Raw genomic sequence first — 54,135 nt, forward strand, 5'->3', positions numbered from 1 at the left:
CACGCGGCGCCCGAACGCGCGCTCGGTCCGCACCGCGTGGGCGACTTCACCGATGCGGGTGAGCGGCGCCAGCACGCCGTCCTGCAGGCGGCGGGCCAACAGGTTGGTCACGACGATCGTGAACGTGAGGCACAGGAGCGAGACGATCGCGCCCGACAGGAGATAGCCGGCGATCCCGCCCGCGCTGCCGCGCACGCGCACCTGGGCGATCGTCTCGCCGTTGCGCGCGATGTCGCGTGTCACGGGCGTCGGCCAGATCAGCCGGCTGGCCGCCTGTTCGAGCCGGGACGCCATCCCGTCGCTCACCGGCCGCGTCCAGGTGGCCAGCCTGCGCCCGTCCGCGTCAAGCACTTCCACCGAGGCGACGGCGTCCGCCCCGACGACCGAGGCGATGCCGCTGCGGATCGCCTCGCGATCGCCGAAGACGATGGCCGGCTCGATCGTATAGCTCACCGTCTGCGCGATCAGCACCAGGTTGCGGGCGGCATAGCCGTGGATCACCAGGAAGCCGCTCACCAGCATGGTGATGCCCGCCACGATCACGGCGAACAGGATCAGCTTGCGGTGGACCTGCCCCAGCAGGTGGCGCAAGGTCGGCTGCGGAGAAGGCGGGGCGCCGGTCATCGCGTTATGGCTCCCTGGCCAGGCGCAGCACGCGCGGATCGACGCGCACCCGCGAGCGCGCCACCGCGTCGATGCTGAGCCGGAACGAAAGCGATCCGGGCTGGAACAGCAGGCAGAACATCGCCTCGCTACGGCATTCGGGATCATCCTCGGCAATGGTCAGGACCGCGGCCCCGCGCGTTGCCGCCGTCCAGCGCCGGGCCTGATCCTGCGATAGCCGCCCGATGTAGAGCGCGTCGCAGTTCTGGATGGTCAACGGCCCGCCGGCCGGCAGGGGAATGCGCTGGATCGGCCGCCCGTCGCTCAGCACCAGCCCGGTCAGCCCGCCCGCGTGCAGGGCGGGCCCCACGACGCAGAGCTGCACCGGATTGGTCGGGGTCGGCCAGCGGGTATATTCAAGGATCGAGGTGACAATCTGCGCCGTCGCCCTGGCGGTGCGATCCTCGCCGCCTTGCAGCGGAATGCCCGCCAGCGTTGGCGCCATCGCCGATGCCAGAACCCAGGAAAGCAGAGGTCTCAACATGGCGACCGCCCGCGGCTTTGCCCGAAGCTTCCGCACCCTTGCCCGAAGCTGGCGCGCGAAGGAACGAAAACATGGGGCCCCATCGCTGGCTGCTTGGCCGAATTCCCCCGTCAAGGCAAGCTCGTGGTTAACCGTTGGTGGACGGAACGGCGCCTTGGCCCCGGCGGCCCGCACGGCTAAGAGACAGGCGTGACCGCTCCTGCTCCCACTCGATCCGCCTGCCCACCGGAACCCGCCTGATGGAAGACCACGTGCAGGATTTCCTGCTGCGCGACGGCTTCCTCTTGCTGGGGGCAGCGCTGGCTTTCGTCCTGCTGTTCCGCCGGCTCGGCCTGGGCGCCACGCTGGGCTATCTGCTGGCCGGCGCGGTGCTGGGCCCGCATGTGCTGGGCCTGGTCGGCGATGCGGAGAACAAGATCGGCGTGGCCGAGCTGGGCATCACGTTGCTGCTGTTCATCGTCGGGCTGGAACTGGCGCCGCGCCGGCTGTGGCGGCTGCGGCACGAGATCTTCGGGCTGGGGCTGCTGCAAGTGGCGATCTGCGGCCTGGCCGTTTCCGGCGTGATCTGGCTGTTCACCGGCTTCAGCCTGACCGCTTCGCTCGCGCTTGGCCTGCCGCTCGGCCTGTCGTCGACCGCGCAGGTGCTGCCGATGCTGCAAAGCGCGGGGCGGCTGCATTCCCCGTTTGGCGAGCGGGCCTTCGCCATCCTGCTGTTCCAGGATCTCTCGATCATCCCGCTCATCACCATCATCGCGGCGATGAGCCGCAATCCCGCGTTGGTCGAAGGTCCGCCAGGCTGGCAGCTCGCGCTCAACACCGTGCTGGCGATCGCCGGGCTGATCGCGGCGGGCCGCTTCCTGATCCGGCCGCTGTTCCGCCTGATCGGCAATCTGGGCGAGCGCGAGATGTTCGTGGTCGCCGCGCTGTTCACCGTGATCGCCTCGGCCGCGGTAATGCAGGCACTGGGGCTTTCGACCGCGCTGGGCGCGTTCATCGCGGGCGTGATGCTGGCCGATACGCCGTATCGCCACGAGCTGGAAGCCGATGTCGAGCCGTTCCGTTCGATCCTGCTCGGCCTGTTCTTCATGACCGTGGGCATGATGCTGGACCTGAGCGCCATCGCCGAGCGGCCCCTGTTCGTGATCGCCATGGCGCTGGCGCTGATCGCAGTGAAAAGCGTGGTGATCTTCGTGCTGGCCAAGGCTTTCCGCACCGACTGGCGCAACGCGCTGGCGCTGGGGCTGCTGCTGAGCCAGGGCGGCGAATTCGGCTTCGTGCTGTTCGCGCAGGCGACCGACGCCTTGCTGATCGAGCCGCAGGCGGCCAGCCTGTTCAGCGCCATCATCACCCTGTCGATGGTAACGACGCCGTTCCTGATGATGGCGACCCGGCGCATCCGCGAAACGCCGCTGTCGACCGAAGTGCGTGATGCGCCGCAACCGGACGGCGCCAGCGCGCTGGTGGTGGGCTATGGCCGCTTCGGCCAGACCGTGGCGCAGATGCTGATCGCGGCCGAGATCGAAGTGACGCTGATCGACACCGATGTCGAGATGATCGACACCGCTGGCGGCTTTGGCGCCAAGGTCTATTTCGGGGACGGCACGCGCATCGACCTGCTGCGCCAGGCGGGCGCCGGCGAGGCGGCGCTGATCCTGTTCTGCATCGACGGCGAGCAGATCACCGAGGAGTTCCTTGGAGCCGTGCACCGCGCCTTCCCCCAGGCGCAGATCTGCCTGCGCGCGTTCGACCGGCGCACCGTGCTGCGGCTCAAGAACGCGCCGGTCCGCTTCATGGTGCGCGAAGTGATCGAATCGGCGGTAGCCATGGCCCGCGCGGCGCTGGACGGCCTGGGCATCGCGCTGGAGGATATCGAGCGCGCCGAGGCGACGTATCGCGCGCGTGACAAGGAGCGGCTGAAGCTCCAGCACGAATCGGGCGACTTGCGCGCCGCGCGCGACCGCATCCTGACCCAGCCCGAACGGTAGCCTTTCGCATTCGCCTTCCGCGCAAGACGGATCGGGCGGCAGTGAAAGATCCCGCCGCGCGAAACCCTATTTCAATGAAACATTCCGCGAGGATGCGCGTATCCTGTCCGCCACCAGAAGCGGCCATGGGCGGAGGCAGAGGATGCGTGTCGGAACAGTTCGCGAAATCAAGAACCACGAATATCGCGTCGGCCTGACGCCCGAGAGCGCGCACGAACTGGTCGCGCATGGGCACGAGGTCTGGGTGGAGACCGGCGCGGGCCTGGGCATCGGCGCCGCCGACAGCGCCTATGCAGCCGCCGGCGTGACGATCCTGCCCGATGCGGCCAGTGTGTTCGCGGGCTGCGAGATGATCGTGAAGGTCAAGGAACCGCAAGCGGCCGAGCGGGCCATGCTGCGCGAAGGCCAGGTGCTCTACACTTATCTCCACCTCGCGCCCGATCCCGAGCAGACCGCCGATCTGGTGCGCTCGGGCGTTACCGCCATCGCCTATGAAACCGTCACCGGCGCGCGCGGCTCGCTGCCGCTGCTCAAGCCGATGAGCCAGGTCGCCGGGCGCATGTCGATCCAGGCGGGCGCGACCGCGCTGGAAAAGGCGCATGGCGGGCGCGGCGTGCTGCTGGGCGGGGTGCCGGGGGTGATGCCGGCGAAAGTCGTGGTGATCGGCGGCGGCGTGGTCGGCTTCAACGCGGCGCAGATGGCCGTGGGCCTGGGCGCCGACGTGACCATTCTCGATCGCGATCCCGAAGCGCTCGAACGGCTGGGCATCCATTTCGAAAGCCGCGCCAAGACGCGCTTTTCCAGCCGGGCCAACCTGGCCGAAAGCGTGGCCGAGGCGGACCTTGTCATCGGCGCGGTGCTGATCCCCGGCGCGGCCGCGCCCAAGCTCGTCACCCGCGCGATGCTGGGCACGATGAAGCAGGGTGCGGTACTGGTGGACGTGGCGATCGACCAGGGGGGCTGCTTCGAGACGAGCCATCCCACGACTCACGCCGACCCGACGTTCATCGTCGACGGCATCGTCCATTACTGCGTCGCCAACATGCCCGGCGCCGTCTCGCGCACCAGCACTTATGCGCTCAACAACGTGACGTTGCCGCACGCGCTGGCGATCGCCGACAAGGGCTGGAAACAGGCGCTGCGCGATGATCCGCACCTTGCCGCCGGGCTCAATGTCCATGCGGGCCAGATCACGTTCGCGGCCGTGGCGCGGGAACTGGGCTATGCCCACGTGCCGGTGGAAAGCGTGATTTCCTGATTTTCGCCACGGCACCTTAACTTCATTTTCAAGCACGGGGGCGCAGGCAAGCAGGATGATCCCCGCCGGCCTGCGCCATCTTCTTTTCCTGCTGCTTGGGCTATGCGCGATGAGCGGGGGCGCGGCGTGGGGCGAGACAGGGCGCGCGCCCCCAGACACCGGCGCGGCGCGGACCTGCCATGCCGGTGTGCCTGCCGGAACCAGCTATGCCGCCGCCGCCGCGCGGCCGGGCCTGTGGAACTGCGCCGGCACCGGCTGGTCGATCGCCCGGCCCCGCGTCTTCGTCCGCTTCGACCTGGGCGCCACCATCCGCGAGCCCCAGATCCTGACCACGCGGCTGACCCGGTTCGACCGGCTGCGCCTGATCGCCATCGGCGTGAATGGGCGCGTGGCCGCGCGTGACTTCTCCCCCGACGCCATGGCTTTCGCCAGCGACGACTGGCTGATGCGCGCGCCGGTGCCCGATCCCGGATCACCGATCGCACAGGTCGTCATGCAAGTGGACGGCGCGCGCCACGCCGGCATCCTCAGCAGCGCGCGGATCGACCCCCCGCCCGCGCCCTCCGACGCGACCACCACCGAACTGGTGATCGCCTGGCTCTGCGGCCTGCTGTGCGTGCCGCTGATCTTCAATTTCGCCTTCTTCCGCGTGCTGCGCCAGCGCTTCGTGCTCTGGCACGCAAGCGCGGTGCTGTTCATGCTGATGCACACGATCATCGCCAGCGGGATCATCAACCGCTTCACCAGGCTGTCGATGATGGAACTGAGCGTGCTTTCGGCCTTCACCTGGGCCTTCGGCGTCGTTTCGGCCGGCCTGTTCCTGGCCGACCTGATCGAGCCGGGAAAGCTGGGCCGGGCCAGCCGGACCATGCTGCGATCGCTGGCGGTGTGGGTGCCGTTCTGGACCACGTTCTACCTGTTCGCGGGCGGCCCGCTGCGCGCTTTGGTGACGCCGGTCTACAACGCCTCGTTCATCCCGGTGATCGCCGTGCTGACATGGGCGATGATCGAGGGCGCGCGGCACGGCAGCCGCGCGGTCTGGTTCCCGATCATGGCCTGGACGCCGCTGATACTGACCAGCGGCACGCGCCTTGTCACCTCGCTCGGCCTGTTCGGCGCGCCGATGGAGATGCTGATCGAGCAGCACATCGCCATCGCGCTGGAAATCATCATCACCTCGTTCGGCGTGGCCGATCGCTTCATGATCATCCGCCGCCAGCGCGACGGGGCGATCGCCCACACCAAAGTGCTGGCCGGACTGGCCGAGCGCGATCCGCTGACCGGCCTGTACAACCGCCGCGTGATCGAGGACCGCTTCGACGACCTGTTCGCCAGGGGTTTCCACACCATGGCGGTGATCGACCTTGATCATTTCAAGGTGATCAACGACACCTATGGCCACGCGGTGGGCGACAGCGTGCTGCAGACCGTGGCAGTGGCGCTGATGCCCGATACCGATACGATCGCGGTGCGCATCGGCGGCGAGGAATTCCTGCTCCTGCTGCGCGGCCACAACGCGGCCGACCGGGCCGAGCGCCGGCGCCGGGCGATCCCCTCGCGCGTCGCGGGCGAATTGCCGGGGCTGGACCGGATCGTCACCGCGAGCATGGGCATGGTGATCCACCAGGCGGGCGGCGGCTTGCACACCGGCTTCGCCGAGCTTTACGCGCATTGCGACCGGCTGCTCTATGATGCCAAGGACGGCGGGCGCAACCGCACCTGCAGCGAAGCGATCACCGGCTTCGCCGCCCCCGCCCGCGCCGCGCGGGGGTGAGGGTGTATTGGGAAATGCGCTGTTCCGCGCATTTCCCAATACACCACCTACCCAGCCGCGAGGAACGGCGCGGCGACTTCGGCCGGAACCCGCTTCAACCGGCCCGAGGCGATCTCGATCATCGCCCAGGTGGTGCGCGCCGAGACGATGGGCTTGCCCGCCGCGTCGCGAAACTCCACGCGCCGATCGAACCGCGCGCCGCTGGGCCCCTCGGGAATGAACGTATGCGCGGTGACTTGCTCGCCTTCGCGCACGTTGCCGCGATAGTCGATCTCGTGCCGCGTCACGACCCAGGCATAACGCGCCTGATGCTCGGCCGACGCCACCGCCTGCCAATGGGCGGTGGCGATCACTTCCATCCACTGCACCCAAACCGCGTTGTTGACGTGGCCCATCACGTCGATGTGCTCGGGCCCCGCCGTGAAGGTCATGGTGAAGCCGTTGCCCATCGGGTCAGTCCGCCACGCCCAGCTGCCACAGGATAAAGGCGAATTCCTCGGCCGTTTCGCGCAAGCTCTCGAACCGGCCGGACTTGCCGCCGTGGCCCGCGCCCATGTTGGTCTTGAGGATCAGCTCATGGCCGTCGGTCTTCAGTTCGCGCAGCCGCGCCACCCACTTGGCCGGTTCCCAATAGGTCACGCGCGGATCGTTGAGGCCGGCCGTCACCATCATCGGCGGATAGGCCTGCGCGCGCACGTTGTCATAGGGGCTGTAGCCGCGGATCAGATCGAAGGCGGCCTGGTCCTCGATGGGATTGCCCCATTCGGGCCATTCGCCCGGCGTCAGCGGCAGCGAAGGGTCCAGCATCGTCGCCAGCACGTCGACGAACGGCACATGCGCGACGACCGCGCCGAACAGTTCGGGATCGGAATTGACCACCGCGCCCATCAGCTCTCCGCCCGCCGATCCGCCCGAGATGCTGATCCGGCCCTTCGCGGTATAGCCGCGATCGATCAGCGCCCGGGCCGCATCGACGAAATCGTTGAACGTGTTGGTGCGCTTCTCCAGCTTGCCGGCCTTGTACCAGGCACGGCCCAGGTCATCCCCGCCCCGGATATGCGCGATGGCATAAGCAAAGCCGCGATCGACGAGGCTGAGCCGCGAGGTCGAGAAGCCCGGCTCGATCGCGATGCCGTAAGCGCCATAGCCATAGAGATGCAGCGGCCCGCCCGGCGCGCGATCCTTGCGCATGACGACGCTGACCGGAATCGCGGTGCCATCGCGGGCGGTGATCTCCAGCCGCTCGGTGGTGTAGAGCGCGGCGTCGTAGCCCGAGGGGATCTGCTGCACCTTCAGCGTTTCCAGGGTGCCGCCGGCAACGTGATAGTCATAGACCGTCGCCGGGCTGACCATCGATTCGTAGGACAGCCGCAGCTTTTCCATGTGCCATTCGGGATTGTTGGAAAGTCCGGCCGAATAGCTCGCCTCGGGAAAGGCGATCGGCTCGATCCGGCCGGGATCGTCGTAATAGCGCACCTCGATCCAGTCTAGCCCGGCGCGGCGGCCCTCGACCACGTAGAAGTCGCGGAACAGGCCGAAGCCGGTCAGGTAGAATTCGTCCGAACCCTCGATCAGCGTCGTCCATTCGCCCGGCCGGTCGAGCGGGGCGGTGGCGAGGCGGAAGTTCTCGTGCGTGTCGTTGGCGTGGACATACAGCGTGCCGTCGCGCTCATCGACATCGTATTCGACGCCTTTCCGGCGCGGGCGGACGAGGATCGGCGCGGCCAGCGGATCATCGGCCGGGATCAGCCGGACCTCGCTGGTTTCATGATCGCTGGCGCCGATGACCAGCCACTTCTCGTTGGCCGAAAGCGAGGAGCCGACCCGGAACCCCTCGTCATCCTCATGATAAAGCTCGATATCCTCTGACAGATCCTGGCCCAGCCAGTGCAGCCGGGCATTGTCGGTGCGCCAGTTCTCGTTGGCGAGCGAATAGACCAGCGCCTTGTCGCCCGCGACCCAGACGAGCGAGGACAGGGTGCCGGGAATCTCGTCGGCGAGCAGCTCGCCGCTCGCCAGATCCTTGATGCGGACGGTGAAGCGTTCCGAGCCGTTGTCGTCGAAGGCATAGGCGAGCAGGCGCCCGTTCATGCTCGTCGCGATCGCGCCCAGGTTGAAATAGTCCTTGCCCTCGGCCAGCGCCACTTCATCGAGGATCAGCTCGTCGGGGCCGCCCGCGATCGGCCGCCGCCACCATTTCTTGTATTCCGCGCCTTCCTCGAACTCGATCCAGTAGAGCCAGTCGCCATCCTTTTGCGGCACCGACTTGTCGGCTTCCTGGATCCGGCCGCGCATTTCGCGGAACAGCCGCTCCACCAGTTCGCCGTGCGGCGCCATGCGCGCTTCGAACCACGCGTTCTCCGCTTCCAGGTGGGCGAGCACTTCCGGGTCGGTCACTTCGGGATAGCCCGGATCGCGCAGCCAGGCGTAATCGTCATGCACGGTCACGCCATGATGGGTGAAGCTGTGCGGCTTTTTCGCGGCTTTCGGAGGCCCGGAGAGGCTGCCGGCGCGGGTCTGGGTGGAACTTGCCATCCCTCGCATCTATGTTGGCGGGATGGCCCCCGCAAGCCGGATACCCGAACCATGCTGATGAACACCCATGAAGCCCGCCTCGATGCCTTGCGCAAGGAACTCCAGCGACAGGGGCTCGACGGGTTCGTCATCCCGATTTCAGACGAGCATATGAGCGAATATGTCGGCGCCTATGCCCAGCGCCTCGCCTGGCTGACCGGGTTCGGCGGATCGGCCGGCACCGTCGCGGTGCTGACCGACAGCGCGCTGGAACCTTCGGCCGCGATCTTCGTCGATGGCCGCTATACGCTGCAAGTGCGCGATCAGGTCGACGGACGGCTCTATGCCTATGAAAGCGTGCCGCAGACCAATGTGGCCAAATGGCTGGGCACCCATGCCCCGGCCGGCGCACGGATCGGCTATGACGCCTGGCTCCATGGCAAGGGCTGGGTCGCGGCGGTGACGAAGGCGCTGGCGGAAAAGGACGGCGAACTCGTCGCGGTGGCGGCCAACCCGGTCGATGCCATCTGGGACGATCGGCCCGCCCCTTCCCCCGCCCCGGCGCTGGTGCACGCGGATCGCTTCGCCGGCCTGTCGAGCCAGGCCAAGCGCGAGGCGGTGTCCGAATGGCTGACCGAACGCAAGCTCGATGCCGCCGTGATCTCCGCGCTCGATTCGATCGCCTGGCTGCTCAACATCCGCGGCAGCGACGTGGAACGCACGCCGGTCACGCTGTCCTATGTCATCGCCCATGCCGATGGCACCGCCGACCTGTTCATCGCCGAGGAGAAGCTGACGCCCGAACTGCGCCAGCATCTGGGCAATGCGGTGCGCATCCAGCCGCGCGAGGGCTTCGTGCCGGCGCTGCATGGCCTGGCCGGCAAGCGCATCGCGGTCGATCCCGAACGCGCGGTGCAGGCGATCTTCACCGCGCTGGAACAGGGCGGGGCGACGGTGATCGAGGAACGCGATCCCACCGTGCTGCCCAAGGCGGTGAAGAACCCGGTCGAACAGCAGGGCCACCGCGACGCGCAGGCGCGCGATGGCGCCGCCGTCTCGCGCTTCCTGCGCTGGATCGCGACTGAGGCGCCCAAGGGCGGCGTGGACGAACTGGCCGCCGCCGCTCGGCTCCAGCGCTTCCGCGAGGACAGCGGGGACTTGCGCGACCTGTCGTTCGACACGATCTCGGGCGCGGGGCCGAACGGCGCCGTGGTCCACTACCGCGTCAGCGAGGAGACCAACCGCGTGCTCGAACCGGGCAGCGTCTATCTCGTCGATTCGGGCGGCCAGTACCCGGACGGCACCACCGATATCACCCGCACCGTCTGGATCGGCCCCGGCGCACCGCCCGCCGAAGTGAAGGACCGCTTCACCCGCGTGCTCAAGGGCCACATCGCGCTGGCCCGCGCGGTCTTCCCGCGCGGCACGTCGGGCAGCCAGCTCGACGTGCTGGCGCGGCAGTTCCTGTGGTCCGCCGGCCTCGACTATGCGCACGGCACCGGCCACGGCGTCGGCAGCTTCCTTTCGGTGCATGAAGGGCCGCAGCGCATCGCCAAGTCGGGCGGCGCGCAGGCCGGCGGCGATCAGGAGCTGCTGCCCGGCATGATCCTTTCGGACGAGCCGGGCTACTACAAGACCGGCGAATACGGCATCCGCATCGAGAACCTGGTGCTGGTCGAGCCGCGCGAGATCGCGGGGGCGGAAGACGCGTTCCTCGGCTTCGAAACGCTCACGCTGGTGCCGATCGACCGGGCGCTAGTCGATCCGGCGCTGCTCGCGCCCGAGGAACGCGCCTGGTGGAATGCCTATCACGCACGCGTGCTGGAGGTGATCGGGCCCCGGCTCGAAGGCGCGGACAAGGCCTGGCTGGAAGCGCAGTGCCAGCCCTTGTAGGACGACCTTTGTTCTCGTAATGTTCTGATTATTGACTGAGTCGCAAGGGAGACCCATGAGATGATCGGATACGTAACGCTCGGCACCAACGACCTGCAGCGCGGCGCGAGGTTCTACGATGCCATCGCTGCCGAACTGGGCGTGGGCCGCATGATGGACTTCGAGAGCTTCATTGCCTGGGGCGTGCCCGGCGGCGCGCCCGGCATCGGCCTGACCAGGCCGTTTGACGGCAAGGCCGCGACAGTGGGCAACGGCGTGATGGTCGCGCTCGAAGCGAAGGACGAGGATCAGGTCAAGCGCCTGTACGATATCGCGCTGAGCCACGGCGGCACCGACGAAGGCGCGCCGGGGCCGCGCGGCGAAGGCTTCTATGCCGCTTATTTCCGCGATCCCGATGGCAACAAGCTCAACGCCTTCGTCGCGGGTTGACGGCATCCGGCCCCCGGCCGCGCGCCATCGCGGCCCTTGCCACGGGGCGGCCGGCTTGCTTCAATCGGCCCGCCAACAAGCGGGAGAGAGACAGTGCCGGTTGCCCACGTGACTTTCGGAACCAATGACCTGGAGCGCGGGGCGCGCTTTTACGATGCGATCATGGACGCCTTCGGCGGCGCGCGCAGCTTCGCGCACGATCGCGCGATCGGCTGGAGCTTTCCCGATGGCGGGCCAAGCATCGGCATCACTTATCCGTTCGACGGCGAAGCGGCCAACCGGGGCAACGGCACGATGTTCGCGCTGATGGCCGCGAGCGAGCAGCAGGTGCGCGATGTCCACGCCGCCGCGCTGGCCCATGGCGGCAGTTGCGAAGGCCCTCCGGGCCCACGCGCCAATGGTTTCTTCGCCGCCTATTTTCGCGATCCCGATGGCAACAAGATGAATGCGTTCTGCGTGCCGGCCCAGCCATGAACATGGCGAGAAGCCAACAATGCCGGAGGAACTTGCGGCCGCATGAACACATGTTCGCTTTGGTGACAATTGGCGACAAATTCGCGGAATACCGGCATAAACGCGCGACACAATGGCTCTAGAACTGCTCCTTAGAAAGTCGCGGGGCAGAAACTTCCCTTCCCTTCCCCCGCCTCGCGGCTTTCACCGTTTTCCCCTGGAAGCAGTGATTGGAGTGATTGAAATGAAAAAGTGGATGATCGGCCTGCCGATAGCCGCGCTCGCGATGGCGGGCGGCGCCTATGCCCAGCAGAGCACGCGCCCCGATGCCGATGGCAACGGAACCCTCACCCGCGCCGAGATGCAGACCCATGCCGCGGCGATGTTCACCCGGATGGATGCCAACAAGGACGGCAAGCTGGACAAGGCGGACCGCACGGCGCGCATGGAGGAAATGCGCGCGAAGCGGTTCGCCGCGCTCGACGCCAACAGCGACGGCCAGATCTCGCGCGCCGAGTTCATGGTGCAAAAGCCGATGGGCGACGGGCCGATGGCCAACCGGGGCGACAAGGGCCAGGACGGCAAGGATCGCGGCCATCGCGGCTGGGGCAAGCGCGGCGGCCATGGCGGCATGATGATGATGGGCCGGATGGCCGATGCCGACAAGGACGGCGCGATCACCCAGGCCGAATTCACCGCCGCCGCCGCCAAGCACTTCGATATGCTGGACGCCAACAAGGACGGCCAGGTCACGAAGGAGGAACGGCAGGCCGCGCGGGCGCAGATGAAGGCCAAGTGGCAGGAAATGCGCGCCAGCAAGGCCGCGAATTGACCGGAGGGCGCGGCAGGCGAATCCCATGAATGAATCCGCGCCCACCAAGCTGCTGCTTGTCGATGACGAAGCAGCCCTGCGCGAACCCCTGGCCGAGTACCTCTCGCGCCAGGGGTTCGACGTGACCCAGGCCGCCAGCGCCGCCGACGCGCGCAGCCGCCTGCGCGAGGATACGGCCGACCTGGTCCTGCTCGATATCATGATGCCGGGCGAGGATGGCCTTTCGCTGTGCCGGCACCTTGTTGAAAGCCGCGACATTCCCGTGATCTTCATCACCGCCCGAGGCGAGGCGACCGACCGGATCATCGGCCTGGAGATCGGCGCCGACGACTATGTCGTCAAGCCGTTCGAGCCGCGCGAACTGGTCGCACGCGTGCGCAGCGTGCTGCGCCGCGCGGCGCGCACGCCGTCGGCCGCGCCGGTCGAGGACGAGGTGTTCGAATTCGAAGGCTGGCAACTCGATCCGCTCAAGCGCCGGCTCACCGACAGCGAAGGCGCGGTCGTCGCCATTTCCTCGGTCGAGTTCCGGCTGCTGATGGCCTTCCTTGAGCATCCCCGGCAAGTGCTCGATCGCGACCGGCTGCTCGACATGGTGCAGGGCCGCGAGGCGCATCTGTTCGATCGCGCGGTCGACAACCAGGTCAGCCGCCTGCGCCGCAAAATCGAGGTCGACAGCCGCAATCCGCAACTGATCCAGACCGTCTGGGGCGGCGGCTACATGCTGGCCGCCGATGTCAGGCGCGTTCCGCAGGATGCGGCATGAATTTCCCGCGCCCCCGCAGCCTGATGGGCCAGATGCTGCTCGCGGTGGCGGTCGCGCTGCTGCTGGTCCAGAGCATCAGCGCCGTGCTGATCTATCGCGCGCAGCGCGAACGCTTCGAAAGCGCGCTGCTGAACGCGGTCGCCTTCCGGCTGGCGATGGAGACGCGCGGCGCCAAGCGCGCTGCCCAGGTGCGGCGCTTCAACCCGTTCGGCGATGGGCTGCCGCGCGGGCTGCGCGTGGAATACAGCTCGCGATCGCCGCTCCAGGCGGGCGAAGTCTCCGATGATCATGCCGAAACCGGCCTGCGCGAGATCCTGACGGAACAGGGCATCCCGGCCGCGCAAGTCGTCGTCGTGCAACGCGCGGTCGGCGACGATCCGGTGGCCCGCGCCTGGGCCGCGCGCCACGCGGCGCGGCAAGGCCAGGGTCGGGGCGATGACAAGGAGGCGCACGATACGCATCTGCTGGTGGCCGGTGTGCGCGCGGCGCCCGATGCAAGCTGGATGATCGCGCGCATCCGTTCGCCCCGCGCCGAATCCGCCTTGCTGCGGCCGCTGCTGGTCCAGACGCTGGTGATCTATCTGGTGCTGGTGGGCGCGGTGGCGCTGATCCTGCGGCGCATCACCCGGCCGCTCGCCGCGCTGACCCGGCGGATCGAGCACTTCGCCGCGACGCAGGACGCCGATGGCCAGGTGCTGCCTTCGGGCCCGGATGACATGCGCCGGCTGATCGTGGCGCACAATGCCATGGAAGCGCGCATCGCCGCGCTGCTGGACGAGAAGGACGTGATGCTCGGCGCGATCGGGCACGACCTCAAGACCCCGCTGGCCGCGCTGCGCGTGCGGATCGAATCGGTCGAGGACGATACCGAGCGCGCGCGCATGGCCTCCACGATCGAGGATATCGTGCGCACGCTGGACGATATCCTCTCGCTCGCCCGCGTCGGCCGGCCCAGCGACCCGCGTGAACGCACCGAGCTTTCCGCGCTGGTCGGCTCGGTGATCGAGGAATACGAGGACATGGGCGAGCCGGTGGAGTTCGGCGAGATCGAGCGCGTGGTGCTGGAACTGCGGCCGACCTGGCTGCGCCGGGCGCTGCGCAACCTGATCGGCAATGCCTTGCGCTATGGCCAGCGCGCGCGCGTCTCGCTGGCGCGCGAGGGCGGGCTGGCCGTCATCCGCATCGACGATGAAGGGCCGGGCATTCCCGACGACGTGATCGAGGCGATGATGCATCCGTTCACGCGCGGCGACCCCTCGCGCAATTCGGAAACCGGGGGCGCCGGGCTGGGCCTCGCGCTGGCCCGCGCCATTGCCGACCAGCATGGCGGCGACCTCACCTTGTCGAACCGGCGCGCGCCCGACGGGGCGATCCTGGGCCTGACCGCGCGGCTGGCGCTGCCGCTCACCTGAGCTTGGCGAAGCCGCGCGAGATTTCCATCCCCAGCGTCTTGTCGAGCACGCCGCAATTGCGCACGCGCTCGATCGAGCGTTCCAGTTCCACCGCGCCCGGCGTCGCGGCCAGCTTGGGCCGCAAGTCGCTGGCGATGCGGTCCGCCCGCGCGACCGAGCAGAAATGGCCGACCGCGCGCGGCAGCCGGGTCGCGAAGAACAGGCCGCCGCTGCCCGAAAGCAGGCTGTCGGCATGGCGCACGATCCATTCGTAGCCTTCATCGCGCGTCGAACTGCGCGCCATGACGCCATCCAGGATGTCGCTGCGCTCGCTGGGGCGCAGGCGCGGATCGTCCAGGTCGAGCAGCCAGGCGGCGATGGCCTTGTTGCCGGTGCGCGCCGCCGCGCCCAGCGCCTCGGGCCGGAACACCGGATCTTCGGACGAGAGCGCCTGTTCGACCAGCGCCCGCGCCGTCTTGTCGTTACCGAAATAGAGGTGGAGGTCGAGCGCGTGGGCCAGCCATGACGGATCGAGCGCGGCATGGTCGCCGGCCAGATAGGCCTCGGTCGCATCGCGCAGCTGGCGCCGCAAGTGCCCCGCCCCCGCGGTGCCGAGCAGCGCCGAGACGATCTGCACGCGCCGCTGCGTGCGCTCGGCCGGCTCGTGCGCGTAGGCCCCGGCGCGCGGATCGAAGCCATATTCGCCCAGCAGCTTGAGATAGGTCCGCTGGCGGAAATCGCGCCAGCCGCGCCGTCCTTCGGCATCGACGATGCCCATGCGCACCAGATCGCTCATCGCCCGGTCGGCGGCATCGGCGGCGTAGCTGTCCGGGTGGCGGACCAGCTTGCGCGCCAGCCGCGCCAGTTCCGACACGTTGCCCCGCCCGGCCAGGACCGAGGCATTGAGCGAATCGACCAGCGCCAGCGCTTCCCCGCCGCTCAACCGGTTCGCGTGCCGGATCAGCGCCTGCCAGTGGCGGTCGGCCAGCTCGAAGCGGTAATAGCCGGTGCCCCAGACATTGGGCACCAGCGGACCGTCGCCTTTCAGCTCGAAATGCTCGGTCCGCTCGGTAATCAGCTTGCACAGCCGGTTGCGATCGCGCCGCACGCACATCGGGATAGACCAGCGGGTATCCGGCGCCACTTCGCTGAACGGGGCATAGCGCAACTGGCTGACGGTGAAGCGATCGCCATCGCGCCGGAAGACGAGCAGCGGCACGCCCTGCTGTTCCACGAAGCTGCGCATGGCGGTGACGATGCGCGGATCGTTGGCCGCTTCGGCCAGCGCGTCGAAGAAATCGGCGCTGGTGGCCGTGCCGTAGCGATGCGCGGCGATATAGCGGCGCACCCCATCGCGGAAGGTATCGCGCCCGAGATAGACCGAGATCATCGCGATCACGTGCCCGCCCTTGCCGTATGTGATCGAATCGAAAGCCGAATCGATCCGGTCATTGCTCCTGATCGGCTGGCGGATCGGCCGGCCGGCCACCAGCGCGTCGGTGTTCATCGCTTCGAACCCCTCCACCAGCACGCCCGAACGGATATTGAGCGCGGGCCGCCAGGCATCGCCGATGAAATAGCCCATCGTGTTGGCGAAGCTCTCGTTCAGCCAGAGATCGTCCCACCATTCGGGCGTGACCAGATCGCCGAACCACTGGTGGGCCAGCTCGTGCGCGACGATGCGGCCGAATTCGCGCTGCTGCGCGACGGGCGCGTTCTCGTCCATGATCAGCAGGTCGTCGCGGTAAAGGTCCGCGCCGGGGTTCTCCATCGCGCCGGGCAGGATCGGCGTCGTGACCTGATCGAGCTTGGGAAACGGGAACGGCCCGTCGAAGTAATCTTCCAGCAGCCGTACGATCAGCTTGGAGCCTTCGAGCGCGAAGGCCATCTTGCCTGCGTTCTGGCGCGTGGTGATGATGCGCAGCGGCAGCGGCCTGGCGCGTTGCACGGTGGGCGGCACTTCGCCCGCCAGGCTGACGAACGGCCCCACCATCATCGCCACCAGATAGGTCGGCAGCGGCGGCGTTTCGGCGAAGCGGTGGACCTCGCCCCCGTCGCGCGCGGTGGTGGAGATCTCGGGCGCATTGCTCACCGCCATGAGGCCGGGGGGCGTGTGCAGCGTGATGGAAAACGGCGTCTTGAAGCCGGGCTGGTCGAACGAGGGAAACGCCGCGCGCGCGTCGATCGACTGGAACTGGGTCCAGCTGTACCACGCGCCGTCGACTTGCAGGTGGAACATGCCGGCCGGGCTCTGCGCGAAAGCGGCATCGTAATCGAACACCAGCGTGACGGGGCCCGCCGGCAGATCCTCGGGAAAGGTCAGGGTGGCGCCGCCGGTCGGATCGCGCTGGCGCCAGCGCCCCGCCACGATCCTGCCGCCGATGCGCGCCTCGGCCCGCCGCACGTCCAGATCGCGGCCATGCAGGTCGATCTCGTGCCGGGGCCCGGCCAGGGTCACGTCGATCTCCACCTGCCCGCCGAACCGCTCCCGCGAAGGATCGACCGTCAGGTCCAGCCGATAGGCGACCGGCCGCACTTCGTCCCCCAGGCGGCCCGCGAGGGCGGCCGGCGGAGCGCGTTCGCCCACAACCTCGATCGGCTGCCCGTCCTCCCCCAACGCGGGGTTTGCAAGAACGGCAAGGACGGCAGCGGCAATGGAAAAAATCAGTCGCTTTGGCGCCATCCGGTTATCGCATCAGCCCGCCGATAAGATTGCGCGCGAAACGGCCGATGCCGGGAATGCCGAGAGCCTTTTCGATCGTCGAGCCGATCGTGCCCGCCGCCGCGCTGGCGGCGGAGGCGGTGGGGCTGGCCCGGCTGGTCTTGCCCTGCAGCTTGCCCGCCAGGATCGCCCCCGCGCTGGCCGCGGCGGCGCCCGCCGCCTGCCTGGCGACTTTCCCGGCAAGCCCGTCCCAGAGCCCGGTGCTCATGCGTTCGCGCTTGCGGACTTCCTCCTCTCCTTTTTCCTCGACTTGCCGGGCGGTGGCGGCGGCATCGGCCGCCTTGGCCGCGAGCACTTCTTCGGCGCTCTCACGGTCCACCCGCTGGTCATACTTGCCCCCGAACGGGCTGATCGACTGGATGATGGCCCGTTCCTTGGGCGTGACCGGCCCGAGCCGCGAACGCGGCGGCGCGATCAGCGTGCGCTGCACCACCGATGGCGCGCCTTCGTCGTCCAGCGTGGAAACCAGCGCCTCGCCCACCTTCAGCTCGGTGATCGCCGCCTCGACATCAAGGTCGGGGTTGATCCGAAAGGTCTCGGCCGCCGCCTTGATCGCCTTCTGGTCGCGCGGGGTGAAGGCGCGCAGCGCGTGCTGCACGCGGTTGCCCAGCTGGCCCGCGACCTCCTCGGGCACGTCGATCGGGTTCTGGGTGACGAAATAGACGCCCACGCCCTTGGAACGGATCAGCCGCACGACTTGCTCGATCTTGTCCTGCAGCGCCTTGGGCGCATCATCGAACAGCAAGTGCGCCTCGTCGAAGAAGAACACCAGGCCCGGCTTTTCCGGGTCGCCCACTTCGGGCAGCGTCTCGAACAGTTCGGCCAGCAGCCAGAGCAGGAAGGTGGCGTAGAGCTTGGGGCTCTGCATCAGCTTGTCGGCGGCCAGCACGTTGATCACGCCGCGCCCCTGCTCGTCGCAGCGGATGAAATCCTTGATCTCCAGCGCCGGCTCGCCGAAGAACTGGGCCGCGCCCTGGCTGTCGAGCGTGAGGAGCTGGCGCTGGATCGTGCCGACGCTGGCCTTGGAAACATTGCCGTACCGGGCGGAAAGATCGCCCGCGTGCTCGGCGGCGTGGGCCAGCATGGCCTGCAGGTCGTCCAGATCGAGCAGCAGCAGGCCCTGCTCGTCGGCGAAGCGGAAGACGATGTTGAGCACGCCTTCCTGCGTCTCGTTAAGATCCAGCAGCCGCGCCAGCAGCAGCGGCCCCATCTCGGAGATCGTCGTGCGGATGGGGTGCCCCTGCTCGCCATAGAGATCCCAGAACACCGCCGGGTTGTCCCGATAGGCATAGTCGGCGATGCCGATTTCCCGGGCCCGCGCTTCCAGCTTGTCGGCATTCCTGGCCTGCGCGCTGCCGGCCATGGCGATGCCCGAAAGATCGCCCTTCACATCGGCCAGGAACACCGGGACGCCGGCGGCGGAAAACTGCTCGGCCACGGTCTGGAGCGTCACCGTCTTGCCCGTACCCGTGGCCCCGGCGACCAGCCCGTGACGGTTGGCGCGCCCGAGGCGCAGCACCTGCCGTTCACCGTTGCCGCCCAGCCCCAGGTAGATTTCGTCCATGCATCGCTCCCAGCCCGCTTCGCGGCTTGTGATAGGACCGCCACGGCCTGAGGGCGAGAGGCTTTTTTGCCAGCGCGCGCGCGGGCCGCTAGGGATGGCGCGGTACCATGCAGCGATCCGCGATGCCCAGCCCGTTCGTCCTTCTCGACGATGCCCGCCCCGAAGGCGCCGCCGACGCGCGGCTCTACCGCGATCCGGTGGAGACGGTGATCGCGCGCCGCGCCGAGGAAGTGGCTCCCGCGCTCGAACGCATCGGCGATCTGGCCGCCGCGGGGCGCGAGCTGGCCGGCTATATCGCCTATGAAGCCGGGCTCGCGCTCGAACCGCGCCTGGCCGGCCTGCTGCCCCGGCGCACCGGGGCGGACGGTCCGCTGCTGTGGTTCGGCGCCTTCAGGGGGTACGAGACGATTCCCGCAACCGCGATGCCGGCCTGGCTGGCGCGCCACGCCGCCGCGCCGGGCGCGGCGATCGGGCCGCTGGAACCGCAAGTCTCGCTGGGCGCCTATGCCCGCGATTTCGCCGGCCTGCGCGAAGCGATCACCGCTGGCGACATCTATCAGGCGAACCTCACCTTCCCGCTGGCCGGGCCCTATCGCGGCGATCCGCTGTCGCTTTACGCCGCCATCCGCCCGGCGGCGGAGGCCGGCTATGGCGGGGTGGTGCACGATGGCGCGCACTGGCTGCTCAGCTTCTCGCCCGAGCTGTTCTTCGCGCTGCGCGGCCGTTCGGCGCGGGTCAAGCCGATGAAAGGCACGCGTCCGCGCGGGCGCGACGCGGAGCATGACCATGCCTTGCGCGCCGAACTCGCCGCCTCGATCAAGGATCGGGCGGAAAACCTGATGATCGTCGACCTGATGCGCAACGACCTTTCGCGCGTGGCCGAAGCGGGCAGCGTCCGGGTCGAGGCGCCTTTCGCGGTCGAGACTTATCCCACGGTCCACCAGATGGTCTCCACCGTCCATGGCACGCTGCGCGAGGGGCTGGGCGCGGTGGACCTGCTGCGCGCGCTGTTTCCCTGCGGGTCGATCACCGGCGCGCCCAAGATCCGCGCGATGGAGTTGATCGCGGCGACCGAACGCGATCCGCGCGGGCCCTATTGCGGCGCGATCGGCCGGATCGATGCCTCTGGCGATGCGGCGTTTAATGTGGCAATCCGCACTTTGCGCCTGGCACCCGGCGATGGCGGCGGGGGCCGCGCGGTGCTGGGGGTGGGATCGGCGATCGTCGCGGATTCCGAAGCATTGCCCGAATGGCGGGAATGCTTGGTCAAAGGGGGTTTCGTGCGACAATCGGCAGGGGAGGCTTCTCCCGCCCGTTTCGACCTGATCGAGACCATGCGTTTCACGCCCGAAGAGGGCATTGTCCATCTTGAACTGCATCTGGAACGGATCAAGGCAAGCGCCGCCGAACTGGGCTTCGCGTTCGATCGCCATGCCGTGCGCAATGCCATCCAGGCGCTGTGCTTCGATGCCGAGCGGCCCGCGAAGCTGCGCCTCGTCGCCGCGCGCAGCGGCGCCTACAGCCTGGAACTGGCCGAGATGCCGCCCCCCCTGCCCGAGCCCGCGACCGTGGCGGTGATGCGCCTGCCCGTGGACGAAAGCGACTGGCGGCTGCGCCACAAGACCAGCGATCGCGGCTTTTACGCGGCCGGGCTGGCCGCCGCGCGCGGCGCGGGCGCGGACGAAGTGCTGTTCCTGCGCGATGACGGGCGCGTCACCGAAGGCAGCTTCACCAACCTTTTCGTCGAACGGGGCGACACGCTGCTGACGCCGCCGGCCCGGCTGGGCCTGCTGCCCGGCGTGCTGCGCCGCGCGCTGATCGACCAGGGCCACGCGATCGAAGCCGAACTGACGCTGGAAGACCTTGCCGAAGGCTTCCTGATCGGCAACGGCCTGCGCGGACTTCTTCCCGCAAGGCTGCTGACCTGATGCACACTTCCCTCGCCCTTTCGCGCATTTCCCCTTCGCAGACGACGGCCATGACCGATCGCGCCACGCAATTGCGCGAAGAGGGGATCGATATCATCTCGCTCTCGGTGGGAGAGCCCGATTTCGCCACGCCGCCGCACGTCATCGAGGCCGCCAAGGCGGCGCTGGATCGGGGCGAGACGAAATATACCCCCGTTGGCGGCACCAGCCGGCTGAAACACGCCACCGTGCTGCATTTCGCCCGCGATCTCGGCATCGCAGTGCCGGTGAGCCGCGTGACGGTGAGCGCGGGCGGCAAACAGGCGATCTTCCACGCCCTGCTCGCCACGGTGAGCGAGGGCGAGGAAGTGATCGTGCCTGCCCCATGGTGGGTCAGCTATCCCGAGATCGTGCGCTTCGCTGGCGGCAAGCTCGTCCCGCTGATCACTTCGCCCCGGCGCGGCTTCCGGTTTTCGCCCGCCGATCTGGAAGCGCAGATCGGCCCCAGGACGCAGTGGCTGCTGCTCAACAGCCCCGGCAATCCGACCGGCGCCTGGTATCCGCCCGAAATGCTGCTGGGGATCGGCGAAGTGCTGCGCCACCATCCGCGCGTGATGGTGCTGAGCGACGATATCTATGCCCCGCTCAACTACACCGGGGCGCCGCATGCCACGCTGGCGAACCTGTGCCCGGACCTTGCCGACCGCATCCTCACCGTCTCGGGCCTGTCCAAGAGCCACGCGATGACCGGCTTTCGCATCGGCGTGGCGGCAGGCCCGGAATGGCTGATCCGCGCGATGGAAAAGCTCCAGTCGCACAGTTCGGGCAATCCCTGCTCGATCAGCCAGGCCGCCGCCGTCGCCGCGTTCGAAGGGCCGCAGGAATTCCTGGCCGGATGGCGGGAGCGGTTCCGCCAGCGGCGCGACCGGGTGGTTGCGGCGATCAACGCTATCCCCGGCCTCTCCACCCCGGTGCCCGACGGCGCGTTCTACTGCATGGTCGATGCCACGCCGCTGATGGGCCGCTTCGGCGATGACGTGAAGCTGGCGCTGCACTTGCTGGAACACGGCGTGGCGATCGTGCCGGCATCGGGCTTTGGCGGCAAGGACGGCTTCCGCATCAGCTTCGCGGCGGACGAGGCCACGCTGGACGAGGCCCTGCGGCGGATCGCCCGGGCCGTGGCGTGACCGAGCTTGCGATCCTGTTCGAGGATGCCGAGGCCCTGGTGATCGACAAGCCAGCCGGCCTGCCGCTGGACCGGCCCCGCGCCGGCGGGCCCAGCCTGGACGATCGGCTCGACGAACTGAAGCTGGGCTTCCAGCGCGTGCCCATGCCGGTCCATCGGCTCGATCGCGACACCTCGGGCTGCCTCCTGCTGGCGCGCAACCCCAAGGCGCTGAAGCGCTTTTCCGCCGCGTTCGAGGAAAAGCGGGTCGAGAAGCGCTATCTCGGCGTGCTGGCGGGTGACATCGTCGGCGAGGAAGGCACGATCGAACTGGCGCTGTCCAAGGTCAGCACTGCGAAGGACGGCTGGCGGATGATCCCGGCGCGCAAGGGCAAGCCCTCGGTCACGCACTGGCGCAAGCTGGACACGCGCGGCGGGCTGACGCTGGTCGAATTCCGGCCCGAGACCGGGCGCACCCACCAGATCCGCGTCCATGCCGCCTCCGGGCTCGGCGTGCCGCTGCTCGGCGATCCGGTCTATGGCGCGGGCAAAGGTGCCAGCCGGACGATGCTGCATTGCGCCGCGCTGGCCATCCCGCGCGAAGGCAAGGAGCCGGTCGCGGCGACGAGCCCATTGCCCGCCGATTTCACCGCGCTCGGCTTCCAAGATGGCTGACCTGATCGAGCGCGCGCAAGCTCTCGCCACCGAGAGCTTCATCGCCTCGACCGGGCCGGGCGGGCAGAACGTCAACAAGGTGGCGACCGCCGTGCAGCTTCGCCTCGACATCTTCGCGCTGCGCCTCGATCCGCCGGTGTTCCACCGCCTGAAGCAACTCGCCGGCAGCCGCATGACCGCGCGCGGCGAACTGGTGCTGACCGCGCGCCGTTTCCGCACGCAGGAAATGAACCGCGCCGACGCGCGCGAACGCCTCGCCGACTTGCTCACCGAAGCGCAGAAACTGCCGGAAAAGCGTGCGAAAAGCCGGCTCAACCGGGTGGGCAAGGAGCAGCGGCTCAAAGGCAAGAAACTGCGCGGCGCGGTCAAGGCCGGGCGCGGCAAAGTGAGCTTTGACTAAGGTTCGATCCGCTGGCGCGAAGCACCACTGCCCGCATCATTCGCCGGTATCGGACACCTCGGGCATCGGCGCCTCGCGTGCGGTCGGCCGCAACGCTTCGGCGGGCGGGCGGCGCTGGTCGAGCATGGCCGCCGCTTCATCGAGCGCGCGCGCCTCGCCCACGGTGACGCCGCCGGGGCCGGGCTCGTTGTCCGCCTTGCCGCAGCCGGCCAGCGCCAGCAACACCGCCAATAGACATGCCTCTCTCATGCGCGCGCCATAGCGCGCATGGGGCAGGACGGATAGGGAAGTTGGCGCCGTCCTGGTGAGATCGGACCCCGGAGCCTGATTCGGCACCGCTCTGATTCAGCCTCGCCGAATCCGATTCTAGGCGTCGATGACGCGGGTGTGGGGGTGATGCTTGTCGAGATGCCTGCGCACGATGCGCAAGTTGCGGCTGTTCGAACGGAACACGAAGTCGAATAGATCGCCCGCGAAAGGCACCGCGCCGACCATCGCATCAAAGCCGACATTGCCCAGCATCCGGGCCAGCTGGAACTTCGACATGCCCAGATTGCGCGCTTCCCACACGAGGTAGAGCCCCAGCACGGCCGAAATCACGTCCCCGGCCACCGGCACCAGCCCGACCACGGCATCAAGGCCGATCGTCTGGCGCGTGCCGGGGATGGTGAAGGCGCGTTCCAGCACCTTTTCCAGCACTTCGACGCGCTGGCGGACCGACATCGCATCGGTGCCGAGGGGTAACTCGATCGGCATCCGCCGAACCGCATCCTGCTGTATCGCCAATCCGGTCAACTCCATCCAGCGGCAAACCCGCCGGACATCATTTGGGCAGCCAGGCCAGCGGCATCAAGGGGTGCCAGGCCCAGGCATTGGTGGCAAAGCCGCTGACATTGCCGCGCACCAGCGACCAGCGGATCGGCGCGCCGAACGGGATATAGACATTGGCCGAGGTCAGCTCCGCCTCGGCCTCGGTCAGCAAGGCGGCCCGTTCGGCCGGATCGGTAGTGTCCCCCGCCTGGGTGACAAGGGCATCGGCATCGGCGGCGCACAGGCCGCGCTTCACCGCGCAGGACAGGCGATTGAGATACCACGCCGCGCGCGGATAACGCGCCACGTCGTCAATCAGGCGCAAGTCGCCCGTCTCGTCTTCCGGCGCGCGCACGGCGGTGACGCCGATCGCGGCAAGATCCTGCGCGATGCGGGTGAACAGCATGTCCGATCCGGGGCCGGCGGGCAGCCACACGCTCAGCCGCAGGGCTTCGGCTGGCCGCGCCGGGCTCTGGCCCTGCCGCGCGTTCCGGGCCGATGGCGCGCCGGCGGCCGGCTTCGCGGCAGGCCTCGCGCCGGGGCGCTTGCCCGCCGCGAGCGCCGGTTTGCCGTGCTGCGCGTGCCAGCGGGCGACGCGCGCGGCGGCGACCTTGCGGCGTTCCTCCAGCGATTGTTCCGGCCAGCGCTCGCCAATCGTGCCGATATCGCCTTCGAGGCCGGGCGAGACCACGCGCGTGGAAGGCACCCAGCCGCCCACGCCGAACGGGGCGATCAGCGCGTCGCGATCGATCGCCATGGCCAGCGCCTCGCGATTGGCCGAATCGCCCAGGAACCCCGTGTCGTTCATCACTTGCAGGCCGAACAGCCCGGTCACCGGGTCCAGCTTGATCGTGCCGCGCAGGATGCCGACCGAGCTGGTGCGCGGAAAATCCTGGATCTGCCCGCCCAGCACCAGATCGGCCTCGCCCTGGTTGAAGCGGTCGATCGCCGCCGCGCCGGGCAAGGCGGACATGCTGAGCTGGCGCGTGCGCTCGTCCCAGTCCTTGATCGCGGGCAGGCCGAGTCGCGACGGTTCGATCGGGGTGAACACCGCGCTGTCGATCTCGCGGTCGAGCACCATGGGCCCGGCGCCCATGCCATCGTGCAGCAGGCCCAGTTCGGGCTGGGCGAGCAATTGCAGCAAGTGCGGCATCGGCCGGCGCAGGCGGATCTCGATGACGCGCCCGGCCATGGCCCGCACTTCGTCGATGCCCGCCAGATCGAGGCCCAATGACGTACCGCGCAAGTTGCGCAGCGCGCGGTCCAGCGCTTCCTTGGCCGATGGCGCGGTGATCGGCTCGCCATTGCGCCAATCGCCGTCGCGCAGGCGGAAGATGTAGCTCTGCCCGTCATCGGTGACGATCCAGCGATCGGCCAGCGCGGGAATCACCCGGCCCTGCTCGTCGAAAGCGACCAGCCCCTCGATAATCGAGGCACGTGCGAGCTGGCCGGCCAGCGAAAGCCGCATTCCGCCTTCGAACGGATCGCTGGGCTCGCCAATCACCACCAGTTCCAGCCGCGAATTGTCGCTGGAACCGCAAGCGGCCAGCAACAGCGCGGCCAGGCAGGCCGTCAGGCGCGGGACTTTGGGCAACGCGGACATGCCCGATGGCCTAGTCCATTTCGGCGATGGCGCAAACCGGCGAGCGGCCGCTTCAGATCTTGCGCAGGACCGATCCGTTTCGGGTGGATGCGATCGGCACGCGGGTGAAGCGCGGAGTGTGCCCCTCATCGCCGCTCTGCCCCACGGGCTCACGCGCGATCTTGGGGTCGATCTCCTCGCGAAAGGCAATGCCGAAACGCGTGTCCTGCACCCAGGCGACCGAACCTTCGACCCAGCCGACATTGCGGATGTTCACTTCCACCACGGCGCCGCGATGCACGCGCACCGGGCCTTCGCCCATCATCCCGCCGGCCGAGAGGTTGCGCACCTTGATGCGGTGTTCGCCGTCCAGCCCGGCGATGCGCAAGTCGGCCATGAGAAACAGGCTGTCGCGCGCGATGTGCCTATTGTCATTCCCGTCCATGTGCTTCGTCCGGTGCCTCGTCGGGTTGCCAATCGGGCGCGCCGCCAGACGGACGCCGCGCACGTTTCCACACAACCGGATAGACCAAACAGGCAAAGAAAGACTTAATGACAGGGAAACTGTCGCATCCAGCCTGGCCCGCGTGGTTGCCGGCGCCTTCCCGTCCCGCGCACCGGGGCGCGGCGATGCCGCCGCACCGATGCCCGGAGCCGCCCGCGCGAACGCCGATGCGCCGCGCGGGCGGGACGGATCAATCGTCGCGCGAAACCTTCTCGCGCCGCTCGTGCGCTTCCTGCGCCTCGACCGTCATCGTCGCGATCGGCCGGGCGATCAGGCGGCCAAGACCGATCGGTTCGCCCGTCACTTCACAGAAGCCGTATTCGCCTTCCTCGATGCGGCGCAGCGCCGAATCGATCTTGGCGATCAGCTTGCGCTGCCGGTCGCGCGTGCGCAGTTCGATGCCCCAGTCGGTCTCGCTCGAAGCGCGATCGTTAAGATCGGGCTCACGGATCGGGCCATCCTGAAGCTGCTGCAGCGTTCCCGCCGAAGCATCCAGAATGGATTTTTTCCACGCCATGAGCAGCTTTCGAAAGTAGTCCTGCTGGGCCTCGGACATATAGGGCTCGTCCTCGGACGGGACATAGGCCCCGCCGATTTCCCGCTTCGCCTTGGCCAGAATATCAATTTCGTCAGTAAGGGCAGATGCCATTCAGAGAAACTCCGCACAAGTCCGCCCCGGATCACGATCGCCCTGCTGCTCCGGGTATTCCCGGCAACCCCTGCGATCCGTGGTTGCCGCGCCTATAATTCCCCGCCGTTGGAGGCACAAGCGTTCCGCGTTTTTCCTGCACGAAAAACCTTAAGGGCCGGGATCGGGACATTGCCTAGCACCGCGATTTTTCGCGCGGCGTTAACCATTTGTTGACCACGATCGGGCCAGGTTTCCGCGTGGGGGCGGGCTTTGTGTGCCTGGGCCACCGGGGGGCAAGACCAATGCGTACTGTCTGGATCAATCGAGAGAACCTGGCCGGCGCGGGCAGCGCGGGCGAATTCGCGGCCGAGGACATGCTGGTGGCAAGCTGCCTGAGCGCGGCCGCGCAAGGCGAGATTTCCGCTTATTTCGACCTTGGCGTCGCTTTTTCGACCGGCAGCCACGGCGCGCCGTGCGATCTGATCGAAGCGCACAAGTGGTTCAATCTGGCCGCTGTCGCCGGGCACGAGGAAGCCCAGATGTGCCGCGCGGAGATTTCCGAGGAAATGACCGCGCGCGAGATCGCCGAAGCCCAGCGCCGCGCGCGCGAGTGGCTTTCCACATCAAGCCGCCGCGCCGCCTGAACCGCCACGGCGACAAGCCCGCGAGGGGCCTATCCCTCCTTGCGGAACGGCGTGCGGCTGCCGAGCCAGAGCTGGTCCTGCTGGACGCCCGAGCGTTCGCGTTCCAGGAAATCGGCCACCGCCTCGCGAAACCCCTCGTGCACGATGTAATGCGCCGAGACCGTGCGCACCGGCTCGTATCCCCGGGCCAGCTTGTGCCCGCCCTGCGCGCCGGCCTCCACGCGTGAGAGCCCCAGCGCGATCGCCGCGTCGATCGCCTGATAATAGCACAGCTCGAAATGGAGGAACGGCTTCTCCACCGTCGCGCCCCAATAGCGGCCATAGAGCGCCTCGGCGCCGATGAAGTTCAGCGCGCCGGCGATCGGCTCCCCTTCCTCGAAGGCCAGCAGCAGCAGGATCTTGTCGGCCATCCGCTCCCCCAGCAGGGTGAAGGCCTGGCGCGTGAGATAGGGCTGGCCCCATTTGCGCTGCCCGGTATCCTGATAGAACCGCCAGAAGGCATCCCAGTGCCAGGGCTCGATCGCGGCGCCGCTGAACGCGCGGATGTCCAGCCCTTCCTGCGCCTTGGCCCGTTCCTTGCGGATATCCTTGCGCTTGCGCGAGGACAGCGCGGCCAGGAAATCGTCGAAGCTGGCATAGCCCCGGTTTTCCCAGTGGAACTGGATATCCTCGCGGATCAGCCAGCCGGCGTCCTCGAACAGCGGCACTTGCGCGGGCTCGATGAACGTCGCGTGCGCGGACGACAGGCCGTTCTGCGCGCAGAGCGCTTCAGCCGCGCGCAGCAGCGGCCGCGCCAGTTCGGGTTGCCGCGTCAGGATGCGCGGGCCCGTGGCGGGCGTGAAGGGGACGGATATCTGCAGCTTGGGGTAATATGTCCCGCCGGCGCGGTGCCAGGCATCGGCCCAGGCGTGATCGAAGACATATTCGCCCTGGCTGTGTTCCTTCAGATAGGCCGGCAAGGCGCCCGCGATCCGGCCATCGGGCGTTTCGATCACGATCGGCGCGGGAAGCCAGCCGCTGCGCCCGCCGACGCTGCCCGATTCCTCCATCACCGCCAGGAAGTCGTGCCCGACGAAGGGATTGCCGCCGTCGGTCAGCGCATCCCATTCGCCCGCGGGCAGCGCGCCGACCGAGCCGGCCATCTTCGCGACGAAATCGCCCTCGCTCACGCCAGCACACTCATGCCGGCCCACTCACGCCAGAACACTCACGGGGCCGCCTCCAGCCCCTGCCCTTCCGCGATCGGGGCATCGGCATGGGCTTGCGCCCGCGCGCGATGCTCGGGCGAGCGCACCGTCCAGCTCGCGACCGGCAGGCCCCGGCGGCGCTGGCCGGCGGCGAATCGGCTGGGCAAGTCGCGAATGTCATAAGCCAGGAAATCGGGCCGCGCGTGCCACAGCGCCAGCCGGCGGCGGACCATGCCGGGCAGCGCCTTGTCATCGCCTTCGGAAACCACCAGCCCGCGCACGGTGTGCGGCGAATGGCGGAAGAACCAGCGCGAGACGCGCGGATCGAAGCTCATCACCGCGTGCGGGCCGGTATAGCCTTCCAGCACGCGCCGCACCGCCAGGCACAGCGCCGGCACGCGCGTATCCTCGTTCGACTTGACCTCGATCAGCACCGGCACGGCCCCGCCGGCCAGCGTGAGCACCTGGCGCAGCGTGGGGATCGTCTCCGCGCCGCCCTGAAGGCGCAGCAGTCCCAGATCGTGCGCGCTGCGCTTGGCGACAGGGCCATGCTCGCCGGTCAGCCGGTCCAGATCCCAGTCGTGGAACACCATCGCCTGCCCGTCGCTGGTGCGCTGCACATCGCATTCGATGCCAAGGCCGCGCGCCATCGCGGCGGCGAAAGCCGCGCGCGAGTTTTCCGGCACGCCGGCCCCATGCAGCCCACGATGGGCATAAGTCCACTCACCGATCCAGGCGATCTTGCCCGGCTTCGGCGGCGGGGCCGCCCAACGGTCAAGCAGGGCGAACAGCGACAATCGCATCCACCTCCACTGCGGCGCCCAGCGGCAGCACCGGCACGCCGACCGCGCTGCGGGCGTGCTTGCCGGCATCGCCGAACACCGCCACCATCAGTTCCGAGGCGCCGTTGGCGACCTTGGGCTGATCGGTGAAATCGCCGGTCGAGCTGACGAAGGCGCCCAGCTTGACCACGCGCTCGATCCGGTCGAGCGAGCCCAGCGCGGCCTTGAGCTGCGCCAGGATCATCAGCGCGCAGGCCTGCGCCGCCTGGGCCCCGTCTTCCACCGCGACGCTTTCGCCCAGCCGGCCGGTCACGAGCTGGCCGCCGATGAAGGGCAATTGCCCCGATACGTGCGCCAGCCCCCCGGCGACGACGACCGGCACATAGGCCGCCACCGGCGCCGCCGCCGCGGGCAGGACCAGTCCGAGTTCGGCCAGTTTCGCTTCGATCGCGCTATCGCTCATATTTCGTCCGTTTCCTTTTCGTGGTGAAGCCTGTCGAGCAGCCAGGGCAGCGCGATCGCCCAATCGTCGATCCGGGCATGGGCGTGGCCGGCGGCATGGGCGCAGGCGATATGCGGCGCCAGTTTCGGTTCGGCGCACAAGTGCAGGCGCGCGACATGCGGCGCGCTTTCCGAAACCGAATCGTGGTGCTGGGCCAGATCGTCGATGAAGATCGCCCGGCTGGGCGCGTATTCGTCGAGAATCGCCTTGAGCGCGGGGCCCTTGGGGCCCTGGTTGGTAAAGACGCGCAAGGGGATGCCGTGTTCGGCAAGCTGGCGGGTGCGCGCTTCCTGGCGGAAATCCTTGAGATTGGTCAGCACGACGATATCGGCGTGCTCGCCCAGCCGGGCAATCGCCTCGACCGCGCCGGCAACCGGGGACTGGCGATGCATCTGCCCGTCGAAGAACAGGTTGAGCAAGCGCCAGATCTCGTCCTCGGCAACCGGCGCGCCGCTGTCGCGGTGGCGCATGGCCCGGGCGAAATCGTTGCCCGCCATGGTGAAATCGACGCCCTGCTCCTCGGCCAGCCAGTCACGGAAAGGCGTGACCATGTAGAGCAGGACTTCGTCGCAGTCCGAAACGATCAGCGGCCGGCTCATGACGCCAGCCTTTCGCGCGCCAGGGCCAGGGCCCGGGGCTCCACCCCCAGCGCCTGGGCGGCGGCCATCAGATCGGGCTCGTGCGCACAGAGGAAATCGAGCACCGCGCCCAGCGTCGCCGGCTCGCCCAGCGAGGCGCGCAAGGCATCGGGCGTCAGCCCCGTCAGCGCCAGGAAGCGCGCGGCGCGATCGCCGTCGCCCAGCACCCAGCCGAGTGCGTTCAGCGCCAGCGCCTGCGGATCGCCTGACGAATCCGGCGCGGGGGATGGCGGCTCTGGAAGAATTGTCAGCCTCGCTTGCGTGCCATAGAGCGGTTGCGACCCCAACATGGTGTCCGGGAAGCGAATGGCAAAGCGAATCCTCGTTGTCGAGGACAACGATCTCAACCGAAGGCTCTTCTGCGATGTGCTCAAGAGCCAGGGCTATGCGGTCGAACCCGTTGCCGACGGGCTTGATGCGCTGGAACGCGCGCGCCAGTTCGTGCCCAACCTCATCATCATGGACATCCAGCTTCCCAACGTCTCGGGCCTGGACCTGATCGAGGCGGCCAAGAAGGACGCCGTGCTGCGATCGATTCCGGTGCTGGCCGTCACCGCCTATGCCGGCAAGGGCGACGAAGAGCGCATCCGCGATGCCGGCGCCGACAGCTATCTGGCCAAGCCGGTGTCGATCGGGCCGTTCATGGCCGCCGTCAAGGCGCTGATCCGCGCGTGAGCTTGACATGAAACTTGCCCGCCGCTTTTGCGCCCCAATTCCCGGCCAGAGAGCCGCGACACGATATCGGAGTTTCTGACATGGACCGCGCCGCCACTTCGGCCCGCATCGCCGCGCTGATCGAACCCTTCAACAAGAAGGGCATCGCCATCGCCAGCGAAACGCGCTTCACCGATGATCTGGAGTTCGACAGCCTGACGGTGATGGATTTCGTCGCCGCGATCGAGGACGAGTTCGACATCATCATCTCGATGAACCAGCAGGCCGAGATCGAGACTTACGGCCAGCTGGTCGATGCCGTCGTGAAGCTGCAGGGCTGAGGACCGGAACCATGAGCGAAGCGATCAACCAGCCCGCCCCCCCGCTGGATACGGCGGCCGGGGCGCCCGACCTGTTCTCCAGGTTCGATCCGCTGATCCAGATGCGCGCCGATCTGCTGGCGTCGGGCGTCGAAGACCCGTTCGGCCTGGTCATGGAGCGGGTCTGCTCGCCCACCGTGGCGATCTGCAACGGGCGCGAGACGATCCTGCTGGGCACCTACAACTACATGGGCATGACCTTCGATCCCGACGTGATCGAGGCCGGCCGGCAGGCGCTGACCGATTTCGGATCGGGCACCACCGGCAGCCGCGTGCTCAACGGCACATACCTGGGCCACAAGCAGGTCGAGCAGGCGCTGTGCGATTTCTACGACATGCAGCACGCTATGGTGTTCTCCACCGGATACCAGGCGAACCTGGGCATCATCAGCACGATCGCCGGCAAGGGCGATTACATCGTGCTCGATATCGACAGCCACGCCTCGATCTGGGACGGCTGCAAGATGGGCGACGCCGAAGTCGTGCCGTTCAGGCACAACGACATCGAGGCGATGGAAAAGCGCCTGAAGCGCATTCCCGAAGGCGCCGGCAAGCTGGTCGTGCTCGAAGGCGTCTATTCGATGCTGGGCGATATCGCCCCGCTCAGGCAGATGATCGCGGTCGCCAAGGCCAATGGCGCGATGGTGCTGGTGGACGAGGCGCATTCGATGGGCTTCATCGGCCCCAACGGGCGCGGCGTGGCCGAGGACCAGGGCGTGCTCGACCAGGTCGATTTCGTCATCGGCACCTTTTCCAAGAGCGTCGGCACGGTTGGCGGCTTCTGCGTTTCCAACCACCCCAAGTTCGAGATCCTGCGGCTGGTCTGCCGCCCTTACGTCTTCACCGCCAGCCTGCCGCCCAGCGTGGTGGCGACGGCCTACACCTCGATCCGCAAGCTGATGCACGCCGGCAACAAGCGCGCGCATCTCTGGGAAAATTCACGCACGCTGCACAAGGGGCTGAAGGACGCCGGCTTCCAGCTTGGCACGCAGGAACCGCAAAGCGCGATCATCTCGGTGATCATGCCCGATCTGGAGCGCGGCGCGGCGATGTGGGAAGCGCTGCTGCACGAGGGGCTCTATGTGAACCTCGCCCGTCCGCCGGCAACGCCCGCGAACATGACGCTGCTGCGCTGCTCGCTGTGCGCCGAGCATTCGGCCGAGCAGGTCGGGCAGATCATCGGCATGTTCGAACGGGCCGGCAAGGCGACCGGGATCATCTGAACACCGGGTCGGGCCTGCCCTCGCCCGGTCAGTGGATCGCGATGATCCCGTCCACCGCGCGCCACTCGCTCGGCCCGATCAGGTGCTGGTGCGCGACGCGGACCGAATGCAGCGGCCCTTCGATCTCGCGCCGCCAGTAATCGAGGAAATCCTTGAGCACCGGAAAGCGCGGGGCGACGTCATACTGCTGGAAGGCGAAAAGCTGGATCAGCCTGGGGTGATCGGGCAGGAAATAGTGGATTTCGACGGTCGAAAGCCCGTAGCCTTCGAGTTGCCTGATGAAATCGCGACTTGCGCCTGTCTGACCAGCCATAGCCCTCCTTCGCGCCGCTCTGTTGTTGCAGCGCAGCGAAGAAAAGATGACACAACGCGGACACCAGTCAAGAGGGCCCCGGCTGACGAATTGCCGGCAAGTCGAGTGACATAGGCGCGGTCCGGCGGATCAGATCCGGGGCCGGCGCGGCACGGGCGGGCGGTGATAGCTCACATCCTCACGGTCGCGGCTGGCCTGGCAAGGCGCGTCGGCGGTGTATGCGGACGGCATCTGTTTCGATGGTTCGTAATCGCGCAATTCGTATTGCGTCTCGATGATGCACACCCGGTTGGCGATCCGCCATTCGCCATCGCGTTTCTGGAAATGGTCGATGTAGCGCCCGGTGGACATCAGGTGCGGCGGCTCGGGCGCCAGGCCGGTGAAGGTATAGTACGTCTCGCAATAGGCATCGTCGCCCTGCAAGTCGCAGCTATGGTTGAGCAGGCCGTGCGCGGTGCTGGCGAAGCGCAGCGTGGTGCCGTCCGCCCACTGGATGAAATCGTCCGGCGTGCCGACGAAATGGCCGTGATCCTCGATCGCATCGCCCCAATAGCACGATCGCGCCAGTTCGTTGTCCAGCCGGTCGAGCCCGCGGGCGTAGCGCTGCATGACTTGCCAGATCGCATCGCGATCGAGCAGTTCGCGCAAGCGGCGTTCCAGTTGCGCATCCATCGCGATCAGTCCTTGAGGAAATCGAGCAGCATCGGCGCGAGCAAGGGCCAACGCTCGAACCGGCCGCGCCGGTTGGCCGTGTCGATCGGGAAGGTGGAAACATAGTTCCATTCCTGATCGCCCCACGGCGGCTCAACCATGGTGGAATTGGGCAGCAGTTCGTGCACCCATTCGGACGTGCGCCGGGTGTGGGCCATGTCGCTCTTGCCGCTGCGCAAGACCATGATCGGCATGGCCAGCCGGGCGAAATCGGCCTCGCCCAGGCCGGGCACGGGCGATTCGTCGGAATAGGCGAAAGCCTTGCCCCAGCGCTGCATCGTGTCGATGTATGCGTCCGGATCCTGCGCCAGCAGGATCTGGCGAATCCGGGGGTTGCGCGCGATCTGCTCGGCCCAGCTGGGAAGCTGGACCACCGCCTCCATCCCGCCTTTCGAAGCGGCGGCGATCTGGTCGCCACAGTAGAACCAGGCCAGGCCCGCCAGCCCCACCGGCCCGCCGCTGATCCACCAGATGGCGATCTTGCGCACGTTCTCGGGCATCCGCGCGGCGGCCATCAGGCTGATGCGCGATCCCGCCGAGCCGCCGACCACCCTGATGTCCCTGAGGCCCAGCGCCTGGACCAGCCCGACCAGCGCCTCGCAGTTCATCACCGATTCGGATGGCGCGGTGAACGCGATGTCGGATGCACCGCAGCCCGGCCGGTCCCACAGCAGCACGCGATAGCCGCCATCGGCCAGCAGCTGGCCCAGTTCGGGCACGCCCGCCGTGTCGCGCGGATAGCGGCCGCCCGGCGTCAGCACCAGCGGCGGCGCGTTCTCGTCACCGATCAGCTCGTAGTCGAGTTCGAGCCCGTTGACCTCGATCTTCGCCAATGTCCTCTCCCCTTGGTTTCCCGCCTCATCGCAGGGAACGCGGGCCAAAGGCAAGCCGGCACCGTCGTTTGCGCGGTTCCGGCCTATTGCCTGCGCCGCGCGAGTCAGGCCATGGCATCGGCGGTGGCGGGGCTGGCCGGCGCCTGTTCCCAGCGGCCCAGGCCATAATCGCCCGCGATGGTGGTGCGATACATCAGCCGTTCCTCATCCGGGTTGTTGCCCGAAACGCAGTGGAGCATCCGGGTATTGTCCCAGATCACCATGTCGCTGGGCCGCCACTTGTGGTGATAGCTGCAGGTGCCGCCCAGGCGGTTGATCGTCTGGCACACCTCTTCCAGCAGCGCGTCGCCCCCGGCGTTCTCCTCGCCGACCAGGCCTTGCGCCATGTAGTTGGAGACGTGGAGCACTTTCTCGCCGGTCGGCCGGGTCCAGACCGCGGGATGGATCGCGCGCGGCATCGATGCCGCCTGCGCCTTGAATTCGGGGCTCGACGGCTTGGGCTCGATCATCGCGTAATGCTCCGGCCGGCCGAACTTCAGCTCGTCGTACTGGGTGCTGAGCGTGTAGATCACTTCGCGTCCCTCGATCCGCCGCCGCAGATCGTCGGGGAACGCCGCGTAAAGCGCCACGCCGTCCATGAAGCCGGTGATGCCACCTTCCTCCACCCGTTCGACCGAGCGCAGCACGCCGGCGCGGTTCAACTCGTCGTTATAGCAATGGTCGAAATGCCAGGGCAGCCAGTGCGAAAGCTGCTTGCCCTCCACTTCGACCACGCCTTGCCCACGCCGGCTGCGGATTTCGATCACGCCGGGCAGGCGGTTCGAATCGACGCGGCTGACCGCCTTGACCGGATGCTCCTTGAGCGGGCCGAAGCAGGAACTGAGCGCGAGCTGCATCTCGTCGGACTGCTCCACATCCTCGAACACGATCATGCCGTGCGCGATGAACAAATCGTCGATCTCCTTGCGGATCGCCGGATCCTCAAGGATTTCCAGAGTCAGCGCGCCAATGCGCACGCCGAAGGGCAAACCCTCCTGCAAGGGCCGAACATCCGCCAGTGCCATAGACCATCTCCCATATCCGCGAATTCGATTGTCAATGGTATTACATAGTAATACATCTTATCGGATTGTGACATGATACGCGGGAGTCGGGGTGGCCGTCAAGCGCAGCAGCAGCGCAACCAGGATGCTGGCGGTGTTCGAAGCGATCGCCCGGGCCCAGCCGCTCGGCGTCAGCGCGCTCGCGCGCCTGCTCGATGCCGACAAGAGCGCGATGCAGCGCGACCTGATGACGCTGGCCGATGCCGGCTGGATCCGTCCTGCTCCCGGCACCGGCGGGCAATGGGAACTGACGCCGCATATCCTGACGCTGGCCCGCCCGCCGCACAGCAACGACAGCCTGCGCCTGCGCGCCGCGCCGATCCTGGAACGCCTGCGCACCGCCACGGGCGAGACCGCCTATCTCGCCGTGCCGGACGACGATCACTTCGTCGTTCTGGGCGCGGCCGAAAGCCATCACCTGCTGCGCATGGTGCCGGCGATCGGCATCGTCATCCCGATGCACGGCAGCGCCACGGCGCGCGCGGTGCTGCCCTTCCTGCCCGAATCCGAGCAGGAACGGCTGCTGGGCACGCCGCTGTCCGCCGCGACGCGCCGGGAATTCGCCCGGACCCGCGCGCGCGGCTTTGCCGTCAATGACGAGGAGATCCAGCCCGGCGCGGTGGCGATGGCCTCGGCGATCCTGGGGGGCGACGGCTTGCCGGCGGGATCGCTGGTGCTGACCGGCCCGGCCGAGCGGCTGGCGCCGGGGCGGCGCGACGCGATCGGCGAGATGCTGCGCGATGGCGCCCGGCAACTCGCGCAGGAGATTGGCTAAAGCGAAGGCGCGGGAATCGCGGTGGCCGCCCGGCACTTCTCGCTGGTCTCTTCCCCGCCGCCGCTCAGCAGCGTCGCCGCGACGAAGCCGGCGAGCACCAGTGCGACGAAGGCCACCGTCACCTTGCCCAGATGCTTGTCGATGATCGCCTTGATCGGCGCGCCGAACAGGCGGAACAGCACGCCCACGATCATGAAGCTGATCGAGCGCGAGACCACGCTCGCGCCGATGAACACGGCCAGGTTCATGCCGATGAACCCGGCGGTGATCGTCAGCAGCTTGAACGGGATCGGCGTGGCGCCTTTCACCACGATGATCTCCGCCCCGTATTCGCGCAAGTAGCAGGCCGCCTGGGGAAAGCTTTCGGCCAGGCCCAGCGCGCGCAGCAGCGCCTGGCCGAACGCCTCATAGGCGAAATGGCCGATGGCATAGCCCAGCAGCCCGCCCACGACCGAGGCCAGCGTTGCCACCGCGGCGAAACGCACCGCCTTCTTCGGTTCGGCCAGGCACATCAGGCCCAGCAGCGGATGCGGCGGCACGGGAAAGAAGCTGGCTTCCATGAAGGCGAATGCGGCCAGCCACCAGGTCGCGTGCGGGTGCGACGCCTTGGCCATGGTCCAGTCGTAGAGGCGCCGCAACATCGTGTTTTCCCAAAAGGCCCGGTGAGCCCGCGTGCTTAGAGTCCCGCCGCGCGGGCGGCAAGCGCGCGATAGGCGCGGCGGATCGCCCGGTCGCACCCATATAACCTATTTGGTTATTAATTCTTGACATCGTCACGCTCATCCGGTACATACAAGGAAGATCGCGATGGACCGAGTCGCCGGCCCCTTCGCTTTCCCCCCCTCACCCAGCGGAACATTTCGATAATGGCGGACAAGACCCAGCCCGGCCGGGGCGCGCGGTCGCGCGCGGGCCAGCCGGCCGCGCCGAAGGATTGGCGCAAGACGTTCCTTGATGAACTGGCCGCCACGTCCAACGTCGCGGCATCGGCCCGCAAGGCCGGGATCGCCCCGTCGACCGCCTACGAGGCGCGGCGGCAGGACCCCGAATTCTACCGCAACTGGCAGGAAGCGCTGTGCGAAGGGTATGACCACCTTGAAATGCACTTGCTCCAGCGGCTGCGCGAAGGCGAAGTCAAGCCCGCCGCCGGGGCCCGGCGCGGCACGCGGGTGTTCGACAACGGCACCGCTTTCCGCCTGCTGACGATCCATCGCGAAACGGCCGCGCGGCAGCGGGCGATCCTGGAAAACCGCAATGCCGATGCGATCCTGGAAGGGATCAACGCCAAGCTGGACCGGATGCGCGAGCGCGCGCTGAAGCTGGCGAAACGGCAAGCCGATGACGCGGACTGAGCGGTTGGCCGGGCTGCTGGCGCTGCCGCCCGAGGATCGGCGCCGTGCCCTCGCCCGCTTCAGCGAGCGGGAGCAGGAGGAACTGGCGACGCACTGGCAGCTCTGGGCACGCCGCGAACAGCTTGCCCCGCCGGGCGACTGGCGCGTCTGGCTGGTCATGGCCGGGCGCGGCTTCGGCAAGACCCGCGCCGGGGCCGAATGGGTGCGCGCCGTCGCCAGCGCCGATCCGCAGGCGCGGATCGCGCTGGTCGCGGCCTCGCTGGGCGAAGCACGCGCGGTCATGGTCGAGGGCGAAAGCGGGCTGCTCGCGGTGAGCCCCGCGCGCCGCCGCCCGGTGTTCGAGCCTTCGTTGCGGCGGCTGACCTGGGCCAACGGCGCGCAGGCCATGCTCTATTCGGCGGGCGAGCCCGAAGCGCTGCGCGGCCCGCAGCACAGCCACGCCTGGTGCGACGAGATCGCCAAGTGGGAGAACGCCAACGGCCGGGCCCTGGCGGCCTGGGACAACCTGCTGCTGGGCCTGCGGCTGGGCGACACCCCGCGCCTTGTCGCGACCACCACGCCGCGCGCGGTGCCGCTGGTCCAGCGCCTGCTGGCCGAGCCGCCGGGCATGGTCGCGACCACGCACGGGCGCAGCGAGGAGAATGCCGACAACTTGCCGGCGCGCTTCCTCAAGGACATGCGCCGGACTTTCGGCAAGTCGCTGCTCGGTAGGCAGGAGCTCGATGGCGAACTGATCGCCGACTTGCCCGGCGCGCTCTGGACCCGCGCGCTGCTCGAAGCGAGCCGGGTGGCGGCAGCGCCCGAGGCCGCGCGGGTGGTCATCGGCGTCGATCCGCCCGCTTCGGCGCAAGGCGATGCCTGTGGCATCGTCGTCGCCGCGATCGACGCGGGCGGCGTGGGCCATGTGCTGGCCGATGCCTCGGTCATGCGCGCCAGCCCCGAACGCTGGGCGCGCGCCGTGGCGACCGCCGCTGCCATGTGGAGCGCCGACCGCGTCGTCGCCGAGGCGAACCAGGGCGGCGCGATGGTCGAAAGCGTGCTGCGGGCCGCCGAGATCGCGCTACCGGTCCGGCTGGTCCACGCCAGCCGCGGCAAGTGCGCGCGCGCCGAGCCGGTCGCCGCGCTTTACGAAGCCGGCCGCGTCAAGCACGCCGGGCTGTTCCCGGCGCTGGAAGACGAACTGTGCGGCCTGATGGCCGGCGGCGCTTACCAAGGCCCCGGCCGCTCGCCCGACCGCGCCGACGCGCTCGTCTGGGCGCTGACCGAATTGATGCTCAACCGTCCGTCGGCCCCGCGCGTCTGGGTCGGCTGAACTTCCCGCAATCGGAAAGGAAATCCATGTCCTTCATCGATACGCTCGTCGCCGCCTTCAAGGGCGGGGGCGACCGCGTGCCGCTGGCGCGCGGCCCGGCATCGCCGTGGTTCTTCGCCGATCCCGGCGGCGGACGCGGCCCGTTCGACTATCACGCGGCGGTGCGGCGCGCCTATCTGGAAAACCCGGTGGCGCAGCGCGCGGTGCGGCTGGTGGCCGAAGGCATCGCCGGCGCGCCGCTGCGGCCGGCAGACCCCAAACTCACCGCGCTGGTCAACGAGACGAGCGCGGGCCAGTCGCTGCTGGAAACGCTGGCCTCGCACTTGCTGTTGCACGGCAATGCCTATGTCCAGGTGCTGAAGGACGCGCGCGGCAAGCCGGCCGAGCTGTTCGCGCTGCGGCCCGAACGCGTCACCGTGGTGGCCGGCGCCGATGGCTGGCCGACGGCCTATGCCTATGCGGTGGCCGGCCGGCAGCTGACGATCCCGCTGCTCGACGAGGACGCTTCGCCCAACCTGATCCACATCCGCCACTTCCATCCGGCCGATGACCATTACGGCGCGGGCTGCCTGGCCGCCGCCGACGAGGCGGTGGCGATCCACAACGCCGCCGCCGAATGGAACCGCCAGCTCCTCGAAAACGCGGCCCGGCCCTCGGGCGCACTGGTCTACGACGCGGGCGACGGCCAGACGCTGACCGCCGACCAGTTCGACCGGCTGCGCGACGAACTGGCGCGCGCGTTCGCCGGATCGGGCAACGCCGGGCGGCCGATGCTGCTCGAAGGCGGGCTCAAGTGGCAATCGCTGTCGCTGAGCCCGGCCGACATGGATTTCGCCACGCTCAAGGCCGCCGCCGCGCGCGACATCGCGCTCGCCTTCGGGGTGCCGCCGATGCTGCTCGGCCTGCCGGGCGATTCGACTTACGCCAATTACCGAGAGGCCAACCGCGCGCTGTGGCGGCTGACGCTGCTGCCGCTCGCCGCCAAGCTCTTCGCCGCGATCGGCGAAGGGCTGGCGCCGTGGTTTCCCGACGAGCGCCTCGCCATCGATCTCGACCGGGTGCCGGCACTGTCGGAGGATCGCGAACGGCTCTGGGCACAAGTCGGCACCGCCGATTTCCTCGACGCCGACGAGAAGCGCGCGCTGCTCGGCCTGCCCGAGCGCACCGCCGCGCGGCGCGGTCAAACGGAGGACTGACCCATGAGCCAGAACGACATGCTGGCCGGCCTGCTGGCGCAGGCGGCTGACGACGGCGGCGATCTCGTGACCTTGCGCGCGATCGTCGAGGAAGCCAGCGAGCTCGGCGCGCAGCGGATGCTGACGCACATCGGCCTCGACGACGAACGCGCGCCGGGCGATCTTTCGGAGCTGCGCGAGTTGTTGCGCGCCTGGCGCGACGCCAAGGCCAGCGCGCGTTCGGCGGTGATCGGCTGGATCGTGCGCGGGCTGCTGGCGCTGCTGCTGCTGGGCCTGGCCGTGCGCTTCGGCGCGACGGGGCTGCTGCAATGATCCTGCCTCAAGCTCAGGACAGGCGACTGCGTTTCGCGGGCTACGCCGCGCTGTTCGGCAAGCGCGACGCCGGCCGTGACCTGATCCGCCAGGGCGCGTTCGCGCGCACGCTGGCCGAACGGCGCGATCCCGTCCCGCTGTTCTGGCAGCACCGCGCCGATATCCGCATCGGCTGGGTCGAGACCATCGCCGAGGACGCGCGCGGCCTGCGCATCGTGGCCTCGCTCGACAATCCGCAAGGCGCTGCGGGACAGGCGCTGCAACGCGGCGCGCTTACCGGCCTCAGCTTCGGCTATCGCGCGCGCGGCGGCCGCCACACCGTCGAGGGCCGCGAACTGACGGACATCGAGCTGTTCGAAGTCAGCCTCGTCACCCACCCGATGCAGCACGGCGCACGCGTCCACCTGATCGCCTAGCTGCATTCCGCAAATCCGCAGAAACTCTCCCGGCCGCCTTTGGGGCGGCCTTTTTCGTGAAAGGTGAATGCCCCATGGAAATGACCCCACCGGTCGAAGCGTTCGACGCCTCCTTCGACCTTGTCGCGCGGCAGGACGCGACCGAACAGGCCGTCGAGGCGCTGCGCGGCGATGTCGATGACGTGAAGGCCCGGCTCGACCGCGTCTCGCGCGCCGCCGCCCGCCCCGTGATCGAAGGCGCGAGCGCGCCCGCCAGCCCCGAAGTGAAAGGCTTCGTCGACGGCTATCTGCGCCATGGCCGCGAAGCCGAACTGAAATCGCTGTCCGGCGCGGTGCCGGCGGACGGCGGCTATGCCGTCCCGCGCGAGATCGACGCGCTGATTTCCGCCCGGCTCAGGAACATCAGCCCGATCCGCGCCATCGCCCAGGTGGTGCAGACCGGCACGGCAGGCTATCGCAAGCTCGTCACTACCGGCGGCACCGCTTCGGGCTGGGTCAGCGAAGTCGCCGCCCGCCCGGCCACCGCGACCCCCAGCTTCGCCGAGATCGCTCCGCCCTCGGGCGAGCTCTACGCCAATCCGGCGGCGAGCCAGGCGATGCTCGACGATGTCGCGTTCGACGTGCAGTCGTGGCTGGCCGACGAGATCGCGATGGAATTCGCCCGGGCCGAAGGCGCGGCCTTCGTCGGCGGCAGCGGCATCAACCAGCCCAAGGGCTTCCTTTCGGCGCCGAACAACGCCGTTGGCGATGCCACGCGCACTTTCGGCACGCTGCAGTATATCGTCTCAGGCGATGCCGACGGCTTCGATACCGCGCCCGAGCTGACCCTGATCGACCTCGTCCATTCGCTCAAGGCCGGTCACCGGCAAGGCGCGAGCTGGGTGATGAATTCGGCGACGCTGGCCGAAGTGCGCAAGCTCAAGGCCAGCGACGGGTCGTTCCTGTGGCAGCCGGGCCTGATGGAAGGCCAGCCCAACCGCCTGCTCGGCTATCCGGTGGTCGAGGCCGAGGACATGCCCGATATCGCCGCCGATGCCTTCCCGATCGCCTTCGGCAATTTCCGCGCCGGCTACCTCATCGCCGAACGCAGCGCGACGACGATCCTGCGCGATCCGTTCACCAACAAGCCTTTCGTCCACTTCTACGCGACCAAGCGGATCGGCGGGCAAGTGCTCGATTCCGACGCGATCAAGCTGTTGAAGATTTCGGCCTGACGGACGGCCGAACCTTCGCACCCGCGCCGTCGCACCTTCTCCGCGGCGCGGGTGCGAAACCCCGTATTTCCGCCCTTCCCGGCAACCTGATCGGAGATCCCCATGCAGCGGGTCATCCTCTCGCCACCCGCGCTTCCGTCCTCGGCGCTCGCCGAGCTGAAGCAGTGGCTCGGCATCACCACCACGCAGGACGACGCCCCGCTCACGGCACTGTTGCGCGCGGCGCTCCAAACCTGCGAAGCCTTCACCGGGCTCATGCCGATCGAGGCGGAATGCGAGGAGATGCTGCCTGCCTGCGCTGGCTGGCGCTCGCTCGCGACGCGCCCGGTGACGGCGATCACCGCGCTGGATGGCGTGACCGCGAGCGGCGACCGTTTCATCCTGACGACCGGCACTTACGACTTCGAACTGGACGCCGATGGCGCCGGCCGCGTGCGGCTGCTGGAAGCTGGCGCGGCAACGCATGTCGCGGTGCGGTTCACCGCCGGGCTCGCGCCGGACTGGGACGGGTTGCCCGACAGCCTGCGCCACGGGTTGATGCGGCTGGCCGCCCACCAGCACCGCGAGCGTGAGAGCGATGGTGCCGCGCCGCTGCCGCCCGCCTCGGTCGCCGCGCTGTGGCGGCCCTGGCGCCGGATGCGCCTGGCATGATCGAGGCCGATGCCGACACGGCCTTCGCCGGCCTCGCCGCGCGGCTGACCGCGCGCGCGCAAGCGCTGGCGCGGGCCGCGATCGCCCGGCGCCTTCTCAGCCATCGCGACGAGGCCACGCCATGGCGCCGCGCCGCGCTGCTCTGGCCGCTTTTCGCGAAAGGATAGCCCATGGAAGTGCCCTTGCGCGCCGCCCTCGTCGCCTGGCTGGCGGCCGATCCGGCGCTGGCCGGCGAGCTTAACGCCGTGACCGAGGAAGCCCCCTCGCGCACCAGCCCGCCCTGGCTGGCGCTCGCCGCCAGCGCCAGCACCGACTGGAGCTGCAAGACCGCCACCGGCCGCGAAGTGCGCATCGCGGTCGAGCTGCATTGCCGGGGCGACACGCCCGACGCCGCCGCCGCGCTGGTCGCCGCGATCGAGGCGCGGATCGAAAGCCTGCCGCGCGCGCAGGCGGGCTTCGCGATCGTCACCACGCAATTCCTGCGCGCCCGCGCCGAGCAGCGCGGCGAAAGCACGCGCGCGATCCTGCTGGAATACCGCTTCCGGCTGCTCGCCACCTGACCCTCATTCCCTGACGGAGACCCATCATGACCGCCCAGAAAGGCAGCGCCTTCCTTCTCAAGATTTCCGACGGCGGCACCCCCGCCGCCTACCAGACCGTCGCCGGGCTGCGCACCACGCAGATGAGCGTGACCGGCGACGCGGTGGTCATCACCAACAAGGCCAGCGGCGGCTGGCGCGAGCTGCTGTCGGGCGCGGGCGTGCGCGCGGTTTCGGTCAGCGCGGCGGGGATCTTCCTGGGCAGTGCCGCCGAGGCCCAGGTCCGCGCCAATGCCATGGCCGGCACGATCGACGATTACGAGCTGAGCTTCGAGGATGGCGCGAAGCTGCGCGGCCGCTTCCTCGTCCAGCGGCTCGACTACGCGGGCGATTTCAACGGCGAGCGCAATTACACGATGCAGCTCGAAAGCTCGGGCGAGGTCGTCCCGGCGTGACCGAGCGCCCCGCCAATCCCCATCGCGGCGAAGCGACGCTGACGATCGCCGGCACGCCGCATGTCCTGCGTCCCACCTTCACCGCGCTGGTCGCTGCCGAGGACGAACTCGGCCCGCTCTTCTCGCTGGTCGAGCGTGCGGGCGCGGGCGAACTGCGCCTTGCCGAAATGGCGGCGCTGTTCTGGCACTGCCTCGCCCATCGCGATGGCCTGACGCGCGAGGCGGTGGGCGAGGCAGTCATTCGACAAGGCCTGGCCGCCTGCGCCGCGCCGCTGCGCACGCTGCTGCGCCAGATCCTGCGCGGCACCGTGTGACCACAAGTTTCGGCGCGCAGGCGCTGGCGCTGGCGGGCCTCGCGGCGCGGGTGCTCGGCTGGCGGCCAGCCGATTTCTGGGCGGCGACGCCCGCCGAACTCGCCGCCGCGCTCGCGCTCGGCGCGGAAGCGGCCACGCCCGGTTTCGACCGGGCCGCGCTCGAACGGCTGATGGAAAACGAACATGGACGATGACATCGACAGCCTGCTGGTGGACGTGCGCGCCAGCACCGAGGGCTTTTCCCGCGATATCGCGGTGATGCGCGCCAGTGTGGACGGCAATCTCGTCGCCGGCTTCACCCGCGCCGGCGACGTGCTCGAACGCGGGCTGACCGGCGCGATCCGGCGCGGCAGCCTGGGGTTCGACGATCTCAAGCGCGTCGCGCTGGGCACGCTTGACGAGATCGCCGCGCAATCGGTCAAGACGCTGTTCGGCTCACTGGGTGGCGGCGCGACCGGCGGCGGCGGACTGGCGGGTGTGCTGGGCGGGGCGGTGGGCGCGCTGCTCGGCCTGCCGGGGCGCGCCACCGGCGGCAATGTCTCGCCCGGCCGCGGCTATGTCGTCGGCGAGCGGGGGCCGGAACTGTTCGTGCCGACCGCCTCGGGCCGGATCGAGCCGGCATCGGAGAATGGCGGCGGACGCGACGTGAAAGTCGCGATCCAGGTGGTCTCGCCCAGGGGCGCGAGCGTGCCGCAATCGCTGCAGCGCTCATCGCGCCAGGTCGCGAGCGCGGTGCGCCGCGCCATCGCGTTCGGCGGATAAGGGAGACGGCCATGGCATTCTGGCTTGCGGACAAGCGCGACGGGCAGGACTTCGACTATATCCAGCGGTTCGATCCGCGCTTCTGGACGGTCAATTTCCCGCGCCCGATGGTCGCCGCCGTCGTCAGCACCGCGCCCGACGCGCTGCGAGTGGACGCGACGTTCCTGCGCGAAGCCGATCTGGCGGGGCTGATCTGGGACAGCGTGGACCGCCACGATCACCCGCTGCTCGCTTACGCGACCGACCGCAACTATGCGCACACCACGCTCAGCTTCCGCTGGCGTTCGGGCGGCGTGATCGCGCTGGATGCGACCAACGGCCCCACCCTGACGATCGAAGGCCGCGATGCCGCCGGCGATCCGCATACCTGGTACGTCCGGCTGTGGAACTATGCCGAGGGCACGCCGGATGACGCACAGGTCACGCTGCGGTTTTCCGCGCTCGACGGCGGCTTCTACCTGCCCGATGAGGCCGACCCCGTCTGGCCGCGCCAGATCGACCGGATGTTCATCTCGCTGGTCGCCCCCGGCTATGTCATCGGCAGCGACGCGCCGCTGGCCGGGGCGGCCGAGGGCTGGGTGGAATTGACCGGCATCGCCTGCGGCGGCGAGCGCGCCATGCTGGAGATCGGCGATGTCGTCATCCCGCCGCATGGCCTCGCCGTCGCCACCGGGTTCGACGACAACGGCGTGCAGACGCCCGCGCGCCTGCTGCGCAATATCCGCCAGCTCGGTTACCGGGGATCGGTGGTCCATTATGTGGGCATGAGCCATTACTTCCGGCTGGCCCATGCCGATGGCGCCTTTCTCGCGGGCGGCTGGGGCGATCCCCTGAATGCGCCGGCGCGCGCGTGGCATCTGGCTTTCTTCGCCGAATGCGTGCGGCTGGGCTTCAGCCCGATCGCCTCGCTATCCTATGAACTGCTGGCGCAGCATTGCCCGCCCGACTGGAAGCAGCGCGATTACCTCGGCAACCCGTCCGAGACCGGGTGGGATCCGCCTTCCGCGCTGCTTTCCCCGGCCAACGACGCGGCGATGGGCTGGCTGCGATCGGCGGCGACGGCGCTGGTCGGCCTGATGATCGAGGCGGGCGCGCCCGTGCGCTTTCAGGTGGGCGAGCCGTGGTGGTGGACATTCGCCGACGGGCGCATCTGCCTTTACGACGACGCGGCCCGGGCGCGCTTCGGCGGCAACCCGCCGATCATCACCGACCTGCGCCTGACGGCGACCGCCGCGCAGAAGGCCCTGCTGGACCAGGCGGGCGAAGTGCTGGCCGAATCCACCGCCGCGCTGGTCGCGGCGGCGCGCGTGGCGGCGGCGCCGCTGGCGGTCGAGGCACTGCTGCTGATCTTTCCGCCCACCCTGCTCGATCCCGCCATGCCCGAACTGAAGCGCGCCAACCTGCCCGCCGCCTGGGCCGCGCCCGCGTTCGACCGGCTGCAAGTCGAGGATTATGACTGGCTCACTGGCGGGTCCGATGCTTTCCGCCGCCGCGCCTATGCGCAGATCGACGATCGGCTGGGCTATCCGCCGGGGGAGCAGGACTATTTCGCCGGCTTCGTGCTGAACCTCGAAGGCCGCGCCCAATGGCGGCGGATCGACGCCGGGATCGACGAGGCGCAAGCGCGCTGGCCGCACGAAACCGTGGTCTGGGCCCTGCCGCAAGTTGTCCGCGACGGTTACGTGCGGCTGCCCGCGCCGCCCGGCGCAAACCAGGAGAGCGAGGACATGCAGGCTTTCGACGACGTGCTCTACCCGCTCGCGCTGGGGCGCGAGGCCACGGTGATCCCCGAATTCTCCACCAGCGTCGCGGTCACCGCCTCGGGCTTCGAGCGGCGCAACAGCCTGTGGTCGAATGCCCGGCTGCGGATCGATGTCGGCCCCGGTATCCGGTCCGAGGCGGAACTGGGCGAACTGATCGCCTTCTACCGCGCCCGGCGCGGCGCGGCGCGCGGCTTCCGCCTGCGCGACCCGTCGGACTACAGCTCCCACGGCATGACCGGCGCGCCGACGATGCTTGATCAGGTGCTGGGCACGGGCGACGGCATGCGCTCCGACTTCGCGCTGGTGAAGCGCTACGGTTCGGACGCGGCACAGCAGGAACGCCGCATCACCCGCCCGCGCTTCGATACGCTGATGGTCAGTGTCGATGGCATCGCCACCGTCGCCTGGACGCTGGCCGATGGCGGCGTGATCCGCTTCGCCGATCCGCCCGCCGATGGCGCCGAAGTGCGGGCCGGCTTCCTGTTCGACGTGCCCGTCCGCTTCGCCGAGGACCAGCTTGAGATCTCCGGCGTCGCTTTCGCCGCCGGCGAGGCGCCCAGCGTGCCGGTGGTCGAGATCAGGGAAGCGGCATGACGCGCGCGTGGTTCTCCGGCGATCTCGAAACCATCGCCACGTTCTGGCAACTGCTGCGACGCGACGGCTTCGCCTTCGGCTTCACCGCGCATGACCGGGACTTGTGGTTCGATGGCATCCTCCATCGCGCCTCGCCCGGCATGATCCCGTCCGCCTTGCGCAAGTCGGGCGATTTCGAACCGGACAGCGCCGACGTGCGCGGCGCGCTGTCGCACGATGCGATCCGCGCGCGCGACCTGGCCGATGGCCGCTTCGACGGCGCGCGGGTGCGCATCGGCGTGATCGACTGGGAAAGCGGCGAGCGCGAAGTGCTGTATCGCGGCGCGATCGGCGGCGTGACCGAGGAAGACGGGCATTTCGCGGCCGAGCTGGTCTCGCGCAAGGCCGATCTGCTGCGCGATCCGGTGCCCCGCACCAGCCCCGCCTGCCGCGCGGCGTTCTGCGGGCCGGGCTGCACGCGCAACCCCGCGTTCCACACGCGCGAGGCGCAAGCGCTGGCGCTCGACACCGCGACCAACGCGATCGCGATCACCGCCGGCCTGGCCCCTGCCGATCACGTCGGCGGCATGGTGGTGTGGCTGGACGGGCCGCAGGCGGGCAAGCGGATGCAGGCCGTGGCGCTGAACGAAGCGGGCAAGCTGGTGCTCGATACCCCGATTGATCCGGCAACGCCGCCCGGCACGCCGATCCTGATCCGCGAAGGCTGCGACCACACGCTCGATACCTGCGCGACCCGCTTCGGCAACGCGGTCAATTTCCAGGGCGAACCATTCCTGCCGGGCAATGACCTGCTGACGCGCTATCCCTCGCCCCCGGCATGAGCGACCCGGCTCACGGCGAGGCGCTTGCCCGCGCCGCGCGCGCGCTGGTCGGAACGCGCTTTCGCCTGCATGGCCGCGATCCCCACGGCGGGCTGGACTGTATCGGCGTCCTCCACGCCGCGCTCGGCGCGCTTGGCCGCGAACCGCCGCTGCCCAACGGCTATCCGCTGCGCGCACGCACGCCGGGGCCGGTCGAAGCTCTCGCCCGGCGCTGCGGCCTCCGGCCCGCCGACGGCCCGATCGCGCCGGGCGATGTGATGCTGGCGCGGCCCGCGCCGCTGCAGCACCACGTGCTGATCGCGGTGGGCGGCGCGCGTTTCGTCCACGCCCACGCCGGCCTGCGCCGCGTGGTGATGGGCCCGATACCGCCCGAATGGCCCATCATCGGGCACTGGCGTCTGGCATGGGCGCCTGACGCCCAAGACATGAGGTGACACGATGGCAACGCTTGTTTTCGGCGCGATCGGGACCGCGCTGGGCGGTCCGCTGGGCGGCGCGATCGGCGCGCTGCTCGGCCGGCAAGTCGATACGCTGGTCTTCGGCAGCCCCAACACGCGCGGGCCCCGGCTGAAGGAGCTGGAAGTCACCACGTCGAGCTATGGCACGCCGCTGCCGCGCCACTTTGGCCGGATGCGCGTGCCCGGATCGCTGATCTGGGCGACCGAACTGACCGAAAGCAGCGATACCCAAGGCGGCGGCAAGAGCCAGCCCTCGGTCACCACCTACAGCTACACCGCCAGTTTCGCCGTCGCGCTCGCCAGCCGGCCGATCCAGGGCATTGGCCGGATCTGGGCGGACGGACGCCTGCTGCGCGGCGAGGCGGGCGATCTCAAGGTGCCGGGAAGCTTGCGCCTGTACACGGGCGAGCGCGATCAGGAACCCGATCCGCTGATCGCCGCCGATGTCGGCCCCGATCGCTGCCCGGCCTATCGCGGCCTTGCCTATGTGGTGTTCGAAGCGCTCGACCTGGCCGAGTTCTACAATCACCTCCCGGCGCTGACTTTCGAAGTGATCGCCGACGATACCGTCTCGCTCGCCCAGGTGGTCGGCGAAGTGATCGCGGATTGCGATGCCGCGGTCTCGCTTGACGGGCTGGCGGGGCTGACGTGCGAGGGGCCAGTGGCCGAGACGCTGGAACTGCTCGATCCGCTGTTCCCGCTCGACGCCGATGCCGGCGGCGCGTTGCTGACGATCGCGCGCGCGCGGCTGCAGGGTGAGCCGATCGCCTTGCCCGAGCCGGCCGTCGCGGTGGCCGACGATGCGTTCGGCGGCGCGGCGGGCTTTTCGCGGCGCCGGCTGCCGCAGGCCGATCCCGCGCCCGCGGTGCTGCGCTATTACGATCGCGATCGCGACTATCAGCCCGGCCTGCAGCGCGCGGCGATCCGGCCGTCGCCCGGCCAGCCGCGCACGATCGAGCTGCCCGCCGCGATGAACGCGGATGCGGCCCGCTCCCTGATCGAGCGCACCGCCCGCAAGCTCGACTGGTCGCGTGACCGGATCGCCTGGCGCATGGCCGCGCTCGATTCGGCGATCGCGCCGGGCGCCTGCGTGACTCTGCCGGACCGGGCCGGGACCTGGCGCGTGCTCGACTGGGAATGGCGCGAGACGGGCGTCGAGCTTTCGCTCGCGCGGATCGCGCCCACCGGCGCCGATGCCGCGCCGGGTGGCGCCGCCGATCCCGGCCAGCACAATCCCCCGGCCGATCTGGCCGCCCCGCCCACCAGCCTGCTCGCTTTCGAACTGCCGTGGACGGGCAATGGCAGCGGCGATGCGCCGTCGCCCTTCGCCGCGCTGTCCTCGCCGGGCGCCAACTGGAGCGGCGCGGCGCTTTATCGCGACAACGGCGATGGCGCGTTGCTGCCGCTCGGCCCCGGCGGGCGCACGCGCAGCGCGATCGGCACGGCCACCAGCACCCTGCCCGCCGCCCATCCCCTGCTGTTCGACCGGCATTCGACGCTGACCGTCCAGCTTGTCGCGTCCGATCTTGATCTGATCAACGCCTCGACCCGCCAGCTCGCGCTCGGCGCCAACCTCGCGCTGGTCGGCGACGAGCTTGTGCAGTTCGCGCAAGCGATCCCGCTGGGCGAAGGCCGCTGGCGGCTCGGCGCCTTCCTGCGCGGCCGGGCCGGCACCGAAGGCGCGGTGGCGGGGCATGGGGCCGGCGAACCCTTCGCGCTGCTCGACGGCCGGCCGCTGCCGCTCGACCCCGCGCGGGTCGGGACCGTGCCCGATGCCAGCATCGTCGCGGTCGGGCTGGGCGATGCCGAGCCGGTCGAGGCGGCGATTCGCCTGCGCGGCATCAGCGTGCAGCCGCTCTGCCCGGTACATCCGCGCGCCAGGATGCTGCCCGATGGCACCTTGCGGCTGAGCTGGACTCGCCGCGCACGAGGCGCGTGGCAGTGGATCGACATGGTCGACGTGCCGCTGCACGAGGAGTTCGAACGCTATCGAATCGATTTCGGCCCGTCCGAAACGCCGCTGGCCACCTGGGTCGCCAGCGAGGCGCGGCTCGATATCCCGGCCGCGACGCTGGCCGGCCTGGCCGCGCTGCTGCCCGGCGGCAGCTTGTGCGTGCGGCAGGAAGGCACCCACGCGCTTTCGCCACCGCTGCTGCTGGCCAGCCTCGGCTGACAGCCCGCCGCCCCATCAGCCCACCACCCAAGGAATCCTGTCATGAGCGATCCCCTGACATTTGACAGCGCCAGCCCGCGCCTGGGCCTGCCCCTGCTGTTCGCCGGCCAGTCGCAGAAGGAAGTCTTCGTCAACGAAGCGCACGCACTGGCCGATGCGCTGCTGCATTGCGCGATCGAGGGCGAAGCGGCGGCGCCTCCCGCCTCGCCGACGGAAGGGGAGAACTGGCTGGTCGCGGCCGATGCGACCGGCGACTGGCTCGATCGCGATGGCGCGATCGCCTGCCGCCAGGGCGGCAACTGGCTGTTCGTCACGCCGATCGACGGGATGCGCGTGCTCGACCGTTCGACCGGCCAGGATCTGCGCTATTTCGCCGAATGGAAAAAAGCCGACGCAGTGGTGGAACCTTCCGCCGGTTCGACGGTTGACAGCGAGGCTCGAACCGCGATCGGCTCACTGATCCTTGCGCTTCGGGCCGCGGGCGTCTTGCCCGCGAGCTGAGCCGGGGCTAACGGGAAACCGGGGGAGACTTTCGTGCCATTACTGAAGCGATCTGGCTTTATTAAATCACACCAAGCCCCCGAAATCGCGGCATCTTTGCAACAGTCGCACGCATTGCCTGCTTGCGCGGCCATTGCAGAGGGGTTAGACACAACTGCACTCGGTGGATCCATATCTCTCAATAGGGGAAACATAATGAGGAAACTCGTCATTGGGATGGCGCTGGCTTCGTCCGCTATCGCCACTCCTGCTTTGGCGCGCGAAGGTGCCTGGTACCTTGAACTCGATTTCGGTCCGATGATCGTCGAAGACTCGGATTTCGATATCGCGTCGGTCAACAACGCCGCTTCGCTGAACTCCGACTATGGCGTCGATGGCGGCGCTGCTCTCGGTTACGATTTCGGCATGTTCCGCCTCGAAGCGGAAGCCAGCTATCGCACGGCCGACAACGATGACCTGGCCGTGCTGGGCAATCCGCGCGTTCCGGGCCTGAGCACCACGAACCTGGTCTCGGGCACGTTCAACAACCCGCATGGCGATGCCAACGTCCTGTCGTTCATGGTCAACGGCCTGCTCGACTTCGGCGATGACAATGGCATCCAGGGCTTCGTTGGTGGCGGCGTCGGCGTCAGCCGCGTCGACTACAACGTCTCGCTCACCCACGCCGGTCCGGGCTTCCTGGACGATACCGACAGCGGTTTCGCCTGGCAGGTTCTCGCGGGCCTTCGCGCTCCGCTGACCGACCACTGGGACGTGGGCATCAAGTATCGCTTCCACAACGTGGACAGCGTCGGTCTGGTCGATTCGGCCGGTCGTTCGGTGGATACCCGCTGGCGTTCGCACTCGGCGATGGGCAGCCTGATCTACAACTTCGGTGGTGCCGAAGCGGCTCCGCCGCCGCCTCCCCCGCCGCCGCCGCCGCCTCCCCCGCCGCCCCCGCCGCCCCCGCCGCCGGCCGTGGTCTGCAACAAGGGCCCCTACATCGTGTTCTTCGACTGGGATAAGTCGGACATCACGCCTGAGGCCGCGGGCATCCTCGACAGCGCGATCAGCGCCTATGGCAGCTGCGACAATGTTCCGATCATGCTGGCCGGCTACACCGACCGTTCGGGCACCGTGCAGTACAACCAGGGCCTGTCGGAACGTCGTAACTCGTCGGTCCGCTCGTACCTCACCGCGCGCGGTATCCCCGACGGTGCGATCTCGAGCCAGGCCTTCGGCGAAGCCAACCCGCGCGTTCCCACCGCCGACGGTGTGCGCGAGCTGCAGAATCGCCGTGTTGAGATCACTTACGGTCCGGGTTCGGGCATGTAAGTCAGCCGACATCGGCAAAACGATTGGGGGCCGGAGCGATCCGGCCCCTTTTTCGTGGGCGGTCCTGTCGTTTGCGGAGAATATGCGCAAGCAGAAAGAAGCGGCTTTTGACGGCTACAGGTGAAGGACGCCCCCTCACGGTGCCGGCGCCGCAAGCGGCGTTGCGGATCAGGCCGCGTAAGGCGTGGGGTCGACCAGCCCGGCCTCGGCGAAGCCGGCCTTGCGCAAGCGGCAACTGTCGCACAGGCCGCAGGCGGAGCCATCGGGCTGGGGATCGTAGCAGGACCAGCTCAGTCCCGGATCGAGGCCCAGCCGCTGCGTCTCCAGCGCGATCTGCGCCTTGGAATGGTACTGCAGCGGCGCGTGAATCTTGAAGGGCGTGCCTTCCGCGCCCGCCTTGGTCGCCAGCGAACCAAGCTGCTCGAAAGCGGCGATGAATTCCGGCCGGCAATCGGGATAGCCCGAATAATCGAGCGCGTTCACGCCGATGAAGATGTCGCGCGCACCCAGCGCTTCGGCCCAGGCCAGCGTCAGCGACAGGAAGACGAGGTTTCGCGCGGGCACGTAAGTGACCGGAATATCCTGCCCCACGCCGTCCTTGGGCACCGCGATCTCATCGGTCAGCGCCGAGCCGCCGAACTGGCGCAGATCAAGCGGCAGAATGACATGGCGGCGCGCGCCCAGCCGGGCCGCGATCACTTTCGCCGCTTCGATCTCGCGCCGATGCCGCTGGTTGTAATCGATGGTCAGCGCATTGATGCCGAAGCCGGCCTCGCGCGCCATCGCAGCGGAAACCATCGAATCGAGACCGCCGGACAGCAAGACCACGGCTTCGCGGTTGGTAGTGGACGAAGAACTGCTCATCCCGTCGCGCTAGAACCCACAACCGCGCATGACAATGCCCGAAGGCTCACCGAAACCGGGCCAGACCGCGGGTCAGCCGCGACACTCGCCGGTCCGCCGCGCTTCCGCGGCGAAGGAAAACGGAAAGCCATTGGCGATGCCCTGGCTGTCGATCTGCACCAGGCTATTGGTTTCGCGCCGGATATGGGTGCGCCCATAGCCCTGCCCCTTGCAGGTATACTGGACCGTCACTTCGCTCGCCCCGTCATCCAGGACGACCTGTTCGCAGCGCAGTTGCGGGTGGCGCAACTGGATCAGCCTGCGCCCGTTATCTAGGCAAATCCGCTCGACCCGAGCTTCATCGCCGCGCACGCGCAGTTCCCAATTGCCGCGATCGAGATGATCGAGCATCGTCAGCACCGGCTTTTCAACCGGCACCGGCGCTGCGGATACCAGACACATTCCCAGAGCAGCCGTTCCCAGAACCCGCAGCGGCTTCATCCAGACAATCCCATTCATGCAAACGCCGATCCCGCGCACTTGGCAAAACCCGATCCGACATATAGCATCCCAGACGCCATCGACCAAGCGTGCATCCTGCACGACCAGTCGAGCCATCACGCCGGTATCCGCAAAACCTTCGAGCAGAAGGCGCAATCGACCGGGATCAGGCCGTCCGGGTCACGCATTTCCGCGCGCTCGTCCTCGGGAAAGCGCCGCAGGATCTCCTGATAGTGCTCGACCGAGCAGCGGCACCCACGCGTGATCGGCGAAAGCGGCTCGACGCGGACCTCGCGCTCTTCATGGAACAGCCGCCAGACCAGATCTTCCTGCGTCAACGCCGGATCCACCAGTTCATCGTGGCGAACGCTGCCGGCCATGATCGCGACATGGGCCCATTCGGGATGGTCGCCCTTCACATGCAGGCGCTCGCGGCCTTCCTCGCCTTCGGGGAAATGCTGGACGAGCAGGCCGCCGGCGACGCAGCGATCGCCTGCCG

Annotated in this window: 61 protein-coding genes (2 of these 61 running past the window's edge); 37 read left to right on the plus strand and 24 right to left on the minus strand. The window is 68.6% G+C overall.

The genetic code is table 11. The features are described from left to right. Window positions 1-624, minus strand: partial view of a diguanylate cyclase domain-containing protein gene (locus tag PYV00_RS03380; RefSeq protein WP_275226842.1) — the 5' portion only. It extends 618 nt beyond the left edge of the window; only the first 624 of its 1,242 coding nucleotides appear in the window; its start codon is at window positions 622-624; its stop codon lies beyond the left edge, outside the window. 4 nt (window positions 625-628) lie between these two features. Next, entirely contained in the window at window positions 629-1,147 is a 519-nt protein-coding gene (locus PYV00_RS03385) for a YfiR family protein (protein WP_275226843.1), read from the minus strand. A gap of 239 nt (window positions 1,148-1,386) precedes the next feature. Between PYV00_RS03385 and PYV00_RS03390 the strand changes: the two genes are divergently transcribed. From PYV00_RS03390 to PYV00_RS03400, 3 genes are all read left to right on the plus strand, one after another. After that, window positions 1,387-3,132 (plus strand): cation:proton antiporter, encoded by a 1,746-nt coding sequence (locus PYV00_RS03390; RefSeq protein ID WP_275226844.1) that lies wholly within the window; start codon window positions 1,387-1,389, stop codon window positions 3,130-3,132. Between the two features lie 142 nt (window positions 3,133-3,274). Beyond that, window positions 3,275-4,390 carry an alanine dehydrogenase gene (gene ald, locus PYV00_RS03395; protein ID WP_275226845.1) on the plus strand — a complete coding sequence of 372 codons (1,116 nt, stop codon included), beginning with the start codon at window positions 3,275-3,277 and terminating at the stop codon, window positions 4,388-4,390. Between the two features lie 55 nt (window positions 4,391-4,445). Next, a complete protein-coding gene (locus PYV00_RS03400; RefSeq protein WP_275226846.1) occupies window positions 4,446-6,164 on the plus strand; it encodes a GGDEF domain-containing protein in 1,719 nt (572 codons plus the stop codon). 47 nt (window positions 6,165-6,211) lie between these two features. Here the strand turns inward: PYV00_RS03400 and PYV00_RS03405 are convergent, their stop codons facing one another. Both PYV00_RS03405 and PYV00_RS03410 read right to left on the minus strand, forming a co-directional pair. Next, window positions 6,212-6,613 carry an acyl-CoA thioesterase gene (locus PYV00_RS03405; RefSeq protein WP_275226847.1) on the minus strand — a complete coding sequence of 134 codons (402 nt, stop codon included), beginning with the start codon at window positions 6,611-6,613 and terminating at the stop codon, window positions 6,212-6,214. Window positions 6,614-6,617: 4 nt separating this feature from the next. After that, entirely contained in the window at window positions 6,618-8,699 is a 2,082-nt protein-coding gene (locus PYV00_RS03410; RefSeq protein ID WP_428981606.1) for a S9 family peptidase, read from the minus strand. Window positions 8,700-8,756: 57 nt separating this feature from the next. On the opposite strand from PYV00_RS03410, the gene PYV00_RS03415 reads away from it, so the two are divergent. The 6 genes from PYV00_RS03415 to PYV00_RS03440 all read left to right on the plus strand — a co-directional run bounded on the left by PYV00_RS03415 (window position 8,757) and on the right by PYV00_RS03440 (window position 14,460). Further along, on the plus strand, window positions 8,757-10,571 hold the full coding sequence (locus PYV00_RS03415) for an aminopeptidase P family protein (RefSeq protein WP_275227019.1): 1,815 nt from the start codon (window positions 8,757-8,759) through the stop codon (window positions 10,569-10,571). 60 nt (window positions 10,572-10,631) lie between these two features. Then, on the plus strand, window positions 10,632-11,000 hold the full coding sequence (locus tag PYV00_RS03420; RefSeq protein WP_275226849.1) for a VOC family protein: 369 nt from the start codon (window positions 10,632-10,634) through the stop codon (window positions 10,998-11,000). Between the two features lie 93 nt (window positions 11,001-11,093). Beyond that, a complete protein-coding gene (locus tag PYV00_RS03425; RefSeq protein ID WP_275226850.1) occupies window positions 11,094-11,474 on the plus strand; it encodes a VOC family protein in 381 nt (126 codons plus the stop codon). A 235-nt stretch (window positions 11,475-11,709) separates the two neighbouring features. After that, on the plus strand, window positions 11,710-12,285 hold the full coding sequence (locus PYV00_RS03430) for an EF-hand domain-containing protein (protein WP_275226851.1): 576 nt from the start codon (window positions 11,710-11,712) through the stop codon (window positions 12,283-12,285). A gap of 25 nt (window positions 12,286-12,310) precedes the next feature. Then, window positions 12,311-13,048: a response regulator gene (locus PYV00_RS03435; RefSeq protein ID WP_275226852.1), complete on the plus strand. Its 738-nt coding sequence runs from the start codon at window positions 12,311-12,313 to the stop codon at window positions 13,046-13,048. Further along, entirely contained in the window at window positions 13,045-14,460 is a 1,416-nt protein-coding gene (locus PYV00_RS03440; RefSeq protein ID WP_275226853.1) for an ATP-binding protein, read from the plus strand. The genes PYV00_RS03435 and PYV00_RS03440 overlap by 4 nt, the downstream gene beginning before the upstream one ends. Here PYV00_RS03440 and PYV00_RS03445 read toward each other — a convergent pair. Beyond that, the gene (locus tag PYV00_RS03445) at window positions 14,453-17,056 is read right to left on the minus strand and encodes a M1 family metallopeptidase (RefSeq protein ID WP_275226854.1); all 2,604 of its coding nucleotides are present in this window, start codon (window positions 17,054-17,056) and stop codon (window positions 14,453-14,455) included. The genes PYV00_RS03440 and PYV00_RS03445 overlap by 8 nt on opposite strands. A 70-nt stretch (window positions 17,057-17,126) precedes the next feature. Continuing rightward, window positions 17,127-18,725 carry a helicase HerA-like domain-containing protein gene (locus tag PYV00_RS03450; protein WP_275226855.1) on the minus strand — a complete coding sequence of 533 codons (1,599 nt, stop codon included), beginning with the start codon at window positions 18,723-18,725 and terminating at the stop codon, window positions 17,127-17,129. A gap of 122 nt (window positions 18,726-18,847) precedes the next feature. Between PYV00_RS03450 and pabB the strand changes: the two genes are divergently transcribed. Genes pabB through arfB form a run of 4 tightly spaced genes read left to right on the plus strand, consistent with a single transcriptional unit; the run spans window position 18,848 to window position 22,872 of the window. Then, window positions 18,848-20,653 carry an aminodeoxychorismate synthase component I gene (gene pabB / locus PYV00_RS03455; protein WP_275227020.1) on the plus strand — a complete coding sequence of 602 codons (1,806 nt, stop codon included), beginning with the start codon at window positions 18,848-18,850 and terminating at the stop codon, window positions 20,651-20,653. Then, window positions 20,653-21,819 (plus strand): pyridoxal phosphate-dependent aminotransferase, encoded by a 1,167-nt coding sequence (locus tag PYV00_RS03460; RefSeq protein WP_275226856.1) that lies wholly within the window; start codon window positions 20,653-20,655, stop codon window positions 21,817-21,819. Before pabB ends, PYV00_RS03460 begins: the two co-directional genes overlap by 1 nt. Then, window positions 21,816-22,472: an RluA family pseudouridine synthase gene (locus PYV00_RS03465; protein ID WP_275226857.1), complete on the plus strand. Its 657-nt coding sequence runs from the start codon at window positions 21,816-21,818 to the stop codon at window positions 22,470-22,472. Before PYV00_RS03460 ends, PYV00_RS03465 begins: the two co-directional genes overlap by 4 nt. Further along, a complete protein-coding gene (gene arfB, locus PYV00_RS03470; protein WP_275226858.1) occupies window positions 22,465-22,872 on the plus strand; it encodes an alternative ribosome rescue aminoacyl-tRNA hydrolase ArfB in 408 nt (135 codons plus the stop codon). The genes PYV00_RS03465 and arfB overlap by 8 nt, the downstream gene beginning before the upstream one ends. Before the next feature lie 36 nt (window positions 22,873-22,908). Here the strand turns inward: arfB and PYV00_RS03475 are convergent, their stop codons facing one another. The 5 genes from PYV00_RS03475 to dksA all read right to left on the minus strand — a co-directional run bounded on the left by PYV00_RS03475 (window position 22,909) and on the right by dksA (window position 26,418). Beyond that, the gene (locus PYV00_RS03475) at window positions 22,909-23,121 is read right to left on the minus strand and encodes a hypothetical protein (protein ID WP_275226859.1); all 213 of its coding nucleotides are present in this window, start codon (window positions 23,119-23,121) and stop codon (window positions 22,909-22,911) included. Between the two features lie 117 nt (window positions 23,122-23,238). Beyond that, window positions 23,239-23,628, minus strand: a complete 390-nt coding sequence (locus PYV00_RS03480) for a DUF4112 domain-containing protein (RefSeq protein ID WP_275226860.1) — start codon at window positions 23,626-23,628, stop codon at window positions 23,239-23,241. Between the two features lie 67 nt (window positions 23,629-23,695). Continuing rightward, on the minus strand, window positions 23,696-25,285 hold the full coding sequence (locus PYV00_RS03485; RefSeq protein ID WP_275226861.1) for an ABC transporter substrate-binding protein: 1,590 nt from the start codon (window positions 25,283-25,285) through the stop codon (window positions 23,696-23,698). Window positions 25,286-25,337: 52 nt separating this feature from the next. Continuing rightward, window positions 25,338-25,709, minus strand: coding sequence for a PilZ domain-containing protein (locus PYV00_RS03490; protein WP_275226862.1), 372 nt, complete (start codon window positions 25,707-25,709; stop codon window positions 25,338-25,340). A gap of 250 nt (window positions 25,710-25,959) precedes the next feature. Further along, window positions 25,960-26,418: an RNA polymerase-binding protein DksA gene (gene dksA / locus PYV00_RS03495; protein ID WP_275226863.1), complete on the minus strand. Its 459-nt coding sequence runs from the start codon at window positions 26,416-26,418 to the stop codon at window positions 25,960-25,962. Window positions 26,419-26,702: 284 nt separating this feature from the next. Between dksA and PYV00_RS03500 the strand changes: the two genes are divergently transcribed. Continuing rightward, a complete protein-coding gene (locus PYV00_RS03500; protein ID WP_275226864.1) occupies window positions 26,703-27,044 on the plus strand; it encodes a hypothetical protein in 342 nt (113 codons plus the stop codon). Between the two features lie 29 nt (window positions 27,045-27,073). Here PYV00_RS03500 and PYV00_RS03505 read toward each other — a convergent pair whose 3' ends face one another. Genes PYV00_RS03505 through PYV00_RS03525 form a run of 5 tightly spaced genes read right to left on the minus strand, consistent with a single transcriptional unit; the run spans window position 27,074 to window position 30,443 of the window. Continuing rightward, on the minus strand, window positions 27,074-28,213 hold the full coding sequence (locus tag PYV00_RS03505) for a GNAT family N-acetyltransferase (RefSeq protein WP_275226865.1): 1,140 nt from the start codon (window positions 28,211-28,213) through the stop codon (window positions 27,074-27,076). A 38-nt stretch (window positions 28,214-28,251) separates the two neighbouring features. Continuing rightward, window positions 28,252-29,034, minus strand: a complete 783-nt coding sequence (locus PYV00_RS03510) for a glycerophosphodiester phosphodiesterase family protein (protein WP_275226866.1) — start codon at window positions 29,032-29,034, stop codon at window positions 28,252-28,254. Next, on the minus strand, window positions 29,006-29,476 hold the full coding sequence (locus PYV00_RS03515) for a RidA family protein (RefSeq protein ID WP_275226867.1): 471 nt from the start codon (window positions 29,474-29,476) through the stop codon (window positions 29,006-29,008). Before PYV00_RS03515 ends, PYV00_RS03510 begins: the two co-directional genes overlap by 29 nt. Further along, window positions 29,473-30,114, minus strand: a complete 642-nt coding sequence (locus tag PYV00_RS03520) for an HAD family hydrolase (protein WP_275226868.1) — start codon at window positions 30,112-30,114, stop codon at window positions 29,473-29,475. Before PYV00_RS03520 ends, PYV00_RS03515 begins: the two co-directional genes overlap by 4 nt. After that, window positions 30,111-30,443 carry a DUF3572 domain-containing protein gene (locus PYV00_RS03525; RefSeq protein ID WP_275226869.1) on the minus strand — a complete coding sequence of 111 codons (333 nt, stop codon included), beginning with the start codon at window positions 30,441-30,443 and terminating at the stop codon, window positions 30,111-30,113. Before PYV00_RS03525 ends, PYV00_RS03520 begins: the two co-directional genes overlap by 4 nt. Window positions 30,444-30,459: 16 nt before the next feature. On the opposite strand from PYV00_RS03525, the gene PYV00_RS03530 reads away from it, so the two are divergent. The 3 genes from PYV00_RS03530 (at window position 30,460) to spt (ending at window position 32,410) form a co-directional block, all read left to right on the plus strand. Further along, window positions 30,460-30,828: a response regulator gene (locus PYV00_RS03530; protein ID WP_275226870.1), complete on the plus strand. Its 369-nt coding sequence runs from the start codon at window positions 30,460-30,462 to the stop codon at window positions 30,826-30,828. 80 nt (window positions 30,829-30,908) lie between these two features. After that, on the plus strand, window positions 30,909-31,148 hold the full coding sequence (locus tag PYV00_RS03535) for an acyl carrier protein (RefSeq protein WP_275226871.1): 240 nt from the start codon (window positions 30,909-30,911) through the stop codon (window positions 31,146-31,148). A gap of 11 nt (window positions 31,149-31,159) precedes the next feature. Further along, complete coding sequence (gene spt, locus PYV00_RS03540; RefSeq protein ID WP_275226872.1) at window positions 31,160-32,410, plus strand: serine palmitoyltransferase; 1,251 nt, start codon at window positions 31,160-31,162, stop codon at window positions 32,408-32,410. A 28-nt stretch (window positions 32,411-32,438) separates the two neighbouring features. Here the strand turns inward: spt and PYV00_RS03545 are convergent, their stop codons facing one another. From PYV00_RS03545 to PYV00_RS03560, 4 genes are all read right to left on the minus strand, one after another. Beyond that, window positions 32,439-32,723 (minus strand): usg protein, encoded by a 285-nt coding sequence (locus PYV00_RS03545; RefSeq protein ID WP_275226873.1) that lies wholly within the window; start codon window positions 32,721-32,723, stop codon window positions 32,439-32,441. A 129-nt stretch (window positions 32,724-32,852) separates the two neighbouring features. Next, window positions 32,853-33,395, minus strand: a complete 543-nt coding sequence (locus PYV00_RS03550) for a nuclear transport factor 2 family protein (protein ID WP_275226874.1) — start codon at window positions 33,393-33,395, stop codon at window positions 32,853-32,855. 5 nt (window positions 33,396-33,400) lie between these two features. Continuing rightward, entirely contained in the window at window positions 33,401-34,267 is an 867-nt protein-coding gene (locus PYV00_RS03555) for an alpha/beta fold hydrolase (RefSeq protein WP_275226875.1), read from the minus strand. 104 nt (window positions 34,268-34,371) lie between these two features. Then, window positions 34,372-35,331 carry a TauD/TfdA dioxygenase family protein gene (locus tag PYV00_RS03560; protein ID WP_275226876.1) on the minus strand — a complete coding sequence of 320 codons (960 nt, stop codon included), beginning with the start codon at window positions 35,329-35,331 and terminating at the stop codon, window positions 34,372-34,374. 91 nt (window positions 35,332-35,422) lie between these two features. On the opposite strand from PYV00_RS03560, the gene PYV00_RS03565 reads away from it, so the two are divergent. Then, window positions 35,423-36,145 carry an IclR family transcriptional regulator gene (locus PYV00_RS03565; protein ID WP_275226877.1) on the plus strand — a complete coding sequence of 241 codons (723 nt, stop codon included), beginning with the start codon at window positions 35,423-35,425 and terminating at the stop codon, window positions 36,143-36,145. Here the strand turns inward: PYV00_RS03565 and PYV00_RS03570 are convergent. Beyond that, window positions 36,142-36,786: a YqaA family protein gene (locus PYV00_RS03570; protein ID WP_275226878.1), complete on the minus strand. Its 645-nt coding sequence runs from the start codon at window positions 36,784-36,786 to the stop codon at window positions 36,142-36,144. The genes PYV00_RS03565 and PYV00_RS03570 overlap by 4 nt on opposite strands. A 225-nt stretch (window positions 36,787-37,011) precedes the next feature. On the opposite strand from PYV00_RS03570, the gene PYV00_RS03575 reads away from it, so the two are divergent. From PYV00_RS03575 to PYV00_RS03665, 19 genes are all read left to right on the plus strand, one after another. Continuing rightward, window positions 37,012-37,497 carry a hypothetical protein gene (locus PYV00_RS03575; protein WP_275226879.1) on the plus strand — a complete coding sequence of 162 codons (486 nt, stop codon included), beginning with the start codon at window positions 37,012-37,014 and terminating at the stop codon, window positions 37,495-37,497. Continuing rightward, complete coding sequence (locus PYV00_RS03580) at window positions 37,484-38,809, plus strand: DNA-packaging protein (RefSeq protein WP_275226880.1); 1,326 nt, start codon at window positions 37,484-37,486, stop codon at window positions 38,807-38,809. The genes PYV00_RS03575 and PYV00_RS03580 overlap by 14 nt, the downstream gene beginning before the upstream one ends. 26 nt (window positions 38,810-38,835) lie before the next feature. Then, window positions 38,836-40,005 (plus strand): phage portal protein, encoded by a 1,170-nt coding sequence (locus tag PYV00_RS03585; protein WP_275226881.1) that lies wholly within the window; start codon window positions 38,836-38,838, stop codon window positions 40,003-40,005. A gap of 3 nt (window positions 40,006-40,008) precedes the next feature. Beyond that, window positions 40,009-40,317: a DUF6127 family protein gene (locus PYV00_RS03590; RefSeq protein ID WP_275226882.1), complete on the plus strand. Its 309-nt coding sequence runs from the start codon at window positions 40,009-40,011 to the stop codon at window positions 40,315-40,317. Next, a complete protein-coding gene (locus PYV00_RS03595) occupies window positions 40,314-40,733 on the plus strand; it encodes an HK97 family phage prohead protease (RefSeq protein ID WP_275226883.1) in 420 nt (139 codons plus the stop codon). The genes PYV00_RS03590 and PYV00_RS03595 overlap by 4 nt, the downstream gene beginning before the upstream one ends. A gap of 74 nt (window positions 40,734-40,807) precedes the next feature. After that, window positions 40,808-41,947 carry a phage major capsid protein gene (locus tag PYV00_RS03600; protein ID WP_275226884.1) on the plus strand — a complete coding sequence of 380 codons (1,140 nt, stop codon included), beginning with the start codon at window positions 40,808-40,810 and terminating at the stop codon, window positions 41,945-41,947. 102 nt (window positions 41,948-42,049) lie between these two features. Continuing rightward, window positions 42,050-42,598 carry a head-tail connector protein gene (locus tag PYV00_RS03605; RefSeq protein WP_275226885.1) on the plus strand — a complete coding sequence of 183 codons (549 nt, stop codon included), beginning with the start codon at window positions 42,050-42,052 and terminating at the stop codon, window positions 42,596-42,598. Next, a complete protein-coding gene (locus PYV00_RS03610) occupies window positions 42,595-42,765 on the plus strand; it encodes a hypothetical protein (protein ID WP_275226886.1) in 171 nt (56 codons plus the stop codon). Before PYV00_RS03605 ends, PYV00_RS03610 begins: the two co-directional genes overlap by 4 nt. 3 nt (window positions 42,766-42,768) lie before the next feature. Continuing rightward, entirely contained in the window at window positions 42,769-43,158 is a 390-nt protein-coding gene (gene gp17 / locus PYV00_RS03615) for a tail completion protein gp17 (RefSeq protein WP_275226887.1), read from the plus strand. Between the two features lie 26 nt (window positions 43,159-43,184). Beyond that, window positions 43,185-43,592 (plus strand): phage major tail protein, TP901-1 family, encoded by a 408-nt coding sequence (locus tag PYV00_RS03620; protein ID WP_275226888.1) that lies wholly within the window; start codon window positions 43,185-43,187, stop codon window positions 43,590-43,592. Beyond that, window positions 43,589-43,906, plus strand: coding sequence for a gene transfer agent family protein (locus PYV00_RS03625; RefSeq protein WP_275226889.1), 318 nt, complete (start codon window positions 43,589-43,591; stop codon window positions 43,904-43,906). The genes PYV00_RS03620 and PYV00_RS03625 overlap by 4 nt, the downstream gene beginning before the upstream one ends. Further along, window positions 43,903-44,100 carry a phage tail assembly chaperone gene (locus PYV00_RS03630; protein WP_275226890.1) on the plus strand — a complete coding sequence of 66 codons (198 nt, stop codon included), beginning with the start codon at window positions 43,903-43,905 and terminating at the stop codon, window positions 44,098-44,100. Before PYV00_RS03625 ends, PYV00_RS03630 begins: the two co-directional genes overlap by 4 nt. Continuing rightward, window positions 44,090-44,668: a tail tape measure protein gene (locus PYV00_RS03635; RefSeq protein ID WP_275226891.1), complete on the plus strand. Its 579-nt coding sequence runs from the start codon at window positions 44,090-44,092 to the stop codon at window positions 44,666-44,668. Before PYV00_RS03630 ends, PYV00_RS03635 begins: the two co-directional genes overlap by 11 nt. A gap of 11 nt (window positions 44,669-44,679) precedes the next feature. Further along, window positions 44,680-47,025 (plus strand): DUF2460 domain-containing protein, encoded by a 2,346-nt coding sequence (locus tag PYV00_RS03640; RefSeq protein ID WP_275226892.1) that lies wholly within the window; start codon window positions 44,680-44,682, stop codon window positions 47,023-47,025. Further along, a complete protein-coding gene (locus PYV00_RS03645; protein WP_275226893.1) occupies window positions 47,022-47,846 on the plus strand; it encodes a DUF2163 domain-containing protein in 825 nt (274 codons plus the stop codon). The genes PYV00_RS03640 and PYV00_RS03645 overlap by 4 nt, the downstream gene beginning before the upstream one ends. After that, complete coding sequence (locus tag PYV00_RS03650) at window positions 47,843-48,280, plus strand: hypothetical protein (protein WP_275226894.1); 438 nt, start codon at window positions 47,843-47,845, stop codon at window positions 48,278-48,280. Before PYV00_RS03645 ends, PYV00_RS03650 begins: the two co-directional genes overlap by 4 nt. Before the next feature lie 4 nt (window positions 48,281-48,284). After that, on the plus strand, window positions 48,285-50,477 hold the full coding sequence (locus tag PYV00_RS03655) for a phage tail protein (protein ID WP_275226895.1): 2,193 nt from the start codon (window positions 48,285-48,287) through the stop codon (window positions 50,475-50,477). Window positions 50,478-50,519: 42 nt separating this feature from the next. Further along, on the plus strand, window positions 50,520-50,978 hold the full coding sequence (locus PYV00_RS03660; protein WP_275226896.1) for a DUF2793 domain-containing protein: 459 nt from the start codon (window positions 50,520-50,522) through the stop codon (window positions 50,976-50,978). A gap of 195 nt (window positions 50,979-51,173) precedes the next feature. Then, window positions 51,174-52,292, plus strand: a complete 1,119-nt coding sequence (locus PYV00_RS03665; protein ID WP_275226897.1) for an OmpA family protein — start codon at window positions 51,174-51,176, stop codon at window positions 52,290-52,292. A 168-nt stretch (window positions 52,293-52,460) separates the two neighbouring features. On the opposite strand, the gene queC is transcribed toward PYV00_RS03665, so the two are convergent. From queC to PYV00_RS03680, 3 genes are all read right to left on the minus strand, one after another. Next, on the minus strand, window positions 52,461-53,156 hold the full coding sequence (gene queC / locus PYV00_RS03670; protein WP_275226898.1) for a 7-cyano-7-deazaguanine synthase QueC: 696 nt from the start codon (window positions 53,154-53,156) through the stop codon (window positions 52,461-52,463). A 72-nt stretch (window positions 53,157-53,228) separates the two neighbouring features. Next, on the minus strand, window positions 53,229-53,753 hold the full coding sequence (locus tag PYV00_RS03675) for a hypothetical protein (protein ID WP_342803793.1): 525 nt from the start codon (window positions 53,751-53,753) through the stop codon (window positions 53,229-53,231). Beyond that, on the minus strand, window positions 53,753-54,135 hold the 3' portion of the coding sequence (locus PYV00_RS03680) for an Hsp33 family molecular chaperone HslO (protein WP_275226899.1). The gene runs 526 nt beyond the window's last position; only the last 383 of its 909 coding nucleotides appear in the window; its start codon lies off the right edge, out of view; the stop codon is at window positions 53,753-53,755. The genes PYV00_RS03675 and PYV00_RS03680 overlap by 1 nt, the downstream gene beginning before the upstream one ends.

It is taken from the genome of Novosphingobium album (ex Liu et al. 2023), assembly GCF_029076845.1.
Taxonomy (GTDB): Bacteria; Pseudomonadota; Alphaproteobacteria; order Sphingomonadales; family Sphingomonadaceae; genus Novosphingobium.

Excerpts from the sequence above, each read along its gene's own strand:
- PYV00_RS03525 (WP_275226869.1), bottom strand. The coding sequence starts at position 30,443 with ATGTTGGGGTCGCAACCGCTCTATGGCACGCAAGCGAGGCTGACAATT.
- arfB (WP_275226858.1), top strand. The coding sequence starts at position 22,465 with ATGGCTGACCTGATCGAGCGCGCGCAAGCTCTCGCCACCGAGAGCTTC.
- queC (WP_275226898.1), bottom strand. The coding sequence starts at position 53,156 with ATGAGCAGTTCTTCGTCCACTACCAACCGCGAAGCCGTGGTCTTGCTG.
- PYV00_RS03420 (WP_275226849.1), top strand. The coding sequence starts at position 10,632 with ATGATCGGATACGTAACGCTCGGCACCAACGACCTGCAGCGCGGCGCG.
- PYV00_RS03450 (WP_275226855.1), bottom strand. The coding sequence starts at position 18,725 with ATGGACGAAATCTACCTGGGGCTGGGCGGCAACGGTGAACGGCAGGTG.
- PYV00_RS03515 (WP_275226867.1), bottom strand. The coding sequence starts at position 29,476 with ATGAGCGATAGCGCGATCGAAGCGAAACTGGCCGAACTCGGACTGGTC.
- PYV00_RS03635 (WP_275226891.1), top strand. The coding sequence starts at position 44,090 with ATGGACGATGACATCGACAGCCTGCTGGTGGACGTGCGCGCCAGCACC.
- PYV00_RS03545 (WP_275226873.1), bottom strand. The coding sequence starts at position 32,723 with ATGGCTGGTCAGACAGGCGCAAGTCGCGATTTCATCAGGCAACTCGAA.
- PYV00_RS03580 (WP_275226880.1), top strand. The coding sequence starts at position 37,484 with ATGACGCGGACTGAGCGGTTGGCCGGGCTGCTGGCGCTGCCGCCCGAG.
- PYV00_RS03485 (WP_275226861.1), bottom strand. The coding sequence starts at position 25,285 with ATGTCCGCGTTGCCCAAAGTCCCGCGCCTGACGGCCTGCCTGGCCGCG.
- PYV00_RS03645 (WP_275226893.1), top strand. The coding sequence starts at position 47,022 with ATGACGCGCGCGTGGTTCTCCGGCGATCTCGAAACCATCGCCACGTTC.
- PYV00_RS03675 (WP_342803793.1), bottom strand. The coding sequence starts at position 53,753 with ATGGCTCGACTGGTCGTGCAGGATGCACGCTTGGTCGATGGCGTCTGG.
- PYV00_RS03650 (WP_275226894.1), top strand. The coding sequence starts at position 47,843 with ATGAGCGACCCGGCTCACGGCGAGGCGCTTGCCCGCGCCGCGCGCGCG.
- PYV00_RS03475 (WP_275226859.1), bottom strand. The coding sequence starts at position 23,121 with ATGAGAGAGGCATGTCTATTGGCGGTGTTGCTGGCGCTGGCCGGCTGC.
- PYV00_RS03440 (WP_275226853.1), top strand. The coding sequence starts at position 13,045 with ATGAATTTCCCGCGCCCCCGCAGCCTGATGGGCCAGATGCTGCTCGCG.
- PYV00_RS03585 (WP_275226881.1), top strand. The coding sequence starts at position 38,836 with ATGTCCTTCATCGATACGCTCGTCGCCGCCTTCAAGGGCGGGGGCGAC.
- PYV00_RS03430 (WP_275226851.1), top strand. The coding sequence starts at position 11,710 with ATGATCGGCCTGCCGATAGCCGCGCTCGCGATGGCGGGCGGCGCCTAT.
- PYV00_RS03560 (WP_275226876.1), bottom strand. The coding sequence starts at position 35,331 with ATGGCACTGGCGGATGTTCGGCCCTTGCAGGAGGGTTTGCCCTTCGGC.
- PYV00_RS03575 (WP_275226879.1), top strand. The coding sequence starts at position 37,012 with ATGGCGGACAAGACCCAGCCCGGCCGGGGCGCGCGGTCGCGCGCGGGC.
- PYV00_RS03590 (WP_275226882.1), top strand. The coding sequence starts at position 40,009 with ATGAGCCAGAACGACATGCTGGCCGGCCTGCTGGCGCAGGCGGCTGAC.
- PYV00_RS03660 (WP_275226896.1), top strand. The coding sequence starts at position 50,520 with ATGAGCGATCCCCTGACATTTGACAGCGCCAGCCCGCGCCTGGGCCTG.
- PYV00_RS03405 (WP_275226847.1), bottom strand. The coding sequence starts at position 6,613 with ATGGGCAACGGCTTCACCATGACCTTCACGGCGGGGCCCGAGCACATC.
- PYV00_RS03600 (WP_275226884.1), top strand. The coding sequence starts at position 40,808 with ATGGAAATGACCCCACCGGTCGAAGCGTTCGACGCCTCCTTCGACCTT.
- PYV00_RS03535 (WP_275226871.1), top strand. The coding sequence starts at position 30,909 with ATGGACCGCGCCGCCACTTCGGCCCGCATCGCCGCGCTGATCGAACCC.
- PYV00_RS03390 (WP_275226844.1), top strand. The coding sequence starts at position 1,387 with ATGGAAGACCACGTGCAGGATTTCCTGCTGCGCGACGGCTTCCTCTTG.
- PYV00_RS03415 (WP_275227019.1), top strand. The coding sequence starts at position 8,757 with ATGAACACCCATGAAGCCCGCCTCGATGCCTTGCGCAAGGAACTCCAG.
- PYV00_RS03530 (WP_275226870.1), top strand. The coding sequence starts at position 30,460 with ATGGCAAAGCGAATCCTCGTTGTCGAGGACAACGATCTCAACCGAAGG.
- ald (WP_275226845.1), top strand. The coding sequence starts at position 3,275 with ATGCGTGTCGGAACAGTTCGCGAAATCAAGAACCACGAATATCGCGTC.
- PYV00_RS03595 (WP_275226883.1), top strand. The coding sequence starts at position 40,314 with ATGATCCTGCCTCAAGCTCAGGACAGGCGACTGCGTTTCGCGGGCTAC.
- dksA (WP_275226863.1), bottom strand. The coding sequence starts at position 26,418 with ATGGCATCTGCCCTTACTGACGAAATTGATATTCTGGCCAAGGCGAAG.
- PYV00_RS03665 (WP_275226897.1), top strand. The coding sequence starts at position 51,174 with ATGAGGAAACTCGTCATTGGGATGGCGCTGGCTTCGTCCGCTATCGCC.
- pabB (WP_275227020.1), top strand. The coding sequence starts at position 18,848 with ATGCCCAGCCCGTTCGTCCTTCTCGACGATGCCCGCCCCGAAGGCGCC.
- PYV00_RS03570 (WP_275226878.1), bottom strand. The coding sequence starts at position 36,786 with ATGTTGCGGCGCCTCTACGACTGGACCATGGCCAAGGCGTCGCACCCG.
- PYV00_RS03410 (WP_428981606.1), bottom strand. The coding sequence starts at position 8,699 with ATGGCAAGTTCCACCCAGACCCGCGCCGGCAGCCTCTCCGGGCCTCCG.
- PYV00_RS03435 (WP_275226852.1), top strand. The coding sequence starts at position 12,311 with ATGAATGAATCCGCGCCCACCAAGCTGCTGCTTGTCGATGACGAAGCA.
- spt (WP_275226872.1), top strand. The coding sequence starts at position 31,160 with ATGAGCGAAGCGATCAACCAGCCCGCCCCCCCGCTGGATACGGCGGCC.
- PYV00_RS03620 (WP_275226888.1), top strand. The coding sequence starts at position 43,185 with ATGACCGCCCAGAAAGGCAGCGCCTTCCTTCTCAAGATTTCCGACGGC.
- PYV00_RS03400 (WP_275226846.1), top strand. The coding sequence starts at position 4,446 with ATGATCCCCGCCGGCCTGCGCCATCTTCTTTTCCTGCTGCTTGGGCTA.
- PYV00_RS03640 (WP_275226892.1), top strand. The coding sequence starts at position 44,680 with ATGGCATTCTGGCTTGCGGACAAGCGCGACGGGCAGGACTTCGACTAT.
- PYV00_RS03480 (WP_275226860.1), bottom strand. The coding sequence starts at position 23,628 with ATGCCGATCGAGTTACCCCTCGGCACCGATGCGATGTCGGTCCGCCAG.
- gp17 (WP_275226887.1), top strand. The coding sequence starts at position 42,769 with ATGGAAGTGCCCTTGCGCGCCGCCCTCGTCGCCTGGCTGGCGGCCGAT.
- PYV00_RS03500 (WP_275226864.1), top strand. The coding sequence starts at position 26,703 with ATGCGTACTGTCTGGATCAATCGAGAGAACCTGGCCGGCGCGGGCAGC.
- PYV00_RS03610 (WP_275226886.1), top strand. The coding sequence starts at position 42,595 with ATGATCGAGGCCGATGCCGACACGGCCTTCGCCGGCCTCGCCGCGCGG.
- PYV00_RS03460 (WP_275226856.1), top strand. The coding sequence starts at position 20,653 with ATGCACACTTCCCTCGCCCTTTCGCGCATTTCCCCTTCGCAGACGACG.
- PYV00_RS03550 (WP_275226874.1), bottom strand. The coding sequence starts at position 33,395 with ATGGATGCGCAACTGGAACGCCGCTTGCGCGAACTGCTCGATCGCGAT.
- PYV00_RS03385 (WP_275226843.1), bottom strand. The coding sequence starts at position 1,147 with ATGTTGAGACCTCTGCTTTCCTGGGTTCTGGCATCGGCGATGGCGCCA.
- PYV00_RS03490 (WP_275226862.1), bottom strand. The coding sequence starts at position 25,709 with ATGGACGGGAATGACAATAGGCACATCGCGCGCGACAGCCTGTTTCTC.
- PYV00_RS03605 (WP_275226885.1), top strand. The coding sequence starts at position 42,050 with ATGCAGCGGGTCATCCTCTCGCCACCCGCGCTTCCGTCCTCGGCGCTC.
- PYV00_RS03510 (WP_275226866.1), bottom strand. The coding sequence starts at position 29,034 with ATGCGATTGTCGCTGTTCGCCCTGCTTGACCGTTGGGCGGCCCCGCCG.
- PYV00_RS03655 (WP_275226895.1), top strand. The coding sequence starts at position 48,285 with ATGGCAACGCTTGTTTTCGGCGCGATCGGGACCGCGCTGGGCGGTCCG.
- PYV00_RS03520 (WP_275226868.1), bottom strand. The coding sequence starts at position 30,114 with ATGAGCCGGCCGCTGATCGTTTCGGACTGCGACGAAGTCCTGCTCTAC.